This window comes from Pseudomonas aegrilactucae, from assembly GCF_019168305.1.
Taxonomy (GTDB): domain Bacteria; phylum Pseudomonadota; class Gammaproteobacteria; order Pseudomonadales; family Pseudomonadaceae; genus Aquipseudomonas; species Aquipseudomonas aegrilactucae.
The window spans coordinates 114,218-168,320 of the sequence record NZ_JAHTBI010000001.1; the positions used below are offsets into that span (position 1 = coordinate 114,218).

At 63.9% G+C, this 54,103-nt stretch carries 58 protein-coding genes and 1 pseudogene (2 of these 59 cut by a window edge); 28 read left to right on the top strand and 31 right to left on the bottom strand.

All coding sequences use genetic code 11. The features are described from left to right. Positions 1 to 807, top strand: the 3' portion of a protein-coding gene (locus KUO17_RS00530) for a peptidoglycan DD-metalloendopeptidase family protein (protein WP_217973107.1). 90 nt of this gene lie to the left of the window's left edge; only the last 807 of its 897 coding nucleotides appear in the window; the start codon falls outside the window, past its left edge; it ends in the stop codon at positions 805 to 807. A 6-nt stretch (positions 808 to 813) separates the two neighbouring features. Here KUO17_RS00530 and KUO17_RS00535 read toward each other — a convergent pair whose 3' ends face one another. From KUO17_RS00535 to phoB, 3 genes are all read right to left on the bottom strand, one after another. Beyond that, positions 814 to 2,154 (bottom strand): hemolysin family protein, encoded by a 1,341-nt coding sequence (locus KUO17_RS00535; RefSeq protein ID WP_217973108.1) that lies wholly within the window; start codon positions 2,152 to 2,154, stop codon positions 814 to 816. A gap of 114 nt (positions 2,155 to 2,268) precedes the next feature. Then, positions 2,269 to 3,543, bottom strand: coding sequence for a phosphate regulon sensor histidine kinase PhoR (gene phoR, locus KUO17_RS00540; protein ID WP_255263337.1), 1,275 nt, complete (start codon positions 3,541 to 3,543; stop codon positions 2,269 to 2,271). A gap of 79 nt (positions 3,544 to 3,622) precedes the next feature. Further along, positions 3,623 to 4,312 carry a phosphate regulon transcriptional regulator PhoB gene (gene phoB, locus KUO17_RS00545; RefSeq protein ID WP_217973110.1) on the bottom strand — a complete coding sequence of 230 codons (690 nt, stop codon included), beginning with the start codon at positions 4,310 to 4,312 and terminating at the stop codon, positions 3,623 to 3,625. Between the two features lie 147 nt (positions 4,313 to 4,459). Between phoB and KUO17_RS00550 the strand changes: the two genes are divergently transcribed. Beyond that, positions 4,460 to 4,828, top strand: coding sequence for a COG4315 family predicted lipoprotein (locus KUO17_RS00550; RefSeq protein ID WP_217973111.1), 369 nt, complete (start codon positions 4,460 to 4,462; stop codon positions 4,826 to 4,828). Between the two features lie 33 nt (positions 4,829 to 4,861). On the opposite strand, the gene ubiA is transcribed toward KUO17_RS00550, so the two are convergent. Together ubiA and KUO17_RS00560 are read right to left on the bottom strand one after the other, a co-directional pair. Continuing rightward, positions 4,862 to 5,752, bottom strand: coding sequence for a 4-hydroxybenzoate octaprenyltransferase (gene ubiA, locus KUO17_RS00555; protein ID WP_217973112.1), 891 nt, complete (start codon positions 5,750 to 5,752; stop codon positions 4,862 to 4,864). Continuing rightward, positions 5,752 to 6,318 carry a chorismate--pyruvate lyase family protein gene (locus KUO17_RS00560; protein WP_217973113.1) on the bottom strand — a complete coding sequence of 189 codons (567 nt, stop codon included), beginning with the start codon at positions 6,316 to 6,318 and terminating at the stop codon, positions 5,752 to 5,754. Before KUO17_RS00560 ends, ubiA begins: the two co-directional genes overlap by 1 nt. Positions 6,319 to 6,486: 168 nt before the next feature. Between KUO17_RS00560 and KUO17_RS00565 the strand changes: the two genes are divergently transcribed. From KUO17_RS00565 to KUO17_RS00625, 13 genes are all read left to right on the top strand, one after another. Continuing rightward, positions 6,487 to 6,654, top strand: a complete 168-nt coding sequence (locus KUO17_RS00565; protein WP_007954349.1) for a rubredoxin — start codon at positions 6,487 to 6,489, stop codon at positions 6,652 to 6,654. Between the two features lie 32 nt (positions 6,655 to 6,686). Continuing rightward, a complete protein-coding gene (locus KUO17_RS00570; RefSeq protein ID WP_217973114.1) occupies positions 6,687 to 7,835 on the top strand; it encodes an NAD(P)/FAD-dependent oxidoreductase in 1,149 nt (382 codons plus the stop codon). A 187-nt stretch (positions 7,836 to 8,022) separates the two neighbouring features. Beyond that, a complete protein-coding gene (locus KUO17_RS00575; protein WP_163950203.1) occupies positions 8,023 to 8,298 on the top strand; it encodes an HU family DNA-binding protein in 276 nt (91 codons plus the stop codon). A gap of 288 nt (positions 8,299 to 8,586) precedes the next feature. Beyond that, the gene (locus tag KUO17_RS00580; RefSeq protein ID WP_217973115.1) at positions 8,587 to 9,006 is read left to right on the top strand and encodes a hypothetical protein; all 420 of its coding nucleotides are present in this window, start codon (positions 8,587 to 8,589) and stop codon (positions 9,004 to 9,006) included. Beyond that, positions 8,996 to 9,208 carry a hypothetical protein gene (locus KUO17_RS00585; protein WP_217973116.1) on the top strand — a complete coding sequence of 71 codons (213 nt, stop codon included), beginning with the start codon at positions 8,996 to 8,998 and terminating at the stop codon, positions 9,206 to 9,208. The genes KUO17_RS00580 and KUO17_RS00585 overlap by 11 nt, the downstream gene beginning before the upstream one ends. Beyond that, positions 9,208 to 9,534, top strand: coding sequence for a hypothetical protein (locus tag KUO17_RS00590; RefSeq protein ID WP_217973117.1), 327 nt, complete (start codon positions 9,208 to 9,210; stop codon positions 9,532 to 9,534). Before KUO17_RS00585 ends, KUO17_RS00590 begins: the two co-directional genes overlap by 1 nt. Next, a complete protein-coding gene (locus KUO17_RS00595; RefSeq protein ID WP_217973118.1) occupies positions 9,531 to 9,887 on the top strand; it encodes a hypothetical protein in 357 nt (118 codons plus the stop codon). The genes KUO17_RS00590 and KUO17_RS00595 overlap by 4 nt, the downstream gene beginning before the upstream one ends. Next, positions 9,884 to 10,435, top strand: coding sequence for a hypothetical protein (locus tag KUO17_RS00600; protein ID WP_217973119.1), 552 nt, complete (start codon positions 9,884 to 9,886; stop codon positions 10,433 to 10,435). Before KUO17_RS00595 ends, KUO17_RS00600 begins: the two co-directional genes overlap by 4 nt. Beyond that, positions 10,432 to 11,394, top strand: a complete 963-nt coding sequence (locus KUO17_RS00605) for an SEL1-like repeat protein (RefSeq protein WP_217973120.1) — start codon at positions 10,432 to 10,434, stop codon at positions 11,392 to 11,394. Before KUO17_RS00600 ends, KUO17_RS00605 begins: the two co-directional genes overlap by 4 nt. Continuing rightward, on the top strand, positions 11,385 to 12,293 hold the full coding sequence (locus KUO17_RS00610) for an SEL1-like repeat protein (protein WP_217973121.1): 909 nt from the start codon (positions 11,385 to 11,387) through the stop codon (positions 12,291 to 12,293). Before KUO17_RS00605 ends, KUO17_RS00610 begins: the two co-directional genes overlap by 10 nt. Beyond that, positions 12,284 to 12,988: a hypothetical protein gene (locus KUO17_RS00615; RefSeq protein ID WP_217973122.1), complete on the top strand. Its 705-nt coding sequence runs from the start codon at positions 12,284 to 12,286 to the stop codon at positions 12,986 to 12,988. Before KUO17_RS00610 ends, KUO17_RS00615 begins: the two co-directional genes overlap by 10 nt. Beyond that, positions 12,985 to 13,848 carry a hypothetical protein gene (locus KUO17_RS00620; RefSeq protein WP_217973123.1) on the top strand — a complete coding sequence of 288 codons (864 nt, stop codon included), beginning with the start codon at positions 12,985 to 12,987 and terminating at the stop codon, positions 13,846 to 13,848. Before KUO17_RS00615 ends, KUO17_RS00620 begins: the two co-directional genes overlap by 4 nt. Positions 13,849 to 13,920: 72 nt before the next feature. Next, positions 13,921 to 14,298 (top strand): helicase, encoded by a 378-nt coding sequence (locus KUO17_RS00625; RefSeq protein WP_217973124.1) that lies wholly within the window; start codon positions 13,921 to 13,923, stop codon positions 14,296 to 14,298. A gap of 22 nt (positions 14,299 to 14,320) precedes the next feature. Here KUO17_RS00625 and KUO17_RS00630 read toward each other — a convergent pair whose 3' ends face one another. The 6 genes from KUO17_RS00630 to exbB all read right to left on the bottom strand — a co-directional run bounded on the left by KUO17_RS00630 (position 14,321) and on the right by exbB (position 21,048). Then, positions 14,321 to 15,721, bottom strand: coding sequence for an aminoacyl-tRNA deacylase and HDOD domain-containing protein (locus KUO17_RS00630; protein ID WP_217973125.1), 1,401 nt, complete (start codon positions 15,719 to 15,721; stop codon positions 14,321 to 14,323). Between the two features lie 77 nt (positions 15,722 to 15,798). Beyond that, positions 15,799 to 17,874, bottom strand: a complete 2,076-nt coding sequence (gene recG / locus KUO17_RS00635; RefSeq protein ID WP_217973126.1) for an ATP-dependent DNA helicase RecG — start codon at positions 17,872 to 17,874, stop codon at positions 15,799 to 15,801. A 9-nt stretch (positions 17,875 to 17,883) separates the two neighbouring features. Next, on the bottom strand, positions 17,884 to 18,804 hold the full coding sequence (locus KUO17_RS00640; RefSeq protein WP_217973127.1) for a hydrogen peroxide-inducible genes activator: 921 nt from the start codon (positions 18,802 to 18,804) through the stop codon (positions 17,884 to 17,886). 94 nt (positions 18,805 to 18,898) lie between these two features. Continuing rightward, positions 18,899 to 19,642 (bottom strand): energy transducer TonB, encoded by a 744-nt coding sequence (locus KUO17_RS00645; RefSeq protein WP_217973128.1) that lies wholly within the window; start codon positions 19,640 to 19,642, stop codon positions 18,899 to 18,901. Then, on the bottom strand, positions 19,639 to 20,064 hold the full coding sequence (gene exbD / locus KUO17_RS00650; RefSeq protein WP_217973129.1) for a TonB system transport protein ExbD: 426 nt from the start codon (positions 20,062 to 20,064) through the stop codon (positions 19,639 to 19,641). Before exbD ends, KUO17_RS00645 begins: the two co-directional genes overlap by 4 nt. A gap of 3 nt (positions 20,065 to 20,067) precedes the next feature. Next, positions 20,068 to 21,048 carry a tonB-system energizer ExbB gene (gene exbB, locus KUO17_RS00655; protein WP_217973130.1) on the bottom strand — a complete coding sequence of 327 codons (981 nt, stop codon included), beginning with the start codon at positions 21,046 to 21,048 and terminating at the stop codon, positions 20,068 to 20,070. A 196-nt stretch (positions 21,049 to 21,244) separates the two neighbouring features. Here exbB and KUO17_RS00660 point away from each other — a divergent pair, with 196 nt between their 5' ends. Further along, complete coding sequence (locus tag KUO17_RS00660) at positions 21,245 to 22,102, top strand: NAD-dependent epimerase/dehydratase family protein (protein ID WP_217973131.1); 858 nt, start codon at positions 21,245 to 21,247, stop codon at positions 22,100 to 22,102. 12 nt (positions 22,103 to 22,114) lie between these two features. Here KUO17_RS00660 and KUO17_RS00665 read toward each other — a convergent pair whose 3' ends face one another. The 5 genes from KUO17_RS00665 to KUO17_RS00685 form a co-directional block, all read right to left on the bottom strand. Next, a complete protein-coding gene (locus KUO17_RS00665; protein WP_217973132.1) occupies positions 22,115 to 22,849 on the bottom strand; it encodes a hypothetical protein in 735 nt (244 codons plus the stop codon). A 58-nt stretch (positions 22,850 to 22,907) separates the two neighbouring features. Beyond that, positions 22,908 to 23,288 carry a RidA family protein gene (locus tag KUO17_RS00670; protein ID WP_217973133.1) on the bottom strand — a complete coding sequence of 127 codons (381 nt, stop codon included), beginning with the start codon at positions 23,286 to 23,288 and terminating at the stop codon, positions 22,908 to 22,910. Between the two features lie 23 nt (positions 23,289 to 23,311). After that, complete coding sequence (gene spoT, locus KUO17_RS00675) at positions 23,312 to 25,420, bottom strand: bifunctional GTP diphosphokinase/guanosine-3',5'-bis pyrophosphate 3'-pyrophosphohydrolase (RefSeq protein WP_217973134.1); 2,109 nt, start codon at positions 25,418 to 25,420, stop codon at positions 23,312 to 23,314. 60 nt (positions 25,421 to 25,480) lie between these two features. After that, on the bottom strand, positions 25,481 to 25,744 hold the full coding sequence (gene rpoZ, locus KUO17_RS00680; protein ID WP_217973135.1) for a DNA-directed RNA polymerase subunit omega: 264 nt from the start codon (positions 25,742 to 25,744) through the stop codon (positions 25,481 to 25,483). A gap of 270 nt (positions 25,745 to 26,014) precedes the next feature. Continuing rightward, positions 26,015 to 26,899: a LysR family transcriptional regulator gene (locus KUO17_RS00685; RefSeq protein ID WP_217973136.1), complete on the bottom strand. Its 885-nt coding sequence runs from the start codon at positions 26,897 to 26,899 to the stop codon at positions 26,015 to 26,017. 243 nt (positions 26,900 to 27,142) lie between these two features. On the opposite strand from KUO17_RS00685, the gene KUO17_RS00690 reads away from it, so the two are divergent. From KUO17_RS00690 to KUO17_RS00700, 3 genes are all read left to right on the top strand, one after another. Then, on the top strand, positions 27,143 to 28,525 hold the full coding sequence (locus KUO17_RS00690; protein WP_217973137.1) for a glutamine synthetase family protein: 1,383 nt from the start codon (positions 27,143 to 27,145) through the stop codon (positions 28,523 to 28,525). A 33-nt stretch (positions 28,526 to 28,558) separates the two neighbouring features. Continuing rightward, positions 28,559 to 29,329, top strand: a complete 771-nt coding sequence (locus KUO17_RS00695) for a gamma-glutamyl-gamma-aminobutyrate hydrolase family protein (protein ID WP_217973138.1) — start codon at positions 28,559 to 28,561, stop codon at positions 29,327 to 29,329. 107 nt (positions 29,330 to 29,436) lie between these two features. Then, positions 29,437 to 30,951: an APC family permease gene (locus KUO17_RS00700; RefSeq protein ID WP_217973139.1), complete on the top strand. Its 1,515-nt coding sequence runs from the start codon at positions 29,437 to 29,439 to the stop codon at positions 30,949 to 30,951. 17 nt (positions 30,952 to 30,968) lie between these two features. Here KUO17_RS00700 and gmk read toward each other — a convergent pair whose 3' ends face one another. Together gmk and KUO17_RS00710 are read right to left on the bottom strand one after the other, a co-directional pair. Beyond that, complete coding sequence (gene gmk, locus KUO17_RS00705) at positions 30,969 to 31,589, bottom strand: guanylate kinase (RefSeq protein ID WP_217973140.1); 621 nt, start codon at positions 31,587 to 31,589, stop codon at positions 30,969 to 30,971. A 13-nt stretch (positions 31,590 to 31,602) separates the two neighbouring features. Beyond that, positions 31,603 to 32,466: a YicC/YloC family endoribonuclease gene (locus KUO17_RS00710; protein ID WP_217973141.1), complete on the bottom strand. Its 864-nt coding sequence runs from the start codon at positions 32,464 to 32,466 to the stop codon at positions 31,603 to 31,605. Positions 32,467 to 32,729: 263 nt separating this feature from the next. Here KUO17_RS00710 and rph point away from each other — a divergent pair, with 263 nt between their 5' ends. Together rph and KUO17_RS00720 are read left to right on the top strand one after the other, a co-directional pair. Next, entirely contained in the window at positions 32,730 to 33,452 is a 723-nt protein-coding gene (gene rph / locus KUO17_RS00715; protein WP_217973142.1) for a ribonuclease PH, read from the top strand. Positions 33,453 to 33,464: 12 nt separating this feature from the next. Beyond that, positions 33,465 to 33,830, top strand: coding sequence for a DUF4870 domain-containing protein (locus KUO17_RS00720; RefSeq protein ID WP_217973143.1), 366 nt, complete (start codon positions 33,465 to 33,467; stop codon positions 33,828 to 33,830). Between the two features lie 148 nt (positions 33,831 to 33,978). On the opposite strand, the gene KUO17_RS00725 is transcribed toward KUO17_RS00720, so the two are convergent. Continuing rightward, complete coding sequence (locus KUO17_RS00725) at positions 33,979 to 34,758, bottom strand: exodeoxyribonuclease III (protein WP_163944843.1); 780 nt, start codon at positions 34,756 to 34,758, stop codon at positions 33,979 to 33,981. An 80-nt stretch (positions 34,759 to 34,838) separates the two neighbouring features. Between KUO17_RS00725 and pyrE the strand changes: the two genes are divergently transcribed. Further along, entirely contained in the window at positions 34,839 to 35,480 is a 642-nt protein-coding gene (gene pyrE / locus KUO17_RS00730) for an orotate phosphoribosyltransferase (protein WP_217973144.1), read from the top strand. Between the two features lie 78 nt (positions 35,481 to 35,558). Here the strand turns inward: pyrE and argB are convergent, their stop codons facing one another. The 4 genes and pseudogenes from argB to coaBC form a co-directional block, all read right to left on the bottom strand. After that, positions 35,559 to 36,464, bottom strand: a complete 906-nt coding sequence (gene argB / locus KUO17_RS00735; RefSeq protein WP_217973145.1) for an acetylglutamate kinase — start codon at positions 36,462 to 36,464, stop codon at positions 35,559 to 35,561. Between the two features lie 29 nt (positions 36,465 to 36,493). Next, positions 36,494 to 37,870: pseudogene (locus tag KUO17_RS00740) on the bottom strand (phosphomannomutase/phosphoglucomutase); the annotation flags it as partial. A gap of 134 nt (positions 37,871 to 38,004) precedes the next feature. Then, positions 38,005 to 38,460: a dUTP diphosphatase gene (gene dut / locus KUO17_RS00745; protein ID WP_217973147.1), complete on the bottom strand. Its 456-nt coding sequence runs from the start codon at positions 38,458 to 38,460 to the stop codon at positions 38,005 to 38,007. Between the two features lie 6 nt (positions 38,461 to 38,466). Next, a complete protein-coding gene (gene coaBC / locus KUO17_RS00750) occupies positions 38,467 to 39,675 on the bottom strand; it encodes a bifunctional phosphopantothenoylcysteine decarboxylase/phosphopantothenate--cysteine ligase CoaBC (protein WP_163944852.1) in 1,209 nt (402 codons plus the stop codon). Positions 39,676 to 39,810: 135 nt separating this feature from the next. On the opposite strand from coaBC, the gene radC reads away from it, so the two are divergent. Then, positions 39,811 to 40,491: a RadC family protein gene (gene radC, locus KUO17_RS00755; RefSeq protein WP_217973148.1), complete on the top strand. Its 681-nt coding sequence runs from the start codon at positions 39,811 to 39,813 to the stop codon at positions 40,489 to 40,491. A 58-nt stretch (positions 40,492 to 40,549) separates the two neighbouring features. Here the strand turns inward: radC and KUO17_RS00760 are convergent, their stop codons facing one another. The 3 genes from KUO17_RS00760 to KUO17_RS00770 all read right to left on the bottom strand — a co-directional run bounded on the left by KUO17_RS00760 (position 40,550) and on the right by KUO17_RS00770 (position 44,917). After that, positions 40,550 to 41,257 carry a hypothetical protein gene (locus tag KUO17_RS00760; protein WP_217973149.1) on the bottom strand — a complete coding sequence of 236 codons (708 nt, stop codon included), beginning with the start codon at positions 41,255 to 41,257 and terminating at the stop codon, positions 40,550 to 40,552. A 547-nt stretch (positions 41,258 to 41,804) separates the two neighbouring features. After that, positions 41,805 to 43,220: a PAAR domain-containing protein gene (locus KUO17_RS00765; RefSeq protein WP_217973150.1), complete on the bottom strand. Its 1,416-nt coding sequence runs from the start codon at positions 43,218 to 43,220 to the stop codon at positions 41,805 to 41,807. A 107-nt stretch (positions 43,221 to 43,327) separates the two neighbouring features. Next, the gene (locus KUO17_RS00770) at positions 43,328 to 44,917 is read right to left on the bottom strand and encodes an ABC transporter substrate-binding protein (protein ID WP_217973151.1); all 1,590 of its coding nucleotides are present in this window, start codon (positions 44,915 to 44,917) and stop codon (positions 43,328 to 43,330) included. 362 nt (positions 44,918 to 45,279) lie between these two features. Between KUO17_RS00770 and rpmB the strand changes: the two genes are divergently transcribed. Then, entirely contained in the window at positions 45,280 to 45,516 is a 237-nt protein-coding gene (gene rpmB, locus KUO17_RS00775) for a 50S ribosomal protein L28 (protein ID WP_163944889.1), read from the top strand. An 11-nt stretch (positions 45,517 to 45,527) separates the two neighbouring features. After that, a complete protein-coding gene (rpmG, locus tag KUO17_RS00780; protein ID WP_010225867.1) occupies positions 45,528 to 45,683 on the top strand; it encodes a 50S ribosomal protein L33 in 156 nt (51 codons plus the stop codon). Between the two features lie 68 nt (positions 45,684 to 45,751). Here the strand turns inward: rpmG and KUO17_RS00785 are convergent, their stop codons facing one another. Together KUO17_RS00785 and KUO17_RS00790 are read right to left on the bottom strand one after the other, a co-directional pair. Further along, positions 45,752 to 46,000: a hypothetical protein gene (locus KUO17_RS00785; RefSeq protein ID WP_425274816.1), complete on the bottom strand. Its 249-nt coding sequence runs from the start codon at positions 45,998 to 46,000 to the stop codon at positions 45,752 to 45,754. 81 nt (positions 46,001 to 46,081) lie between these two features. After that, a complete protein-coding gene (locus KUO17_RS00790; RefSeq protein ID WP_217973152.1) occupies positions 46,082 to 46,444 on the bottom strand; it encodes a cupin domain-containing protein in 363 nt (120 codons plus the stop codon). 196 nt (positions 46,445 to 46,640) lie between these two features. On the opposite strand from KUO17_RS00790, the gene KUO17_RS00795 reads away from it, so the two are divergent. Both KUO17_RS00795 and KUO17_RS00800 read left to right on the top strand, forming a co-directional pair. After that, positions 46,641 to 48,134: an aldehyde dehydrogenase gene (locus KUO17_RS00795; RefSeq protein ID WP_217973153.1), complete on the top strand. Its 1,494-nt coding sequence runs from the start codon at positions 46,641 to 46,643 to the stop codon at positions 48,132 to 48,134. A gap of 115 nt (positions 48,135 to 48,249) precedes the next feature. Next, complete coding sequence (locus KUO17_RS00800; protein ID WP_217973154.1) at positions 48,250 to 49,389, top strand: MFS transporter; 1,140 nt, start codon at positions 48,250 to 48,252, stop codon at positions 49,387 to 49,389. Here KUO17_RS00800 and KUO17_RS00805 read toward each other — a convergent pair. Then, positions 49,386 to 50,945, bottom strand: a complete 1,560-nt coding sequence (locus tag KUO17_RS00805; protein WP_217973155.1) for a phospholipase D family protein — start codon at positions 50,943 to 50,945, stop codon at positions 49,386 to 49,388. The genes KUO17_RS00800 and KUO17_RS00805 overlap by 4 nt on opposite strands. A 58-nt stretch (positions 50,946 to 51,003) precedes the next feature. Further along, positions 51,004 to 52,434, bottom strand: coding sequence for an aminotransferase-like domain-containing protein (locus KUO17_RS00810; RefSeq protein ID WP_217973156.1), 1,431 nt, complete (start codon positions 52,432 to 52,434; stop codon positions 51,004 to 51,006). 178 nt (positions 52,435 to 52,612) lie between these two features. Here KUO17_RS00810 and KUO17_RS00815 point away from each other — a divergent pair, with 178 nt between their 5' ends. Further along, positions 52,613 to 52,828 carry a DUF1127 domain-containing protein gene (locus KUO17_RS00815; RefSeq protein ID WP_217973157.1) on the top strand — a complete coding sequence of 72 codons (216 nt, stop codon included), beginning with the start codon at positions 52,613 to 52,615 and terminating at the stop codon, positions 52,826 to 52,828. Here the strand turns inward: KUO17_RS00815 and KUO17_RS00820 are convergent. After that, positions 52,825 to 54,103: the 3' portion of an NAD(P)/FAD-dependent oxidoreductase gene (locus tag KUO17_RS00820; protein WP_217973158.1), read on the bottom strand. The gene runs 47 nt beyond the window's last position; 1,279 of the gene's 1,326 nt are visible here — the last part of the coding sequence; its start codon lies off the right edge, out of view — the gene reads right to left on this strand; it ends in the stop codon at positions 52,825 to 52,827. The two genes, KUO17_RS00815 and KUO17_RS00820, sit on opposite strands and share 4 nt — an antisense overlap.

Genomic DNA, 54,103 nt, shown 5'->3' on the forward strand with positions numbered 1-54,103 from the left:
GGCGTGGTGTCCTACTCCGACCGCCCCAGCCCCGGCGCCCGGGCACTGGTGTTTCGTGATCGCATGGTCGAGCAGCTGGGCCAGCAGGTGCAGTTGCAGGTCAGCAAATACCCCAATGGCGTGCGCTTCAGTGCGCGCAACCAGCTGTATGCCCCGGTCGAGGTAGAGCTGCGCCTGGAGCGACTGGACAATGTGCAGAACCTGGCGCCGCGCATCGTCAGGCGGGTCGTGCCGGCACGCTCCACGCTGCTGCTCACGGCCCTCACCGCGCGCCAGGGCGGCAAGCCGGTGGGGTATCGTGAACAGTTCAACTACGCCCTGGGCAACCCGCAGCAGCGCAGCCTGGCCTATCGCTACCCGTTCCCCTGGCGCGGCGGCCCGTTTCGTCTGACCCAGGGCCCCAATGGCAAGTACAGCCACTTCGGCCCCAAGGGCCGCTACGCAATGGACATCGCCATGCCTGAAGGCACGCCGATCATCGCGGCGCGGGCAGGGGTGGTGATCAGGACCGAGAACAGCCAGAGCGGGCGCGGCACCAACCCGGCCGGCAACTTCGTGAGGATCCTGCATGCCGACGGCACCATGGGCGTGTACCTGCACCTGATGCGCGGGTCGGTGGTGGTCAGCGAGGGGCAGCGGGTGGCCTATGGCACGCCACTGGCCAAGTCCGGCAATACCGGCAACAGCAGCGGGCCGCACCTGCATTTCGTGGTGCAGCGCAACGTGGGGCTGGCACTGGAGTCGATCCCGTACCAGTTCAACCAGCCCATCGGCGGGCTGCCGAGCTTTACCGCCGGCAACCCGTGAGGCGACTCAATCGAGCTTGAGCACCTTGGCCAGCACGATCTTGGGCCCTTTCATCTTCTTGATGATGATGCGCAGGCCGTCGACTTCCAGCACTTCTTCCTCTTCCGGCACGCGCTTGAGCGTCTCGTAGACCAGGCCCGCGAGGGTTTCGGCCTCGATATGGTCCAGGTCCACGCCGAGCAGGCGTTCGACCTTGAACAGCGGTGTATCACCGCGCACCAGCAGCTTGCCAGGCTGGTAGGCGAGAATGCCGCGTTCGGTCTTGCGGTGTTCGTCCTGGATGTCGCCCACCAGTACTTCGAGCACGTCTTCCATGGTCAGGTAGCCGATCACCTTGCCGTCAGCCTCTTCGACCAGGGCGAAGTGCGCGCCACCTTTACGGAACTGTTCCAGCAACTGCGACAGCGGCATGTGCCGCGACACCCGCTCCAGCGGGCGGGTCAGCTCGGCCAGGTTGAACGACTCGGGCAGGTGGTCCAGCGCGGCCAGCTCCAGCAGCAGGTCCTTGATGTGCAGCAGGCCGACGAATTCGCCGCTTTGGGCGTCGAGCACCGGGTAGCGGCTGAACTTGTGGCGGCGGAACATCGCGAGGATTTCCTTGAGCGGCGCGTTGGCATCCAGGCTGACCATGTCTTCGCGCGAGTTGGCCCAGTCGACCACTTCCAGTTCGCCCATCTCCACGGCCGAGGCCAAGACGCGCATGCCCTGGTCGCTGGGGTCCTGGCCACGGCTGGAGTGCAGGATCAGCTTGAGCTCTTCGCGGCTGTAGTGGTGCTCGTGGTGCGGGCCGGGCTCACCCTGGCCGGCAATGCGCAGGATGGTGTTGGCGCTGGCGTTGAGCAGGTAGATGGCCGGGTACATCATCCAGTAGAACAGGTACAGCGGCACCGCCGTCCACAGCGACAGCAGCTCGGGCTTGCGGATCGCCCAGGACTTGGGCGCCAGCTCGCCGACCACGATGTGCAGGTAGGAAATCACGAAGAAGGCGCTGAAGAACGACACACCCTTGATGACTTCGGGTGATTGCACGCCCACCGCCGCCAGCAGCGGCTCGAGCAGGTGCGCAAAGGCCGGCTCGCCAACCCAGCCCAGGCCCAGCGAGGCCAGCGTGATGCCCAGCTGGCAGGCCGACAGGTAGGCGTCGAGCTGGCTGTGCACGGTGCGCAGGATGTGCCCGCGCCAGCCGTTCTTCTCGGCAATCGATTCCACCCGGGTCGAGCGCAGCTTGACCATGGCGAACTCGGCCGCAACGAAGAATCCGTTGAGCAGAACCAGCAGCAGAGCAAAAAGAATCATGCCGAAATCGGCGAACAGTGACGCGAGGGTGATACCAGGGGAAGGGTCCATGATGGGGTTTTACGGGGTCCGTCTTCTGAGCAAAGGGAATGCAGCAATGCCAGCAGGGGCTGGCGCGAGTCAGCCAATGTAGCGGCTGACCGCACAAATTTAAAGGGCTGCAGCTCAGGCGGTCGCGCGCGGCGCTACCTGGATAGGTGCGAAATGGCAGGTGAAGGTGCTGCCGTGGCCCGGCACGCTGCTGATTTCCAGGCGCGCACGATGGCGCAACAGCACGTGCTTGACGATCGCCAGGCCCAGGCCGGTGCCGCCGGTGGTGGAGTTGCGGCTGGAGTCCACGCGGTAGAAACGCTCGGTCAGGCGGGGCAGGTGCTTGGGGTCGATGCCGATGCCCGAGTCCTGCACGCTCAGGTGCGCGCCCTGTTCGTCGGCCCACCAGCGGATGCGGATCTGGCCTTCGTCCTGGGTGTACTTGACCGCGTTGAACACCAGGTTGGAGAACGCGCTGCGCAGCTCCGCCTCGCTGCCCTTGAGGCGGATGCCCGGCTCGGCCTCCAGGCTGATGCGCTGGTTGCGCTGGCCGGAAAGCGCCTGGGCGTCGCTTTTGATCGACTGCAGCAGCGCATCGATGGGCACCGGCTGGTTGTCGGAGGGGTAGTCGGTGGCTTCCAGCTTGGCCAGCAGCAGCAGGTCGTTGAGCAGGGTCTGCATGCGCACGCCCTGCTGCTGCATCTGGGTCAGGGCGCGGACCCAGCGCGGGTTGACCTCTTCGACGTTGTCGAGCAGGGTTTCCAGGTAGCCGGCAATCACGGTCAGCGGGGTACGCAGCTCGTGGGACACGTTGGCGACGAAGTCCTTGCGCATCTGCTCGAGCTGGTGAATGCGGGTGACATCGCGCACCAGCATCAGGTGTTCGTTGTTGCCGTAGCGGGTGATGTGCAACTGCACGCGCAGGCGGTCATTGATGGGCGAGGGGATTTCCAGCGGCTCGAGGTAGTTCTCCTGCTCGAAGTACTCCTTGAAGCGTGGGTGGCGCACCAGGTTGGTCACTGGCTGGCCGCTGTCCTGCGGGGTCTTGAGGCCCAGCAGGGTTTCGGCGGCGCGGTTCCACCACTCCAGGTTGCCGTCGCTGTCGAGCATGATCACCGCATCCTTGAGCGCGGCGGTGGATTCCTGCACACGGTCGATCACCGCCTGCAAGCGGCCGCGCACGCGCTGGTCGCGACGTTGCAGGTGGTAGATGCTGTCGAACACTTCGCCCCACAGGCCGTAGCCATCGGGAGGGGCTTCGTCGGGCTTGTGCTGGCGCAGCCATTCGTGCAGGCGCAGCAGTTGCTTGAGGGTCCAGCCCAGGTAGGCCGCAAGGCCGATGGCCAGGCTCCAGCCGTAGTAGCCGCTGACCAGCCCGGCCAGCAGGCAGACGGTGGTCAGCAGCAGCATGTGGCGAATCAGGGTGCCATGCCAGTTCTGGTTCAATTAACGACGCGTCCTTTCAATTGCCTTGGCGATATGCAGCGGTTCAGCTCTTGGTCGAGAACCGGTAGCCCGTACCGCGCACGGTTTGTACCAGATTTTCGTAGGCTTCACCCAACGCCTTGCGCAGGCGGCGGATATGCACGTCGACCGTGCGCTCCTCCACATACACATTGCCGCCCCACACCTGGTCGAGCAGTTGGCCACGGGTGTAGGCGCGCTCCTGGTGGGTCATGAAGAACTGCAGCAGGCGGTATTCGGTAGGGCCCATTTCGGCCGGCTTGCCGTCGATGGTCACGCGGTGGCTGATCGGGTCGAGCAGCAGGCCGCCGACTTCGATCGGCGCCTCGCTGTCGCCGGGGCCTGCGCGGCGCAGTACGGCCTTGAGCCGGGCCACCAGTTCGCGCGGCGAGAACGGCTTGGTGATGTAGTCGTCGGCGCCGACTTCCAGGCCCTGGATCTTGTTGTCTTCCTCACCCTTGGCGGTGAGCATGATGATCGGGATGTCACCGGTCAGTTCGTCGCGCTTGAGGCGTCGCGCCAGCTCGATGCCCGAGGTGCCGGGCAGCATCCAGTCGAGCAGGATCAGGTCGGGCTTGCGGTCGACGATGATGGCATGGGCCTGCTGCGAGTTCTCCGCCTCCAGGCAGTCATAGCCGGCCATTTCCAATGCAACGGCGATCATCTCGCGAATCGGCGCTTCGTCGTCAACGATCAGAATGTTCCTGCCAACCATGCTCAAACCTCTTCCCATTCAGGTGTCTTGGCCCGCATTAGATAACGGAATTATTGCAGTCGTGTGACAGGTCGTGTGGGTGGGCGGCAACATTCCTTGGCTGAGCTAGGCTTTAGCTCCCACCCATCACCAAAAACGGTGAGTCCAATGACACGACATACGCTGAACTGGATGGCCCTCGTGACTGCCCTGGCGCTACCGGGCCTGGCCCTGGCCGATCATGCCATGGAGAAGGGCGGCATGCTGGTGGATCATGCCGGCATGACGCTCTACACCTTTGACAAGGATGCCGGTGGCAAGTCCATGTGCAATGGCGAGTGCGCGAAGAACTGGCCGCCGTTGATGGCCAAGAGCGGCGAAAAAGCTGACGGCAAGTGGACGCAGATCACGCGTGATGACGGCTCGATGCAGTGGGCCTACGACGGCAAGCCGCTCTACACCTTCGTCAAGGACAAGCAAGGTGGCGACATGACCGGCGACGGCATGAAAGACGTGTGGCACGTCGCCAAGCCTTGACCCCGTGAGGTTGCGCTGGCTGCCGCACGGTGGTCAGCGCAGGGCGTAATCGAGCACCACGCCGATGAACACCAGCAGGCCGGCCCAGTGGTTGTGCAGGAAGGCCTTGAAGCAGGCGTCGCGCTCCAGGCTGCGGGTCGACCAGTATTCCCAGGCAAAGCACAGCGCCGCGCCCACCAGCCCGAGGTGGAACCCGCCGCCCAGCTCGAAACGGTTGCCGGCCATCAGCAGGCAGCCCAGCGACAGCAACTGCAAGGTCAGGATGATGGTGCGGTCGGCCTCGCCGAACAGGATCGCGGTGGACTTGACCCCGATCTTCAGGTCGTCGTCGCGGTCGACCATGGCGTAGTAGGTGTCGTAGCCCACGGTCCACAGCAGGTTGGCGATGTACAGCAGCCAGGCGATGGCCGGCAGCTCGCCGGTGGCCGCGGTAAAGGCCATGGGAATGCCCCATGAATACGCAGCGCCCAGCACCACCTGTGGATAGTAGGTATAGCGCTTCATGAACGGGTAGCAGGCCGCCAGCGCCACCGCGCCGAACGACAGCCACACGGTCTGTGCATTGGTGCACAGCACCAGGGCAAAACTCACGCCGAGCAGAATCGCGAACAGCACCAGCGCCTCGCGGCCGCTGATCCTGCCGGCGGCCAGCGGGCGTTCGGCGGTGCGTTTGACGTGGCCGTCGACCTTGCGGTCGGCGAAATCGTTGATGGCGCAGCCGGCAGCGCGCATCAGCACCACGCCCAGCACGAAAATGAGCACGTTGGCCACGCTGGGCGAGCCCTTGGCGGCGATCCACACGGCTGTCAGGGTCGGCCACAGCAGCAGGTAGATGCCGATCGGTCTGTCCATGCGGCTCAGCTGGATGAAGTCCCAGGCCCTGGGGTGCAGGCGGTTCAGCGACTTGAGCAGGCTCAGGTACATCAGCGGTCCTCCAGGCGGGTGTCGGTGGCCTGCCACAGGGCGGGCAGGAAGATCTCGGCCACCAGGATGCTCAGCGCGCCCTGATCGAAGCGCGAGCGGCGTGCCCACAGGCCGTCATGGCGCTGCTCGGCCGGCAGCCAGGCGGCCGGGTAATGGCACACCTCGATGGCCTGGCGTACAAAGCCTGGGCTGCAGAACAGCAGCTCGCCCAGTGAACGGCTGCCCAGCGCCTCCATGTCCAGGCCGCCCTGCTGCAAGGCGCTGCGCGCCGCCACACTGCGCGCGTACACCCACGCCTGGCCGTGCCCGCGCAGGTACACCTCGCGTACCCAGCCTTCGCTGCCCGGCGCCAGCCCAAGGCGCGTGCACTCGTCGGTGCGCAGCGGCTGCCAGCCTTCGTACAAGGGGGTCACACTGAAGTGATCGGCGGACAATCGGGTCAGGCGGCGGGTCAGCGAGCCCTGGTCGAACAACCAGTCGCGGGTCAGCGGGTCGACGCTGTCGGCCAGCGGCGATTGCTGCTCGAGCCATGTGAGGGCGGGCACTTGCGAGGTTTCGTACGGCACGGTCGGTATGCGGTTACAAGCCAGTGAGGCGCCGAGCTTAGCATGTTTGCAGGTTGCGACTTGCATCGTGCCACCAGCCTCAGTACAAAGCCCCCTGACGATCCATGCAGCGCCAAGACTGTAATGATCACGACCGGTGTGCGTCTGATTTAAGCGAGGAGAACGATCATGAAAAAGTGGCAGTGTGTGGTGTGCGGGCTGATCTACAACGAAGCCGACGGCTGGCCGGATGACGGCATCGCGCCCGGTACCCTGTGGCAGGACGTGCCTGAAGACTGGCTGTGCCCGGATTGCGGCGTGGGCAAGATGGATTTCGAGATGATCGAGATCAACTGATCAATTTTTGTACTGGGTAGAGGAGGCAGGGCATGACCGATCCGGTGGTGATAGTCGGGACAGGGCTGGCGGGCTACAACCTCGCCCGTGAATTTCGCAAGCTCGACGGCGACACGCCGTTGCTGCTGATCAGCGCCGATGATGGCCGCTCGTACTCCAAGCCGATGCTGTCCACCGGCTTTGCCAAGCACAAGGACGCCGATGGCCTGAGCATGGCCGAGCCCGGCGCCATGGCCGAGCAGCTCAAGGCCCAGGTACACACCCATACCCGCATCAGCGGCATCGACCCCGGCCACCAGCGCCTGTGGGTCGGCGAGGAGCAGGTGCGCTACCGCGACCTGGTGCTGGCCTGGGGCGCCGAAACCGTGCGGGTACCGGTAGAGGGCGATGCGGGGGATGCGATCTTCCCCATCAACGACCTTGAGGACTATGCGCGCTTTCGCAGCGCCGCCGCTGGCAAGCGCCGGGTACTGATCCTGGGGGCCGGGCTGATCGGCTGCGAGTTTGCCAACGACCTGCACCTGGGCGGTTTCGACATCGATGTGGTCGCGCCTTGCGAGCAGGTCATGCCGACCCTGCTGCACCCGGCTGCCGCCGCCGCTGTACAGGCCGGCCTGCAAGGGCTGGGCGTGCGTTTTCACCTGGGCCCGGTGCTGACCCGCCTGCAGCACATGGCCGATGGTCTGGAGGCGCACCTGTCCGACGGCAGCGTGATCGCCTGCGACCTGGTGGTGTCGGCCATCGGCCTGCGCCCGCGCATCGACCTCGCGGCGGCAGCGGGGCTGCAGGTCAACCGTGGGGTGATGGTCGACCGTCATTTGCGCACCTCCCACGCCAATATCCATGCGCTGGGCGACTGCGCCGAGGTCGATGGCCTCAACCTGCTGTACGTGATGCCACTGATGAACTGCGCCCGTGCACTGGCGCAAACCCTGGTCGGCAACCCGACGGCGGTGAGCTACGGGCCGATGCCGATCACCGTGAAGACGCCGGTGTGCCCACTGGTGGTCTCGCCGCCACCGCGTGGTCGTGAAGGCCAGTGGCGGGTCGAAGGGCAGGGCGCCGACCTGAAAGTGCTGTGCCATGACGCCGATGGCAACCTGCTGGGCTATGCCCTGACCGGTGCGGCGGTAATGGAAAAGCTGGCGTTCAACCGTCAGCTTCCACCGTTGTTGGCGTAAATAGCTGTCGTTCTGTCGGATATACCCTGCTTTTGCCCGCACAATGGCCGCCCAGAGACTGGCGCGGCCCTTGGCGGCGTGCCATTCTCACACCCGTCTGCCGCAGTTTAGAGCCTGCGGTGCCTTAGGCGCTGCCGCGAAGGCAGCACGGCATAACAACAAAAAATTCCGTCAGAGGGGCTTCACCATGCGTAAACCAGAACTCGCTGCAGCCATTGCCGAGAAGGCCGACCTTACCAAGGAGCAGGCCAACCGCGTGCTCAATGCGGTGCTAGAAGAAATCACCGCAGCTCTGCACAAGAAAGACAGCGTGACGCTGGTGGGTTTCGGCACGTTCCTGCAGCGTCATCGTGGTGCGCGCACCGGCAAGAACCCGCAAACCGGTGAGCCGGTGAAGATCAAGGCCAGCAATACCGTTGCGTTCAAGCCAGGCAAGTTCCTCAAGGACAGCGTCAATCCGTAAGGGCGCGGGCCACTGACTGTGTCGAAAAGCGGGCACCCCAAGCGGTGCCCGTTTTTGTTTGTGCGTCGGCCCCTTCGCTGGCAAGCCAGCTCCCACAGTTACATCGCTGCCCTCAAGAACAGTGGCGCACCGGTGGGAGCTGGCTTGCCAGCGAAGGGCGCGCCGCTTTCGGTTGCCGTCCCCTGCGCTTGTGACTAGCATACGCCGCCGCCGACACCGCGCGGCGGTGTTCCAGGGAGGGAGCGGCATGATCCACTCGTCACGTATCGAACCTGTCGGCTCGCGCCCGTGAGCTGTACGCCTCCCTATCGCATCTACCTGTGGCTGCCCTGGGTCTGCCTGGTCACGCTGCTGGGCCTGGAGGCCTACCAGTACGGTCTGCAGGTGACCCATTTCGAACAGTTTGTGCAGATCCACCTGCTTGGCTTCGGCCTGCTGGGCTACCCCTTGTTCGCGCTGTGGGCCAGTCGTCGATTGCACCTGGCACCCAGCCGCCTGTGGTGGGCGCCTGTGTTGTGCATCCCGTTCTACGCATTGCCCTGGGTGCTGTATGGCCTGGTCTATCTGCTGATGGGGCGCATCGTCGGCCTGGGCATGATGCTGATGTGGCTGGCCTTTCTCCCGTACCTGCTGGGTGCAGGCTACTTTTTCGTCTTCCTCGTCGCGCTGCTGCTGGCCGCGCAAAGGCGCCTGTGCAATGGACCTTGAACTGAAGAATTACCTGGCAGGCCTGGCCGACAGCAACCTGTTCGGCAGCCTGGCGATCCTTTGCCTGCTGGCGCTGCTGCTTAACCTCAGCGAACGTCGGCGCAACACCCTGTGGGTACGCGTGCTCACGCTCGCCTGCCTGCTTGGCGTGGTGTTGCTGCACGGGGTGGGTACGTACTGCATGAATACCCAGGTGCCGTGATGAAGGTGTGCATCGGCTTGCTGGTGGTGGCCGCGCTGGCTATTGGGCTGACGACGCCTCTGCCTGGCAACCTGTTCATGCTGCTGATGGACCGTGACAACTTCATCCCGCCCCAGTCCTCGCTGTTCACCTTCGAGCCCTCTCAGGTTTCCCAGGGCTCCTCGAACTACTGGCTGTACGGCGAGGACGACCACTACTACTACCACTTCACCTACGAGCCGGCCCATCCCTACCGCTACATCGCCAAGGACAATCAGTGCCCGGCGTTCGACCGGGATGATGTGCGCAGCTGGTGCAATGCGCTACAAGGAACGCCGCTGCAATGAAGCGACAATTGCTGATCAATATCCCCCTGCACCTGCTGGCGATCGTGCTGTATGGGGTGCTCAACGACATCGCGGTGGACTGGTACAAGGGCTACTACGGCGGCTTCACCGCCCGAGGCGTGGCCTCCGGCAGCATCGTGTTCCTGGTGATGTGGGTGTTCGTGCCGCTCAATGGGGTGCTGCCCCTGTTGACCAACTGGAAGCTCAAGTACTGGCTGGTGGCGGCGCAGGTGGCGCTGATCCTGTGGTGGCTGCTGCCGGAGCACCCGGTGCGGGCGTACTTCTTCAGTTGCCTGGCAGGCGGCCTGAGCCTGGCGGCGGTGCTGGCCTCGCACGGGCTGAGGCGTAAATGAGCAGGCCGACGGTAAAGCAGCAACTGTGGCGCTGGCTGGTCGTGCTTGGCGTTGCGGCGTGGATCGGTCTGCAGATTCACGCGTTGCTCCAGGCCCCTGGTGGTACGTCGTTCGTCAGCGAGTCGGGTCGCTACCGCTTCCAGAACGTGCCAGCACGCAGTTGGCTGATACCGTTCGGCGGCATGGGCTACCTGCGCGTGACCGATCGCGAGCGCCCTGGCGAGGTATGGCGCACGCCGCTGTATGACCTGCAGTCACTGGATATGCGCGACTTCGAAGACGAAGGCAAAGTGGGGATCTACTGGATCACCTTCTACAAGGCTGACCGCCATTTCGACATCGCCATGCCTCAATGGGAACCGCACTGGCTGAACAGCTTCATCGCCAATACCGATTACGAGGTCGCCGAAGACCAGGCCCGCTGCCGCAAGCCCGAGCATCTGGTGCGCTATATCTGGGACTTGTGGCTGTGGCTGGTGTGGGTCAGCGACTACCCCTGCACGCAAACCGAGTACTACATCAATCCGCCGCCGGTGTACCGCCCATGAAATGGAATGTTCTGATGCTGATGGCCGGTTTGCTGGCGAGCGCGTGCGCGAAGGCCGCACCCGCTTGCCCTGAGGGTGACTTTCCCGCGTTTGTCGAGGCGTTTGCCGAGGACACAGCGGTTCAAACGGCATTTACTGCGCACACCCTGGTGCAACAGCGCGTGTATCGCGGCCCCAATGAGCCGCAACTGGCCGTGCGCAAACTGGAGCCGGCCCTGCATCCGGACCTCTCATGGCTGTCGGCCACCCAATTGGCCGCCAACCAGCTGGTAGTCGACATCCAGCTACCAGACCGCGTGTATGTGCGCGATCAGCTTGGGCTGACCCTCAAGGCGTTCATCTTCACCCGGGCCGATTGCTGGACCCTGACGCGTGTAGAAGACTGGTCGCCCGCTGCCGCGCTGCGCCTCGGCATCGCAGGGCCGGGCGCACAAGCCCAGCTGCGCGGGGACGCCTATGAGGCGATGGCCAACGGCGTGGATCCTGTCGATCCGCAGTTGCACGTCGCCGCGCTCAACAGCTACCTCGACGCAGCACAGCAGGGCTCGAGCACGGGAGCTTACAGGGCTGCGGCGCTCAGCCTCTCTGGCATGGCGCCGCGGCTGAGCAATGCGCGCATCGAGCAGCTGCTGGACGGCGCCGTGGATACGTATCCCCCGGCAGGCTCGTTTCTTGCCACCTTCTATTGCGATGAGGGCGAGCCCCAACCCGAAGGTACCTGCCTGCACCCGCAAAAGGCGTTGCAAGCGCTGCGTCGGTGGGCGGCATCGGGCGGCGAGGCGGCGTTCAAGGAACTGGGTCTGGCCTATGAGCGAGGTGCCATCACGCCCGCTCAGCCTGCTCGGGCACTGGCGTGTTATCAACAGGCAATCAGGCAGGGCGAGGACGCGGTGCAGGTCGACGCTCAGCGCCTGACCGACCGGGGTGTCGTCGTCGATGAGCGCCAGCCATGCCTGTGATCCTGCTGGCGCTGCTGCTGATGAGCGTGGGCGTTCAGGCTGCGCCCAGCTGTCCGAGTCAGGATTTCACCACGTTTTTCAATGCGTTTGCAGAAAGCACCGAGCTGCAGCACGCCTTTGCCGCGCCCACGCTGAGCGAGCAGGGCATGCCGTCGGACCTGACGCAGTTGTCCATGGCGCGGGTGGTGGCGAACGGGCGGGTACGTGAAATCGTGCTGCCTGACAGGGTGTACCTGCGCGACCAGCGCGGCGAAGTGCTGCAGGCGTTCATCTTCGAGCAGGCAGGGTGCTGGACCCTCGAGCGGTTCGAGGACTGGGCGCCGATGATTGCACTCACGTCTGTCGATACTGCTCAGCGGGGCCAGCGTGCGCTGCTGCGCGGCAAGGAATACGAGCGGATGGGCATGGACGCGGACGCTCCGCTGGACGATCAACTACTCCTGGCCGCGCTCAACAGCTACCTCGATGCTGCCGCCCAGGGCTCTGCCGAGGGCGCCTACGGCGCTGCGGCCATCAGCCTGTCGGGTATGGCGCCACGCCTGACCAACGAGCGCCTCGAACAGCTGCTGCTCACCTCGGCGGCCACCGTGCCCGAGGCCGCGCTGCTGCTGGCCAATTTCTATTGTGACGAGGGCGCGCCGCGCCCCCCTGACAATATCTGCCGCCACCCGCAGAAGGCCTTGAGGGCTTTGCGTCAATCAGCGGCCCTTGGATTGGGTAATGCCTTCAACGAACTGGGTAGCGTGTATGCGCGCGGCGAGATTGCCCCGGTACAACGTTCGCGGGCGCTGGCGTGCTACACCGAGGCGGCAGCGCATGGCGCAGATTGGGCTGACTTCAATGCCCGGCAAATGATCAGACAGGGCGCACGCGCCGACGAGGCCCAACCATGCCTGTAGCACAAAACTGGCGCGAGTGTCTGGACGACCCCGCGCTGACACCGCCAGCCCCCTGGCAGAGCTTTCCCGAGCTTGATCCGAGCGGTCTGGGCAGCCTGCAGGGCGACTTCGAACAGTACTGGCGCTTTTGCTGGTGGCCGTTCTGGAGCCGGCTTCCCAAGCCCCGTCAGCAGGTGTACCTGCTGCGCAATGCGGCACCTGCCGCGTGGGTCGAGTACCTGGCCTACATCGAGACCCACGGACAGCCAGCCCCCGAACTCACGGCGCTGCCCGAGCACTGGCGTGCCGACAGCCCGGTCACCAGCCGTCAGTTGCGGCGCTGGGTGCTGCCGGTGGTGGTGCACCTGTTTGCCGTGGCCGCCTATGTGGCGCTCAACGGCACGCTGGTCGGCTGGTACAAGCAGTACGCCGGTGGGTTGACCTCGCGCGGGGTGTCGATCGGTCTGGCCATGTACCTGGTGTTCTGGTTCTTTGCCGGCATGAACCTGCTGATCGCCTTGTTGCCACGCGTGTGGGGCAAGGTGCAGGCCACCGTGTTCATGGTGGCGATCATCGGCTTCTACCTGATGCCGGATCATCCACTGCGGGCACTGTTCTACACCGCGCTCTCAGGCGGCGTGAGCCTGCTGGCCATCGGTGTCGATGCGCAGTTGCAACGCTACTTCCTCAACCTCACGCTCAAGGGTTCGAAATGAAGCATATCCGCCACGCCATCGCCTTCGCCTTGTCACTCTCGCTGGGTGGTATGGCGATGGCTGCGCCGCCCACCGAAAAAACCCTCGAAGGGGCGGGCGGGACCAGGTTGCTGTTCTCGGACTGGAGCGTGGAAGAGAACGGCTTCCACAAGGTGCAATGGCAACGCGCCGATGGCCAGGGGTTCACCTTGTATTCGCACGAGTTCGCGCGTGATGCGCTCGATGGCAACCCATCAGCGGTATCGCCCGATGGCCGCCTGGTGATGCTCCACCGTCTGCGCCAGTCCGGGCGGCAGTTCACGCCGCCCACCCTGCGCTGCGACATGGTGTCGATGGAGACTGGCTGCGTACTGGCGACGCGGCTGGGCGAATACTGCATCGGCCGTTGGGACAACGGCACCTGGCAGGTCGACTACAAGGGCCCCTGGCCGACCGTGCTGCAAACCCTGAAGCCTGCGAAGGTGGCGGGCCTGCTGCAGGACAGCGAGAACCGCGAGATACCCAGGCGTCACGCCATATTGGCCGAAGAGGTGTACATGGGCCTGGATTCCTATATGGCCTGCCACGCGCCGAAGGACAACGTGCCCGGCTACAACGACATGGGCTACCTGATCGGCGACGACTGGTATCCGGCCCTGGTGCTGCGCATCTACCGCGCCATCGAACCCTTCGCCGACGGACGCCGGGTGCTGCAACTGAACATTGCCGACATCCTCTGGGCCTTCGGCAACTCCCGCGAAGCGGGCCAGTACTACGCGCGTTACCAACAGCAGATGCGTGAGTCTGGCGCGGCGCAGAAGATCCCGGCGCGGGTGCAGTTGCGCCTGGATGCACTACCCGCTGCCGCCGAGGAAAAATAGAGACGCCTGTAGCCTTTGGTCGCGAAAAAGCTAAACTGCGCAACTCAGTCACTTTTTCGCCTAGGGGCACCTATGAAGTTTCGCTTTCTGCTCTGGGCCATGGGCTTGCTGATGGCCAGGGCCAGCCGCAACACCCCGGCCTTCCAGCAACAGTTGCAGGACAAGGAGCTGGTGTTCCAGCTGCAGACCCTGGACGGCAAGGTCGCCCGCCACTTCATCGTGAAGCACCAGCGCATCACCAGCCAGGGCGGTACCCACGCCGAGCCTGCCTTCGCGATTGCCTTCAAGGACGCAGCCTACGGCTTCGCCACGCTGCAGGCGAAGAACAAGCAGCTGGCGTTCATGCAGGGCATTCAGGACAAGTCGATCCAGATCAAGGGCAACCCGGCCCTGGTGATCTGGTTCCAGGGCCTGATGAAGTACCTCAAGCCCAGGAAAAAGAAGGCCTGAGCCCAACGCCCAGGCCTGTGGATCAATGCGGTGTGAACTGCGACGCCAGTTCACGCAGCAGCGATTCGGCTTCGAGTACCTTGTTCACTACGTCTTCGGCCTTTTCGCGGCTGATGTTCAGGCGCTCCAGCAACTCGTCGGGGATGCATTCGTCCGGCCCCGAGCCGATGCCGCGTGCGCGCAGCAGGCGCACCGCCAGGCACACCAGGTTGGGGAAGGCGCAATGATCGCCCGCGTAGTGCGGGTCGTGCTGGAAGCGCAGGGCCGTGGCCAGTTCTTCGGGCATGTCCCAGAAGCGCATCAGCCAGGCGCCGATCTGCTCGCGGCTGATGCCCAGCAGGTGCTGCTCGACGTAGCTGTGGCACAGGTGCGGGTTGACCTCCAGGTGGCGGCAGATCAGCGAGAAGTGTGGCGGGAACACGTGGGCCAGCAACAGGTAGCCGAAGTTGTGCAGCAGCCCGGCCAGGTAGGTCAGGCCCGATTCCGGGCGCTCGGCCCGTGGCATGGCGCGGGTCAGGCCTTCGATCACCGCGGCGGTGTAGATCGACTGCTGCCAGTACGGCGTGGTCTGCTGCGGGTGGTCCTTGGGCAGGCTCAGGGTCTTGCCCAGCGCCAGGCCCAGGGCCAGGTTGATCACCAGGTCAAAGCCCAGCACGCGCACGATGGCGTCCTCTACCGAGCGGATCTTGCCCGGCGAGGCGTAGTACGGCGAGGCGGCCCAACTGACTACCTGGGCGGCCAGCGCAGGGTCGGTCTCGACCACGCCGGTGATGTCGTGGATGGTGGCGTTGGGGTCGACCCGCAGCTTGATGATCCTCTGCGCAGTCTCGGCCAGGGGCGGGATCTCGATGGTCGATTCCAGGCGCTGCTGGATACGCCGCGCCGTGAACGCCTGCACTGCCTGGGTGATTTCGGCGCGGTCGTCGGCAGGACGGTCGAGGTTGGGCTGGATGCTGCTCAGCAACACACCGAAGTGGCCGGCGCTGGCCTTGGTCAGCATCTGCTTGAAGTCGTTGCGCTGGATTTCCAGCAACAGGCCGGGGTGCCCGGAATGGATCAGCAGGGCCGGCGGCGTGAGCAGGCGCTCTTCGTACAGGCAGGGTGAACTGGTGAGCGCCGGGATCGCCGGCAGGATCGTCAGGCCATGTTTCTTGAGCATCTGCTCAAGGCGCTCGAGCGGCACGGCCGTGAGCTTGCGCCCGGTCATTTCGGTCAGGTGGCTCAGGTCCAGCAGCTGGCTCTGCGGGAACAACACCATCAATGCGCCGACCTCATCGTCGAGCAGCACGGCCTGAACCCTGGCGTCGGACGGCAGCTGCGGGTGATCAAGCACCTCGCGGTAGGCAATGCCCACCTTGTCGAGCAACTGCCGGATAACAGACGGTGTGCGGGGGGTTGCGGTGTCCAGGGCAACTTCAGTCATGGTCTGTATCCAGTATTTTTTCAGCGGCAAGTATAGCCGGCTTGAGGGCGCCAGCCCGTGTCGACATGGGAGCTACGTCACACCTGGCCATATTGTTGCCCATGGCGCAGCCAGCGGTCGAGCAGCGGGCCGACGTGGTCCGGCCAGCGTGCGAGCAGGGCCTGGGCGGCGTCGCGCACGGCCGGCAGCAGGTCGGCGTCGCGCATCAGGTCGGCCACCTTGAACTGCAGCAGGCCGGTCTGGCGGGTACCGAGCATTTCGCCCGGGCCACGCAGTTGCAGGTCTTTCTCGGCGATCACGAAGCCGTCGTTGGTTTCACGCATGATGCCCAGGCGTTCGCGGCCGATCTGCGACAGCGGTGGATGGTAAAGCAGTACACAGTGGCTGGCGGCGCTGCCTCGGCCGACCCGGCCGCGCAGTTGGTGCAACTGGGCCAGGCCCAGGCGCTCGGGGTTCTCGATGATCATCAGGCTTGCATTGGGCACGTCGACGCCCACCTCGATCACGGTGGTGGCTACCAGCAACTGCAGGTTGCCTTGCTTGAACTCGGCCATCACCGCCGCCTTCTCGGCAGGCTTCATGCGCCCGTGGATCAGGCCCACGCGCAACTCGCCCAGGGCGCTGGTGAGTTCCTCGAAGGTCGTCTCGGCGGCCTGGCAGGTGAGTTCTTCGGATTCTTCGATCAGGGTGCACACCCAGTATGCCTGGCGCCCCTCGGCGCAGGCGGCACGCACCCGCTCGACCACTTCGATGCGTCGGCTGTCGGCCACCAGTACGGTGTTGACGGGCGTACGCCCCGGCGGCAGTTCGTCGAGCACCGAGGTGTCGAGGTCGGCGTAGGCGCTCATCGCCAGGGTGCGCGGGATCGGCGTGGCGGTCATGATCAGCTGGTGCGGGCACAGTTGGCCGCCCACGCCTTTCTGGCGCAGGGCCAGGCGCTGCTGCACGCCGAAGCGGTGCTGTTCGTCGATGATCGCCAGGGCCAGGTTGTGGAATTTCACTTCCTCCTGAAACAGCGCATGGGTGCCCACCACCATCGGTGCGCCGCCGGCGATCTGTTCCAGGGCGGCGACGCGTGCCTTGCCCTTGAGCTTGCCGGCCAGCCACGCGACTTCGATGCCCAGGGGTTCGAGCCAGCGCTTGAAGGTGACGAAATGCTGTTCGGCGAGGATCTCGGTGGGCGCCATCAGCGCGACCTGGTAACCGGCCTCCAGGGCCTGCAAGGCCGCCAGTGCGGCCACCACGGTCTTGCCGGCACCCACGTCGCCCTGCACCAGGCGCAGCATCGGCTCGGGCTGGCTGAGGTCGTAGGCGATCTCGTTGCCGACGCGCTGTTGTGCGCCGGTGGGGGCAAAGCCCAGGTTGGCCAGGTACTGCGTGGCCAGCCGGCTGGCCCTGGGCAGTGCCGGCGCGCGCTGGGCACGCAGGCTTTCGCGCAGGCGCTGCTGCGACAGCTGGTGGGTCAGCAGTTCTTCGAAGGCCAGGCGGTGCTGGGCCCAGTGGTGACCGACCGCCAGCTCTTCGACGTCGGCATCGGCCGGCGGGTGGTGCAGGTAGCGGATCGCATCGGCCAGCGGGGCCAGTTGGTAATCGCGTGCCAGCTCCAGCGGCAGCCAGTCGGGCAGGCTGCGCGGGCCGAGCATGCCCAGGCTCTGCTGGCTCAGTTGGCGCAGCCGTTGCTGGGTAAGGCCTTCGGTGGTCGGGTAGATCGGCGTCAGGGTGGTGTCCACCGGCGGCGGCTCGTCGCCGGTCAGGGCGCGGTACTCGGGGTGGTAGATTTCCAGGCCCGAGGCCCCTGGGCGCGCTTCGCCGTAGCAGCGCAGGTGGGTGCCGCGCTTGAGCGCTTCCTTCTGCGCATTGCTGAAGTGATAGAAGCGCAGGCTCAGCGAGCCCGTGCCGTCGCCCAGGCGCACCAGCAGGCTGCGGCGCTTGCCCATGGTCACGTCGGTGCCGCTGACCACGCCCTCGATCACCGCGTCCTGGCCGGGACGCAATTCGCCAATCGGCACCACGCGGGTACGGTCCTGATAGCGCAGCGGCAGGTGGAACAGCACATCCTGAATGTTTTCCAGGCCCACCTTGGCAAGCTTCTCGGCCAGGGCGTCGCCGACGCCCTTCAGTGCCGTGACCGACACACTCGACAACTCGGTCATGCCAGGGCCCTACTGCGCCGCAGGTGGCTTGGCCACCGAGCACAGGCGGATCGAGTCGGCGAGGATCTCGATGGCCTTGGGCCGCGGAAAGCTCGCGCGCCAGGCGATCGCCACGGTACGAAACGGTGCCGGCGGGCTCAAGGGGCGCACTTCGATGATGCCGGGTGCGTAGTGGTGGCTGTGCACGGCCGACAGCGGCAGGATCGACACGCCAAGGCCCGAGGCGACCATGTGGCGGATGGTTTCCAGCGAGCTGGACTCCACCGTGGTGTGCCTGGCGCCGTCGTTGCCCTTGGTCAGGGTCGGGCAGGCCTCGAGCACCTGGTCGCGGAAACAGTGGCCCTCGCCGAGCAGCAGCAGGCTCTTGTCGTTGAGCAGGCCGGCGTCGATGGTGGCTTTCTGGGTCCAGGGGTGGTCGCTGGGCATCAGCACGTAGAACGGCTCATCGTACAGCGGCAGGGTCAGCACGTCGGCTTCATTGAATGGCAGGGCGATGATCACCGCGTCCAGTTCGCCGTTGCGCAGCTTGTCGCGCAGGATGTGGGTGAAGTTTTCTTCGATGTACAACGGCATCTGCGGGGCGACCCGGTGCAGTTGCGGGATCAGGTGCGGGAACAGGTAGGGCCCGACGGTATAGATGGCGCCCACCTTGAGCGGTGCGGTCAGCTGGTTCTTGCCGGCCTGGGCCAGTTCACGAATGCCCTGGGCCTGCTCGAGCACCTTCTGCGCCTGGGCGACGATGCCTTCACCCACCGGGGTCAGGCGCACCGCGCTTTTGCTGCGCTCGAAGATCAGCACGCCCAGTTCGTCCTCCAGCTTCTTCACGCCTACCGACAGGGTCGGCTGGCTGACGTGACAACGCTCGGCCGCGTGGCCGAAGTGCTGTTCCTGGGCGAGGGTGACGATGTAGCGCAATTCTGTGAGGGTCATAACGTGCGTCCATGAAGTTGCGGCCCCAGCATAGCGGCTGCAATCGATAGACGCACGTTATCAGACTTGCACGTGCGTGACAGAAACAAACAACTCAGCGTTTCTTGTCCAGCGAGTACACGAACGGTGCGACCACTTCGATACTGCCGTTGTTGAGCAGTTCCTGTGGCGGCTTGGGCACTGGCTGAGCCTTGCGGATCATTTCCAGGGTGGCCCGGTCCAGTGCCGCGCTGCCTGAACCACCGGCCAGCGAGTACGACAGGATCTTGCCTTCGGCGTCGACCACGAAGCGCAACCGGTTGATGCCTTGCAGGCCACGTCGGCGGGCGTCCTCAGGGTAACGCTTGTACTTGCCCAGGTGACGCAGCAGGTCGCTCTGCCAGGTCGGCAGGGCATTGCTGTTGGCCGCGATGCTTGGCGCCGGTGCAGCAGATTTCTGGGCCGGTGCGTTGCTTGGCGGGCTGTCCACGGTTTCCTGGTCGACCGGCTTGTCCTGTGGCGGCTCCGGCGTCTTCTCCGGTTTGGGAGGCTGGGGCTTGGCCTTGGGCTTGGGCGGCGGCTTGGGAATCGCGATCTTGGGCTTGGGCGCTTCTGCCACTTTGGGCAGCGGTGGCTCTTCGACCGGCGTTGGCGGCTGTGGCGGTGCCACGACCTTGGGCGGCGGAGCAGGGGCCGGTTCTGGCATCGGCGCCATTTCGATCATCATGGCCGCAGGCGGCAGTTCGATTGCCTGTGGCACCGACCAGTTGAGCATCAGCACCACGGCAACGGCATGCACGGCCAGCACAATCGCCAGGCTGGCGCTGTAGCGCACCAGTTTATGCCGCGTATTGGTCATTTCTTGGCTGCCGTCTCAAGTCCCACCAGGCCGACCTTCAAGTAGCCGGCTGCGCGCAGGGTGTTCATGACTTCCATCAGGTCGCCGTAATCAACGCCCTTGTCCGCCTGGAAGAAGATCGTGGTGTCCTTGTCGCCCTTGGTCTTGGCATCCAGGATCGCGCCCAACTGGTCGCGCTGCACCTGGTCGTCGCCGACGTACAGGTTCTGGTCGGCCTTGACGCTGAGGAACACCGGCTTTTCAGGCCGGGGCACGGGCTTGGCGGTCGAGGCGGGCAGGTCGACCTTGATGTCGACCGTGGCCAAGGGCGCTGCCACCATGAAGATGATCAGCAGTACCAGCATCACGTCGATGAACGGCGTGACGTTGATTTCGTGGTTTTCGGCGAGATCGTCGCCGCCTTCGTTAAGATGCAGGCCCATGGTTTACCCCGCTTTCACCATGTGTGGCGCAGCGGAACGCTCGCCTGGCTGGTGGTCCAGGTCGCGGCTGACCAGCAGCAGCACGTGCGCCGAAGCGTCCGAAACCTGTGCCTTGTAGCCGGCGATGGAGCGGGCGAAGACGTTGTAGATGACCACGGCCGGAATCGCGGCAACCAGGCCCAGCGCGGTGGCCAGCAGGGCTTCGGCAATACCCGGGGCGACCACCGCGAGGTTGGTGGTCTGGGTCTTGGCGATACCGATGAAGCTGTTCATGATGCCCCACACGGTGCCGAACAGGCCGACGAACGGGGCGGTGGAACCGATGGTGGCGAGCACGCCGGTACCGCTGCTCATGTTGCGGCCGCTGGCGGCTACCAGGCGCTCGAGGCGGAAGCTCACGCGCTCCTTGATGCCTTCTTTTTCACGGGCGTTGGCCGACAGGTGCATTTCTTCGAGGGCATCATGCACCAGCAGGTGGGCCAGGGTGCCGGGCTTGTCGGCGGTTTCGCTGGCGTGCTTGATGCTGGTGGCCTTTTTCAGCAGGGCGATTTCACTGCGCAGGCGACGCTTGGCACCCAGCAGCTCGAAGCCCTTGGCGATCCAGATGGTCCAGGTGATCAGCGAGGCGATGGCCAGGCCGATCATGACGATTTTCACCACGATGTCGGCGTTCTGGTACATGCCCCAGGGCGACAGGTCGTGGGCCATGCCCAGGCTGGTGTCTTCGACCAGCGCTTCGGTGCTCTCGTCGGCCTGGCCTTCGATCGGTGCGGCGGCCGGCACGCCGGCTGCGTCGCTCGGCTCGGCGCCGGGTGCAGCCGGCGCCGCAGCGGCAGGGGCTACGGCGGCAGCCGGGGTGGCGTTCTGTGCGGCAGGCTCATCGGCCATGGCGGCGGGGGCCAGTACCAGGCTGAGCATCAGCGCGGCAATGGCACGCCAGGCGCGCGGCATGGTTGGCGAAGCGGAAGGTTGAATACGTGTCATGCTGGCCGGACCTGATGTAGAAGAAATGAGTGGTTGTCCTTCCAGGCCTCGAGTCGGGCCGAGAACAAAATGTGGGCGGGCATTATTGCAAGTAATTCTTGTTAACAGAAGATATACAGTATCTTTTTTTGCACATTAACTAGCCGCCTATCGATTTACACCGATAGGCTGTGGCTTTGTCTGATGGAGTTCCAGAATGTCTGCGCCTTCAGTTCTGATCGTCGGTTGTGGCGATGTCGGTGGCCGTTTGGCCCAGCAATTACTGGCTTGCGGCTGGCCTGTAAGCGGCCTTCGCAGGACCGTTGCCGCCTTGCCGGCAGGTGTGGCCAGGATCGCGGCTGATCTCGAGAACCCGCAATGCCCGGCCGACTGGCCGGTGGTGGCGCCTGATTATGTGGTGTATTGCGTGGCGGCCAGCCAGCATGACGAAGCGGGCTATCAGGCCGCCTATGTGCAGGGGCTCAAGCACGTGCTGGGCTGGTTGACCGAGCGTGGGCAGCGCCCGCGGCGCCTGCTGTTCGTCTCCAGCAGCAGCGTGTTCGCCCAGCAGGACGGCGAGTGGATCGACGAAACGGCCGCGACCCTGCCGTCAGGCTATTCGGGGCAGGTGATGCTGCAGGCCGAACAGCTGGCACTGGCCAGCGGTATGGCGACCAGCATCGTGCGCCTCACCGGCATCTACGGGCCGGGTCGCGAGTGGTTGTTGAGCCAGGTGCGTCAAGGTTACCGGGTGACCGAGGAGCCGCCGTTGTACGGCAACCGTATTCACGCCGAAGACGCCGCCGGGCTGCTGGCATTCCTGCTCAAGGCGGATGTCGAGGGGCGTGCGCTGGACGACTGCTACATCGGTGTCGACGATGCGCCTGCGCCTCTGGCCGACGTGGTGGCCTGGCTGCGTGCCTACATGGGGGTTACCCAGTGGTCGGAGCAGGAGCGCGTGCGCCGTACCGGCAGCAAGCGCTGCAGCAATGCGCGGGCCCGGGCACTGGGCTGGGCGCCGCAGTACCCGAGTTACCAGGAAGGCTACGCGGCGATTCTCGAAGGCCGCGCCTGAGGGTTCAGCCGCTCAGTCGCGCTCGAGCAGCCATTGCCGGGCGCCGGGATACAGTTGCGGCATCTCGTCGGGTTGGGCGCTGTTGAGGGCGCGCAGGATTTCCAGGCGCTTGCCCTCACGCTTGAAGATCCACGGGTTGCCCTGTTGGTTGCGCTCCAGCCACAGGCTGTCGTGCTCGCCGCTCATGGTGGCGCAGTCACCTGCCAGGCACAGGGCATAGCGGTCCAGGTTGGGCAGGCCTTCGACGCTGCCGGTGTCGCCAAAGCGCACGATATTGCCCTGGCCCGGGCCTTCGACCACTTTCCAGTCACCGCCCAGGTACGCGCTGTACAGCGCCTGTTCGAAGCTGGTGCCGGTGCGGGCCTCGATGGGGGCTGGCGCCTTGGCTTTCTGGAAGACGTGCTCGGGTGCCCACTGGCTGGCGTGCTCCACCAGCTCGTCGCCCTTCAGGCTCAGCGTCGCGACCTGGTCGCCGGGGAACTCGACGTCACGCTGCTTTTCGCCGGCCTTGAGCTGGCCCTCGACGAGTTCGAAGCCATTGGTGTAGCTGGCCTGTGCCGCGGCGACGTTGACCTTCCATTCAAGGTTGCCGCCGCTGTCTTGCAGGGCCTTGCGCAGGCTCACGCCTTTGGCGGCGTCGTCGATGGCCTGCTGGTTGATCCAGATGCCGTTGTAGTCTTCGGGGGTGTGGCTGGCGCAACCGCTCAACAGGGCGGCGGCCAATCCCAGGGCGAGCGCATGGCGCATGGCGGGGGTCCTTCCAGGGCAGTGCGACGGCGAGCCACCTGGCCCGCCGCGCGAGGTATTACTCGAGGACCAGAATGGCGTCCATTTCAACCTGCGCGCCACGCGGCAGCGCGGCAACGCCGATGGCGGCGCGGGCAGGGTAAGGCTGTTCGAAGTAGCGGCCCATGACTTCGTTGACCTTGGCGAAGTGGCTCAGGTCGGTCAGGAAGATGTTCAGCTTGACGATGTCCTTGAACGAGCCGCCAGCGGCCTCGGCCACGGCCTTCAGGTTCTCGAACACCTGCACGGTCTGGGCTTCGAAGCCTTCGACCAGTTCCATGGTGTTCGGGTCCAGCGGGATCTGGCCGGACATGTACACGGTATTGCCGGCCTTGATCGCCTGGGAGTAGGTGCCGATGGCCGCCGGGGCCTTGTCGCTGGTGATGACGGTCTTGGTCATGGTGACTCCTTGCAGGGGGAGGGCTACGCGCGCATGCGGGTGATGCGGATCACCCCGGCCAGGGCGCGCAGTTTCTTGATCACGCGGGCCAGGTGCACACGGTCGTGCACGCTGACCACCAGCTGGACCACGCTGATGCGACCATCACGTTCGTCCATGCTGATCTTCTCGATGTTGCCGTCGGCCGCGTTGACGCTGCTGGCCAGCAAGGCGATCAGGCCGCGCTGGTGTTCAAGCTCCACGCGCAGCTCGACATTGAATTCGCCCGTGACATCCTTGGCCCACGACAACTGGATGCATTTTTCCGGGTTGTGGCGGATCTCACTGATGTTGCGGCAGTTCTCCAGGTGCACGACCATGCCTTTGCCAGCCGACAGGTGGCCGACGATCGGGTCGCCCGGGATCGGCGTGCAGCACTTGGCGTAGCTGAGCACCAGGCCCTCGGTACCGCGAATGGCCAGCGGGCCTTCGGGGGTGGGCAACTGCTCGCCTTCACTCGACAGCAGGCGGCGCGCTACCACGTAGGCCATGCGATTGCCCAGGCCGATGTCTTCGAGCAGGTCTTCGATCAGCTCCAGGCGGTACTCGGCGAGCATGGCCTGGATACGTTCCTGTGCGATCTTGTCCAGCGCACTGTCGAAGCCGTTGAGTACCTTGTTGAGCAGGCGCTCGCCAAGGTTGATCGACTCGGAGCGGCGTTGCAGCTTGAGCGCATGGCGGATGTGCGTGCGCGCCTTGCCGGTGACCACGAAGTTCAGCCAGGCCGGGTTCGGGCGCGCGCCCGGGGCACTGACGATCTCGACCGTAGAGCCGCTTTGCAGTGGCTCGGACAGCGGTGCCAGGCGGCGGTTGATGCGGCATGCGATACAGCTGTTGCCCACGTCGGTGTGCACCGCATAGGCGAAGTCGACCGCCGTGGAGCCTTTGGGCAGCTCCATGATGCGGCCCTTGGGCGTGAACACGTAGACCTCGTCGGGGAACAGGTCGATCTTCACGCTCTCGATGAATTCGAGGGAGTTGCCCGCACGTTGCTGCATTTCGAGCACGCCCTTGACCCACTGGCGGGCGCGGGCATGGGTACCCTTGGGCTGTTCGTCGTCACTGGACTTGTACAGCCAGTGGGCGGCGATGCCGTTGTTGGCCATCTCTTCCATCTCGCGGGTGCGGATCTGGATTTCGATGGGCACGCCGTGCATGCCGAACAACGTGGTGTGCAGCGATTGGTAGCCGTTGGCCTTGGGTATCGCGATGTAATCCTTGAAGCGGCCCGGTAGCGGCTTGTACAGGTTGTGCACGGCGCCGAGCACGCGGTAGCAGGTGTCGACCTTGTCGACCACGATGCGGAACGCGTACACGTCCATGATCTCGTTGAAGGCACGGCGCTTGCCGCGCATCTTCTTGTAGATGCCATAGATATGTTTTTGCCGGCCGCTGACTTCGCCCTCGATGCCGTCGACCGCCAGGCAGTGGCTGAGCGACTCTTCGATCTTGTTGACCAGCTCCTTGCGGTTGCCGCGGGCGCGCTTGACGGCCTGGTAGATGCGCGCCGAGCGCATCGGGTACATGGCCTTGAAACCCAGGTCTTCGAATTCGACGCGCACGGTGTGCATGCCCAGCCGGTTGGCGATGGGGGCGTAGATTTCGAGGGTTTCCTTGGCGATGCGCCGGCGCTTTTCGCCCGACAGCACTTCAAGGGTGCGCATGTTGTGCAGGCGGTCGGCCAGCTTGACCAGGATCACGCGAATGTCGCGGGCCATGGCCATGGCCATTTTCTGGAAGTTTTCGGCCTGGGCTTCGGCCTTGGTCTCGAAGTTCATCTGGGTCAGCTTGCTGACACCATCGACCAGTTCGGCGACGGTTTCGCCAAACTGTGAACTGAGGGCTTCCTTGGCGATGCCGGTGTCTTCGATCACGTCATGCAGCATGGCCGCCATCAGGCTCTGATGGTCCATGTGCATGTCGGCGAGAATGCTTGCCACCGCCAGCGGGTGCGTGACGTAAGGCTCGCCGCTACGACGGCGCTGGCCGTCGTGGGCTTGTTCGGCGTAAAAATACGCCCGGCGTACCAGGTTGACCTGGTCTGCGCCGAGGTAGGTCGAGAGGCGATCGGCGAGGGCGTCTATGCTCGGCACGATGTGAACTCCTGCCGAGAGTGGGGGCCCTGTGCCGTACTACGTCGACCAGGCATGGACTTAGACGGCCTCGTTGGCCTCGTCTTCAAACGCAGCGAAGACCGGGTCTTCGTGGCGGATGTCTTCTGCCGCCATGAACTCCGGGGTGCAGATGCCTTCGGCGATTTCGCGCAGGGCGACTACGGTCGGCTTGTCGTTTTCCCATGCCACTTTCGGCTCCTTGCCGCCGGTGGCCAGTTGACGGGCACGCTTGGTAGACAGCATGACCAGCTCAAAGCGGTTATCCACGTGTTCTAGACAATCTTCAACGGTTACGCGGGCCATGGTCTTCCTCAGTAGCAAATGCGGTGTTCAGCCCGAATGGGCGAGCGGACTCGATAGTTTAAAAAATCACCAGCCTTTAGGGAAGCGCTGATTTCATGTCGAGGCCTATATAGGCCGACAATAACCAGTTGTGGGGCTCTAGCACAACCGTCTTGTGATCGCGGCGCAATTCAGGAGCTTCGCTGGCAAGCCAGCTCCCACCGTGACCGTGCCGGCACCAACGCACCTTGTGGGAGCTGGCTTGCCCGCGAAGGGGCCCGAAAGCCAGGCCTAACCTTCCTGGCGCCCCAGCATTGCGCGCAACCGCGGGGTCAATTCATCGAACAACGTCTGTACCGAGCGCAGCGCCCGGCAGTCTGGCCGGGTCAGCAACCACAGTTCGGTATCGCACCCTGGCAGCGCACCGCTCAACTGCTCCACGCCCGGCAGGGTATCGGCCATGTAGTCGGGCAGTGCCGCCACCCCCAGCCCGGCCGCCACCAGCTGTGCGATCGCCGAGATCCCGCTGCAGCGATAGCGCGGCATCACGCCCGGCAGTTGCTGGCTGCGCCACACCACCGTGGCGTGGTCCTGCATCGAGTCATCCGGTGCGATCCATGGCACGCTGGCCGGCGCCTCGGCCAGCCGCTCGCGGTACTCCTCGCGCCCGCAGATCACATACGATGCCGCCCCCAGGCAGCGCCCGACAAGGTGCTCAGGTGGCGAGTTGGTCAGGCGCAAGGCCAGGTCCGCATCACGCCGGCTCAGGTTGGCGAAGGTATTGGAGGTCGCCAGCTCGAGCGACAGCGCAGGATAGGCCGGCATGAACTGGGCCAGTGCCGGCAGCAGCAGGCTGTGCAGTACCGCATCGGTACAGGTCAGGCGCACCGTGCCGCTGACCACCTGTTCGCCGTGCTCCAGCGCCACCCGCGCCGCATCCAGTGCCTGTTCGGCGCGCTCGGCCTGCTCGGCCAGGGCCTGGGCCGTGCCGGTGGGGATGTAGCCCTTGCGGCTCTTCACGAACAGCGCAGTGCCCAGTGCCGCCTCCATGCGCCGAATCGAGCGAAACACCGTCGAAACGTCGACGCGCAGCAGTTCCGCGGCCTTGGCCAGGGAGCGTCCGCGCACCAGGGCGAGTACCAGGGAAAGGTCGGCGTGGCTGATCTGATATTGCATCGGTGCACTCTTTGCTTGCCTAAATGCCAATGTCTGTTGCGTGGGGGCCATTCTATAGTGAGGCGGCAGTCGTGAATCAACCCGCGACGTTGTCAGCCGCTGGAACGACCGTGCGAAACCGCGGCGTTCGACAGTTCCCCACGATGGGACCCTTAAAAACAACAATGAAACCATCGCCGCTCCCGATAGCGCTGTAACACCTCCTCCATTGCCGCCCGATAAAAAATCAAAGGATGCCTAGCCATGACGTCGGTCTCCCCGTGCGCCATCCCACTCGACGAGATGGGTGAATTTCTCAAGGCCCACCCTGAGGTGCAATTTGTCGATCTGCTGATTGCAGACATGAACGGCGTGGTGCGTGGCAAGCGCATCGAGCGAGCCAGCCTGGTCAAGGTCTATGAAAAAGGCATCAACCTGCCGGCCTCCCTGTTTGCTCTGGACATCAACGGCTCCACCGTCGAAAGCACCGGCCTTGGCCTGGACATCGGCGATGCCGACCGCATCTGCTATCCGATCCCCGGCACCCTGAGCTTCGAGCCGTGGCAGAAGCGTCCGACCGCCCAGTTGCTGATGACCATGCACGAACTCGACGGCACGCCGTTCTTCGCCGACCCGCGCGAAGTGCTGCGTGGCGTGGTGGAAAAATTCGACGCGATGGGCCTGGATATCTGCGCCGCGTTCGAGCTGGAGTTCTACCTGATCGACCAGGACAACCTGAACGGTCGCCCGCAACCGCCGCGCTCACCGATCTCCGGCAAGCGCCCACAGTCGACCCAGGTGTACCTGATCGACGACCTGGACGAGTACGTCGACTGCCTGCAGGACATGCTCGAAGCTGCCAAGGAACAAGGCATCCCGGCCGATGCGATCGTCAAGGAAAGTGCCCCGGCGCAGTTCGAGGTCAACCTGCACCACGTTGCCGACGCCATCAAGGCTTGCGACTACGCGGTGCTGCTCAAGCGCCTGATCAAGAACATCGCCTACGACCATGAAATGGACTCCACCTTCATGGCCAAGCCCTACCCAGGCCAGGCGGGCAACGGCCTGCACGTGCACATCTCGCTGCTGGACAAGAAAACCGGCAAGAACATCTTCACCAGCGATGACCCCGAGCAGAGTGAAGTCCTGCGCCATGCCATCGGCGGCGTGCTCGAAACCCTGCCGGCCTCGATGGCCTTCCTGTGCCCCAACGTCAACTCGTACCGGCGCTTCGGTGCGCAGTTCTACGTGCCCAACGCGCCGAGCTGGGGCCTGGACAACCGTACCGTGGCGGTGCGCGTGCCCACCGGCAGCAGCGATGCGGTGCGTATCGAGCACCGGGTCGCCGGCGCCGATGCCAACCCGTACCTGATGATGGCGTCGATCCTGGCCGGTATTCACCATGGCCTGACCCACAGGATCGATCCGGGTGAGCCGGTGGAAGGCAATGCCTATGAGCAACTGGAACAGAGCCTGCCGAACAACCTGCGCGACGCGTTGCGCGAGCTCGATGACAGCGAAGTGCTGAACCAGTACATCAGCCCGGACTACATCGACATCTTCGTCGCCTGCAAGGAAAGCGAGATGGCCGAGTTCGAAGTATCGATCTCCGACCTCGAATACAACTGGTACCTGCACACGGTGTGACGCCTGGATCACGCTGCAACGGAGGGTTGACCGATGAACACGAGCGCAGCGCAACTGCCCTTGATTGGCGTCAGTGCGTGCCGCCAGCAACTGGGCAGGAACTCGTCCCACACCGTGGGCGACAAGTACGTCGAGGCCGCCGGCTTTGCCGGGCTGGCGCTGATCCTGCCGGCGCGCGACGTGCCGGTCGACCCAGGCCTTGTGCTAGAGCGGCTGGATGGCATTCTTTTTACCGGTTCGCCTTCTAATGTCGAGCCGCATCATTACAATGGCGCCCCCAGCATGGAAGGCACCCGCCACGACGTGTTCCGTGACCGGCTGACCCTGCCGCTGCTGCAGGCCGCGATTGCCCGGGGCGTGCCGGTGTTGTGCATCTGCCGGGGGTTCCAGGAACTCAACGTCAGCCTGGGCGGCACCTTGCATCAGCGTGTGCAGGAGCTGCCGGGCTTTCTGGACCATCGCGAGCCGCAGGATGCGCCGCTTGAGGAACAATACAGCCCCCGTCATCGGGTCACCGTCCAGCCTGGAGGGAAATTCGAGCAACTGGGGCTGCCCGCCAGTTTCATGGTCAATTCGCTGCACAGCCAGGGCATCGATCGCCTGGCCGATGGCTTGCGGGTCGAAGCCCGGGCCCCCGATGGACTGATCGAAGCCGTGTCGATGGATGACGCCCCCGGTTTTGTGGTCGGTGTGCAATGGCACCCCGAATACCGCTTTGCCGAAAACCCGGTCTCGCTGCGCCTGTTCGAGGCGTTTCGCGAGGCGTGCAGCGCCCATGCCCAAGGCCGGGAGAAGGCCCTATGAGGTCACCCGGCAGTGCCTGTGCGGTGCACTGCAACACGATTCATTGAGTGATAGCGGGGCCCCATGGGGCACTCGAAAAACAATACCAATAGTGGCGGCAACTACTCATGAGTGAACACAAAGCAGGCCTGTCCCCGGGCGGGCGATCCAAAGGGCTGGCCAAGGGCCGGCTCGGACTGCTGGCCAGCATCGTGCTGGGCATTTCCACCATCGCACCGGTGTATACCCTCACCGGCGCCCTCGGCCCGACCGTGCGCGAAGTCGGTGCCCACCTGCCGGCGGTGTTCATCGTCGGCTTCCTGCCCATGCTGCTGGTGGCCCTGGGGTACCGTGAGCTGAACGCCGCCGAGCCGGACAGCGGCACCTCGTTCACCTGGTCGGCGCGTGCCTTCGGCCCGATGATCGGCTGGATCGGCGGGTGGGGGCTGGTGACGGCCACCACCATCGTGCTGTCGAACCTGGCCGGGGTGGCGGTGGACTTCTTCTATCTGTTCCTCGGGCAGATCACCGGCCGCCACGAGGTGGCGGCGCTGGCGGACAACCTGTTGATCAACGTCACCACCTGCTGCGTGTTCATTGCCATGGCGGTGTGGATCTGTTGCCGGGGCATTGCCACCACCATGACGGTGCAGTACGGCCTGGTAGCACTGCAGTTGATCGTGCTGGTGGGCTTTGCCATGGCGGCGTTCGGCGAATCGTCGGCCGCGCCGCCGCTGGCCTTCGACCTGGACTGGTTCAACCCGTTCGGGGTCGAGTCGTTCTCGGCCTTCACCGCCGGCCTTTCATTGTCGATCTTCATTTTCTGGGGCTGGGACGTGTGCCTGAGCATGAGCGAAGAGTCGGTGGGCAGCGATGAAGTGCCGGGCCGCGCCGCGACCCTCACCGTGCTGCTGATCCTGGGCCTGTACCTGGTGACCGCGATTGCCACGCTGCAGTTTGCCGGCATCGGCGACATCGGCCTGGGCCTGGGTAACCCGCGTATCCAGGAGAACGTCTTCGCCCATCTGGCCGGTCCGGTGATGGGGCCGCTGGCGATCCTGATGTCGATCGCGGTGCTGGCCAGCACCGCCGCCTCGCTGCAGTCGACCTTCGTGTCGCCTGCGCGCACCTTGCTGGCGATGGGGTACTACGGCGCGGTGCCGGAGCGCTTCGCAAGCATCTGCCCGCGTTCGAAAACCCCGCGTTACGCCACTATCTGTGCCGGTGTGGCCGCGGCGGTGTTCTACGTCACCATGCGCACCCTGAGCGAAAACGTGCTGGCCGACACCATCACGGCCCTGGGCATGATGATCTGCTTCTACTACTCGCTGACCGCGTTTGCCTGCGTGTGGTACTTCCGCCACAGCCTCACCGACAGCCTGCGCCACTTCCTGATGCGCGGTCTGTGCCCGCTGCTGGGCGGCGGCATCCTCTCGGTGATTTTCCTGCAGACAGCCATCGACAGCGCCTCGCCGTCATTCGGCAGCGGTTCGCATGTAGGGGGCCTGGGGCTGGTGTTCGTGATCGCGATGATCATCACCCTGCTGGGCCTGGTGCTGATGATGCTGTCGCGCCTGCGTGCGCCGGCGTTCTTCCTGGGCATGACCCTGCGCCGTCACGCAACGGTGCCCAGCCGCAGTTAAGCGGCCGGGCAGGCTGCTCAGGCAAGCAATTGCGTGAGCAGCTCGGTGTGGCGCTGTTGCTGCTGCGAGCGCTGCAGGCGGTTGGCACGGAACACCGCCTTGAGGTCTTCCAGGGCGGTGGCGAAGTCGTCGTTGATGATGACGAACTCGTACTCGTCGTAGTGCTCCATCTCGCTGACGGCTTCGCGCATGCGCCCTTCGATGATCTCGTCGCTGTCGGTGCCGCGGTTGGTCAGGCGCTGGCGCAGGGCCTGCTGGCTGGGCGGCAGGATGAAGATCGAGCGTGCCTCGGGCATCAGCTCGCGCACCTGCTGTGCACCCTGCCAGTCGATTTCCAGAATCAGGTCGTGCCCTTGGTCGAGGGTGTGCTGCAATGCGCTGCGCGAGGTACCGTAGCAGTTGCCGAAGACCTCGGCCTGCTCCAGGAAGTCGCCCTGGGCGATCATGCGATCGAACGCGGCGCGGTCGACGAAGTGGTAGTTCACCCCATCGGCTTCGCCCGGGCGCATGGCACGGGTGGTGTGCGACACCGACACGCGAATGTGGTTGAGCTCGGTGGTCAGCATGTTGACCAGGCTGGTCTTGCCGGCGCCAGAAGGGGCCGAGACGATGAAGAGGGTGCCGCTGCAGTGGGTCATGGTAGGGGTGGCCTTACTCGATGTTCTGTACTTGTTCACGCATCTGCTCGATCAGCACCTTGAGGTTGACCGCCGATTGGGTGCTGCGTGTGTCGAAGGCTTTGGAGCCCAGGGTGTTGGCTTCGCGGTTGAGTTCCTGCATCAGGAAGTCCAGGCGTCGGCCGGCGGCGCCGCCCGACTTGAGCACGCGACGCACCTCGGTGACGTGGGTGCTGAGGCGGTCGAGCTCTTCGGCCACGTCACTTTTCTGCGCCAGCATCACCATCTCTTGTTCCAGGCGCTGCGGGTCGAGTTCGGCCTGCATGTCGGCAAAGCGATCCAGCACCTTCTGACGCTGGGCGGCGAGCATCTGCGGCACCAGCGCGCGCAGTGTGGTGACTTCCTCGCTCATGCTGTCCAGGCGCTCGTTGATCAGGCGCGCCAGTTCGGCGCCTTCGCGGTTACGGCCATTCTTGAGCTCTTGCAGGGCCTGTTCGAACAGTTGCATGGCTTCGCTGTTGAGCGCTTGCGGGTCGCTGGCGTCGGCCACCAGCACGCCTGGCCAGGCCAGCACTTCGAGCGGGTTGAGCGCGGCCGGCTGCTTGATCAGGCTGGCCACGGTCTCGGCGGCGGCGACCAGTTGCGCGGCGCGCTCGCGGTCGACCTGCAGCGGCTTGCCGGCGTTCTCTTCGTTGAAGCGCAAGGTACATTCGACCTTGCCGCGCGACAGACCCTGGCGCAGCGCTTCACGCACGGCGCCTTCGAGGTCGCGCAGGGCTTCGGGCAGGCGCAGGTGAGGCTCGAGGTAGCGATGGTTGACCGAGCGCAGTTCCCAGATCAGGGTGCCTTGGGTCCCGGCCTGCTCGACGCGGGCGAAGGCGGTCATGCTGTGCACCATGGGAGATACCTCGCAGGTAAGGGTGCAACCCGACAGGCTGCAAAGGCGCAGGATTGTAGCGCAGTGCGGCGCTGGCTCCCAATGCGCTGATGGTACAAAACGCCGCGCAGGCAGCGGGAAAACCCGACCAGCGTGGTCAGGTGGCGGCTTTGCGCAGCCAGTACCGGCGATCGGCTGGCCCGGGATTTGGCCACAGGCATGTCCAGCGGGGTCCTGTGGCCCTATAATGCCGGGCAGATTCATATCCAGTACAGGTAGCCCAAATGAAACGTCCAAGTGGTCGCGTTGCCGATCAGCTGCGCCCGATCCGCATCACCCGCAACTACACCAAACACGCCGAGGGGTCTGTACTGGTCGAGTTCGGTGACACCAAGGTCATCTGCACGGTCAGCGTCGAAAATGGCGTGCCGCGCTTCCTCAAGGGCCAGGGCCAAGGCTGGCTGACTGCCGAATATGGCATGCTGCCGCGTGCTACCGGTGAGCGTAACCAGCGTGAAGCCAGCCGTGGCAAGCAGGGTGGTCGCACCCTCGAAATCCAGCGCCTGATCGGCCGCTCGCTGCGCGCTGCGCTGGACATGAGCAAGCTGGGCGACATCACCCTGTACGTCGACTGCGACGTGATCCAGGCTGACGGTGGTACCCGCACCGCGTCGATCACCGGTTCCATGGTGGCACTGGTCGATGCCCTGCGTGTGGTCAAGAAGCGTGGCGGCCTCAAGGGTGGCGACCCGATCAAGCACATGATCGCCGCCGTGTCGGTGGGCATGTACCAGGGTGAAGCGGTACTGGACCTGGATTACCCGGAAGACTCGGCCGCCGAGACCGACCTGAACGTGGTGATGACCAGCGCCGGTGGTTTCATCGAAGTGCAGGGCACCGCCGAAGGCGCACCGTTCCAGCCTGAAGAGCTCAACGCCATGCTGGCGCTGGCGCAAAAGGGCATGACCGACCTGTTCGAGCTGCAGCAGGCGGCGCTGGCTGACTGATCAGGAGCTGTCATGGTCGAGGAGTCCAACGTGGTCGTGCCCAGTGATGCTGCGCGTCACTGGGGCATGCTGTGCCATCTGGCGGCCGCTGCCGGGATGATTGTGCCATTTGCCAACCTGATCGCGCCGTTGGTGTTGTGGTGGTTCAAGCGCGGCGTCGACCCCTTCGTCGATGCCCAGGGCAAGGAGGCGGTCAACTTCCAGCTGACCATGACGCTGCTGGGCATGGTGTGCATCGTGGCCTTCACCGTACCGATGGCGAAGCTGGCGCTGACCATCATTTCGCTGGGCGTGGCGGTGTTGATCATCATTGCGGCGTTCAACGTCAGGCAGGGCAAGGCCTTTCGTTATCCGCTGGCCTGGCGTGTACTGGCCTGAAACCGCAGCGTTCTCTTCGCTGGCAAGCCAGCTCCCACAGGGTTTTGCGTGCACCGCGGCCTCTGTGGGAGCTGGCTTGCCAGCGAAGGGGCCCGAAAGACAAGTACAAAAAAGCCGACACGACGTCGGCTTTTTTGTGGCTGAACGATCAGATCGTCAGCGTCCAGTCATAGTCCACGATCAGTGGCGCATGCTGGGAGAAGCGTGGCTGACGTGGCAGGCGTGCTGTGCGTACAAAGCGGCGCAGGCCCGGGGTCAGCAGCTGGTAGTCGAAGCGCCAGCCCAGGTTGAGCATCTCGGCCTGCTCGTTGTCTGGCCACCAGCTGTACTGGTCGCCCTCACGGCTGACTTCGCGCAACGCATCGACATAGCCCATGTTGCCGACGATCTCGTCCATCCACGCCCGCTCAGGCGCCAGGAACCCCGGCGACTGCTGGCCGTCGCGCCAGTTCTTCACGTCGAGCTTCTGCTGCGCCACATACAGCGACCCGCAGTAGATGTACTCGCGGCGCTTGCGGCGCTGCTTGTCCAGGTACTTGCCGAAGTCGTCCATCAACTTGAACTTCTGGTTGAGGTCTTCGTCGCCGTTCATGCCCGAGGGCAACAGCAAGGTGGCAATACTGACTTTGTCGAAATCGGCCTGCAGGTAACGCCCGTAGCGATCGGCTGTCTCGAAGCCCAGGCCGCTGATGACTGCCTTGGGCTGCAAACGCGAGTAGAGCGCCACGCCGCCTTGGGCTGGTACTTCTGCATCGCAGGCATAAAGGAAGTAGCCATCGAGCTGGAAAGCTGGGTCGTCGAGTTCAAAGGCCGAGGCGCGGGTATCCTGAAGGCAGATGACGTCGGCATTCTGGGCTTGTAGCCAGCTGAGCAAACCACGCTCAACGGCAGCCTGAATGCCATTAACGTTCACACTGATGATCCGCATAAATGGCCCCAAAAATCTCGTGCGTGTATGATACCCGAGCTGTACTCATTTAGCTAAATCCGTGGTATCCGGGACTCTTCATGCAGCCGTATCAGCGCGAATTCATTCGTTTTGCCATCGATCGTGGGGTTCTGCGCTTCGGTGAGTTCACCCTCAAGTCGGGCCGCACCAGCCCGTATTTCTTCAATGCTGGCCTGTTCAACACAGGTTCCGCCCTGGCCCAGCTCGGCCGGTTCTATGCAGCGGCGATTGTCGACAGCAAGATCCCGTTCGACGTGCTGTTCGGCCCGGCCTACAAGGGTATTCCCCTGGCGGCCGCGACGGCGGTGCAGTTGGCCGAGCACCATGGGCTCGACGTGCCGTGGTGCTTCAACCGCAAGGAAGCCAAGGCGCACGGCGAGGGCGGTAGCCTGGTGGGCTCGCCGCTGGCCGGTGACGTGTTGATCATCGACGACGTGATCACGGCCGGTACTGCCATCCGTGAGGTGATGCAGATCATCCAGGGCCAGCAGGCCAAGGCCGCTGGCGTGCTGATCGCGCTGAACCGCCAGGAGCGCGGCAACGGCGAGTTGTCGGCGATCCAGGAAGTTGAGCGCGACTTCGGCATTCCGGTGGTCAGCATCGTGTCGCTGACCCAGGTGCTGCAGTTCCTCGCCGACGACCCGGCGCTCAAGCAGCATTTGCCGGCAGTTGAGGCCTACCGGGCCCAGTACGGTATCTGAAGCAATGAAAAAGGCGACCCGAGGGTCGCCTTTTTTGTGCCTGTGAGGGCCGATTCGCCGGCAAGGCCGGCGAATGCGTCAACGCGGCTTGCGGTTGGTGATCAGGGTGCCCACACCGCTGTCGGTGAAGATCTCCAGCAGCACCGCATTCGGTACACGGCCATCGATGATGTGCGAGCTGTGCACGCCACCTTGCACCGCTTCCAGCGCGCAACGAATCTTGGGCAGCATGCCGCCGTAGATGGTGCCGTCCGCGATCAGCTCATTGACCTGCTCGGTGGTCAGGCCCGTGAGCACGGTGCCTTGCTTGTCCATCAGGCCGGCGATGTTGGTCAGCAGCATCAGCTTCTCGGCTTTCAGCGCTTCGGCCACCTTGCCTGCCACCAGGTCGGCGTTGATGTTGTACGACTCGCCGTTGGCGCCCACGCCGATCGGCGCGATCACCGGGATGAAATCGCCCTTCACCAGCATGTTCAGCAGGTCGGTATTCACCCCCACCACTTCGCCCACATGGCCGATGTCGATGATTTCAGGGGTGGTCATCTCTGGCGTCTGACGGGTGACGGTGAGCTTCTTCGCACGAATCAGCTCGGCGTCCTTGCCGGTCAGGCCGATGGCGCTGCCGCCATGACGGTTGATCAGGTTGACGATGTCCTTGTTCACCTGGCCGCCCAGCACCATCTCGACCACGTCCATGGTCTGCGCATCGGTCACGCGCATGCCATCGATGAAGTGGCTCTCGATCGACAGGCGCTTGAGCAGATCACCGATCTGCGGGCCGCCGCCGTGCACCACCACCGGGTTGATGCCGACCGCCTTCATCAGCACGATGTCACGGGCAAAGCCGGTCTTGAGCTCTTCGCTCTCCATCGCGTTGCCGCCGTACTTGATCACCAGCGTCTTGCCGACAAAGCGGCGGATGTAAGGCAGCGCTTCGGACAGTACCTGGGCGACATGGGTGGCGGCATCGCGATCGAGGGTCATGCAGGGCTCCAGTGGGAACAAGGGGTCGGTCAGAACGTGGGTTGCAGATCAGGGGCAACGCGCTTGAGCTGGGCAAGGAACACGTCCTTGATTCGCTGCAGCTCGGCTTCGCTGTCGGCCTCGAAGCGCAGCACCAGCACCGGCGTGGTATTGGAGGCGCGAACCAGGCCCCAGCCGTTGGGGTAGTCGACCCGCACACCGTCAATGGTGGTGAGGTTGGCGTCTTGGCCCCAGTCGGCGTCGCGTTGCAGTGCCTCAATGATGCTGAATTTACCCTCGTCCGTCACATCAATGTTGATTTCCGGGGTGCAAATATCGTTCGGGAACGCCGCGAACAGTGTTTCGGCGTCGGTATCGGCCTTGCTCAGGATCTCCAGCAGGCGGGCGGCGCTGTAGATACCGTCGTCAAAACCGTACCAGCGTTCCTTGATGAAGATGTGGCCGCTCATCTCGCCGGCCAGCAGGGCGCCGGTCTGCTTCATCTTCTTCTTGATCAACGAGTGACCGGTCTTCCACATCAGCGCGCGGCCGCCGTACTGCTCGATCAGCGGGGTCAGGCGGCGGGTGCACTTGACGTCGAAGATGATCTCGGCACCCGGATTGCGCGCCAGTACGTCCTGGGCGAACAGCATCAGCAGCCGGTCAGGGTAGACGATACTGCCGGTGTTGGTCACCACGCCTACGCGGTCGCCGTCACCGTCGAACGCCAGGCCCAGGTCAGCGCCGGTTTCCTTGACCTTGGCAATCAGGTCCACCAGGTTTTCCGGCTTGCCGGGGTCCGGGTGATGGTTGGGGAAGTTGCCGTCCACGTCGCAGAACAGCGGGATCATCTCGCAGCCCAGCGCTTCGATCAGCTGCGGTGCGATCACGCCGGCAGCGCCGTTGCCGCAGTCCACCACCACCTTGAGTTTCTTCGCCAGCTTGATGTCGCCGGTGATCTGGGTGAAATAGCGGTCGAGGATCTCGACCTGCTGGACGCTGCCTTCGCCGCGGCTCAGGTCGTTGGTCTGCAGGCGGACCAGCAGGGCCTGGATCTGTTCGTTGGCCAGGGTGTCGCCGGCGATGACGATCTTGAAACCGTTGTAATTCGGCGGGTTGTGGCTGCCAGTGAGCATCACGCCGGACTTGCCGGCCAGCACGTTGGCGGCGTAGTACAAGGCGGGGGTAGGAACCAGGCCGACGTCGCTGACGGTGCAGCCGGCTTCGGCCAGGCCGCGGATCAATTGCTCGACCAGCATCGGGCCTGACAGGCGGCCGTCACGGCCGACCGAGACGTTCGGCTCGCCCTGGGCCAGGCTCTGGGCACCGATGGCGCGGCCGATCCAGTAGGCAGTTTCAGCGGTCAGGCCTTCGCCGACCACGCCGCGGATGTCGTAGGCGCGGAAGATGCTTGCGGGCAGTGCGGGTACCAGGTGTGCCATATCATTCATCTCTGGGGCTCCAGGTTCATAGGCATGCGGGGCAGGCTCAAGTTGAACGCTTGGACGGCTGTTTCGCCAGAGAGTTCGCCGTCCTTGGCGCGAGGCAGGCTACCGACAGATCAATGGCTGCCCGAATGACCGAAGCCGCCGGCACCGCGCTGGGTTTCATCGAAGGTCTCGACGATGTCGAAATGCGCCTGCACCACCGGTACCAGCACCAGTTGGGCGATACGCTCGCCGATGGCGATGGTGAACGGGGTCTGGCCGCGGTTCCAGCACGACACCATCAACTCGCCCTGGTAGTCCGAGTCGATCAGGCCGACCAGGTTGCCCAGCACGATGCCGTGTTTGTGGCCCAGGCCTGAGCGCGGCAGGATCAGTGCCGCCAGGCCCGGATCGCCGACATAGATCGACAGGCCGGTAGGGATCAGCAGGGTCTGGCCGGGCTCCAGCACGGTGTCTTGCTGGAGCATCGCGCGCAGGTCGAGGCCGGCAGAGCCTGGGGTGGCGTACTGGGGCAGCGGGAATTCGCTGCCGATGCGTGGGTCGAGAATCTTGGCTTGTAGGGCGTGCATGCAGAATTAAACCTGGTTGAGACGTTCGGCGATGAAGGCAACCAGCTGGCGGGCGATCTTGCCCTTGCTGGTCTGCGCGAAAAGGGTGGCGTGAAGTTGGCGATCGATCACGCTGCAGGCGTTTTCCTCGCTGTTGAAGCCGATGCTGGGGTTGGCCACGTCATTGGCGACGATCAGGTCGAGGTTCTTGTCCTTGAGCTTGCGCGCGGCGTAATCGAGCAGGTGTTCGGTTTCGGCGGCAAAGCCGACGCTGAACGGGCGATCGGGGCGGGTGGCGATGGTGGCCAGAATGTCCGGGTTGCGCACCATCTGCAGTAACAGGCCATCGCCGGTCGTAGGGTCTTTCTTGAGTTTTTGCGGGGCGACGACCTCCGGGCGGTAGTCTGCCACCGCGGCCGACGCGATGAAGACATCGCAGGGAATCGCCGCTTCACACGCGGCGAGCATGTCCCGCGCGCTCACCACGTCGATGCGGGTGACCCGGTCAGGTGTCGGCAGGTGCACAGGGCCCGTTACCAGGGTCACCCGAGCACCGGCTTCGACCGCCGCTTCTGCCAGGGCGAAGCCCATCTTGCCCGAGCTATGATTGGTGATATAGCGCACCGGGTCGATGTTTTCCTGGGTGGGGCCGGCGGTAATCAGCACGTGCTTGCCGGTCAGCGACTGGCGCTTGAAGGTCTCGGCGGCGCACCAGGCCAGGTCCGTGGCTTCGAGCATGCGGCCAAGGCCCACATCGCCACAGGCCTGGCTGCCGGAGGCCGGGCCGAACACCTGGATATCGCGGCTTTGCAGCAGTTGCAGGTTGGCCTGGGTGGCCGGGTCGCGCCACATGGCCTGGTTCATGGCCGGTGCCAGCGCCACGGTGGCGTCGGTGGCCAGTACCAGGGTGGTCAGCAGGTCGTTGGCCACACCTTGTGCCAGTCGCGCGATCAGGTCGGCGGTAGCCGGTGCGATCAGCACCAGGTCGGCCCATTTGGCCAGCTCGATATGGCCCATCGCGGCTTCTGCGGCGGGGTCGAGCAGGTCCATGTGCACGGGGTGCCCGGACAGGGCCTGCATGGTCAACGGGGTGATGAACTCGGCCCCGCCGTGGGTCATGACGACGCGCACTTGCGCGCCGTGCTCCAGGAGTCGGCGAACCAGCTCGGCGCTCTTGTAGGCGGCGATGCCGCCGCCGACGCCAAGAACGATGCGTTTCCGATACAGCCGCTGCATAGGCTTGCCTTTGTTTGATCAGTGTTTGCACGCGGCGACGACGCCTCCCCAGGCCGAATCGTCGCGTAAAAAGAGGCCGCTACGATATCACAGGGCTGAAACGGGGAGCAGCCACACACAGACAGAGGGACGGGTATGGGGATCAGGGATTGGCCGGCGGCGGAACGTCCGCGAGAGAAGTTGCTGGAGCGTGGAGCAGGGAGCCTGTCGGATGCCGAGTTGCTGGCGGTGTTCCTGCGCACGGGGGTGGCGGGTAAAAGCGCGGTGGACCTTGCGCGCCACCTGCTGCAGCAGTTTGGCGGGTTGCGCCAGTTGCTGGAGTCGGACCAGAAGACGTTCCAGCGCGAGTTGGGGTTGGGGCCGGCGAAGTATGCGCAGTTGCAGGCGGTGATGGAGATTGGTCGGCGGCATCTGGCCGAGACCATCATTCGCGACCCGGCGTTGCAGAGCCCGGGGGCAGTACGGCGCTATCTGAAATCAATGCTGCGGCACGAAGAAAGCGAGGTGTTTGGCTGTCTGTACCTGGATACCAAGCACCGTCCACTAGGTTTCGAAGCGTTGTTTCGTGGGTCAATCAGCAGTGCCAATGTCTACCCCCGAGAGGTTGTCAAGCGAGCCCTGGCCAGGAATGCGGCGGCGCTGATCCTGTGTCACAACCACCCCTCAGGTGTTCCAGAGCCAAGCCAGGCAGACCTGAGCCTGACGTTGCGTTTGCAAGAGGCGTTGAGTTTGATCGAGGTGCGGGTGCTGGATCACATCATCATCGGGGACGGGGAGCCGTTGTCGATGGTGGAGCGGGGGTGGTTTGCTGCTTGAAGGGGCTATGCGTGGGCCAAACTATGTTTGCATAAAGCGTCGGCCCACGCTTTGTAGTTCAGTCGAGGAGCTTTAATGCAATGATTGAAAAGGCAAGCCCGGCGAACGATGCCAGGAGCAGGTAATGGCCGATTATCAGTTTGGCCTTGAGCGAGGTCGGGAAAGATTTAACGTCTGCGGCATGTAGTGTCCCGGTTTTTATGAAGAATGTTGAGTGCGTTATAAGTGTTGCCACGCACACGCAGAATAATATTCTTCCAAATTCAGCCGAATGGATCATGCTTTGCCGAGTGATGATTGCTGTGCAGTTGCTTAAGTGATGGTTGGACGTTTGTATGATTAGGCTTGCCGATTTTTTATACATTACCCCCACTATGAATATCGAGACTATACACACTATTTCTAGTAGTAGAGCTGTCAGGTAGGGGGTGTAGGGATAGCTGAAATCTCCAAATTTTAATTCGTTCAAGTTGCCTGGGTATCGAACGGCCTCCAGTAACTGAAGGGTGACTGCTATCAGTGTAATGTTGACGAGATAGAAAAGTTTAAGGTGATGAGTAAGGATTAGAAGTTTTTTGAGGTCGGAGGGGAAGTTTTTAATGTTGTCGGCGCTTAGCGCACCGGTCTCGACAAGAAATGTTGGATGAGCCAGCATCCCTGAGATACTTTGGATTGCCCAGTATTTCCAGCTGAAGTTGAACAGAGGGCTATACCCATCTCGTTTGGTCAATGGGTGGTTTATGAAATATTCGGGAATGTCGCTCATTCGAAATTTTGTGATATAGGTGCAAATCGCGCTAGCGACGAATAGCCCAACTATCAATGTAGTGCAAAGTAGTAGCATAGCTATTTTGAAGAGATTTTCATAATCCATGAATCTGTCCGATGAAGATGATTAAGCGGTGCCACGGCACGCTAAAAATTTAACGCTATTCTGGATATTGCCACACCCATGGCGCAAGTGCCTGCGCAGAGCAATAGAATCCAGTTGACATGGTGAAGGGCAACAAGTGTTTTTTTGAGTGTGGATGGGAAATTTTCTATGTCGTTGGCACAGAGCGCACCCTTCTGTACCAGGGACTTAGGGAACGCCAAAAAACTTGATACTGAGCCGACAAAAACAATCCTGCCCCATATTCCCATGCGCAAAAGAAATTTTCTTTGGTCTACTGCAGGGCAGTTCTGGAGGTGTGCCAATATCGCAGTTGAATATCTCCTGCTAATGTATAAAAACACACAAAGTAGCAGGAAGATTGCACCTAATACCGGGATGCACAGCATGGCGAAGACTGTATAGGCGAGATTGTTAATTATCATTTCTGGTATTCATATATAAGTTCCCCTGCCGTTTCGCCTAACACTTCACCTGTTTTTGTTCCGGCATAGGCTCCAGCTCCGACCACTACCGCGGCGCATACTACGCCACCCCAACCTCCGGTGGATGCACCGATTGCCAAGCAGGCCCTCGCGCCAAGGTGACCACTCAGCACGCCCGAAGCAGCGGCACTGAGCAGTGTGCTTCCAATGAAGCTACCACTTTCCGTGAATCTTACTTTTTTACATGCCGTCGTTCTCCCCGCAGAACACACATCCTGGACTTTCAAATAAGAAGCCCCGCTACCTACCGCGACACCCACCCATCCACCCCAAGCCATATATTTTGCCGCCTTTGAAGCTGCCGAAATATGTGTTGCGTAGCCAGGAATTTGACCGGCTGCTCCAGCATTACTCCAGTGATGAACCAAGCTGCGGCTTGATATGCCCAGTGCATGTTTAAGGTTGGGGTGGTCTGGAAGACCTATGCCTTTCCTTGTCAGATGATCCAGATGTACATCCAACTTCGTGAACAATGACTGACGTTCGGCAAAGAAGGCCTTGCTGCGCAAGTTGCCATTGCGGTTAAAGTACTTTTTATGCAGCTCTTCGATTTCGAGTAATACGCTTTTGACGGCTTTGAGATGGCTCTCAGCCATCGCTGTCACCACCCCAATAGACGTCGCCGTCGACGCCAACATCGCCGCAATCTCCCCTTGATGGCGCACCATGAATGCCGCCTCTTCATCGCTCATCGGCGCCAGCGCATCGTTCACCACCGCCGCAGCTTCCATCAATATCGCTTCTTCGCGGCCGCACTGCTGGTTGAGCGGGTCGCTCAGCACGATCAGTTGCCCGGGCTTGGCATACTCGGTGAGCTGCGGGTTGAGCCGCCGAAAATGCGCCAGCAAGGCAGGATCGGCAGTGCCGAACAGAATCGTCTCCAGTGCCCCCCGGCTGATCGGCGTCTGGACGATATGGAACCCCGGCTCTGCCACCGACTGCGGCGCCTGGTGGGGCGCCAAGGCGCCAGGCAACGGCTGGTTGGCCACCTCATGCTGCCTGATCGAGTGTGCCCATTGGGGCGTGATCGCCTGCCCCACGGGCGCAGCCCGAGCTGCAATGCGGTTTGGGGGCAGGTCTTCCACCTGGAAGAAAGCCTGCGTCGCGATCAGGCGATTGCTGCCCTCAGGGCAGCCACAGGCCACTTGATAGCCCTCTAGCGCGGCGCCCTGGTCGCCGCACATAAAGCCAGGATGCCCCTCGGCAATCTGCCCCACACGCTGGCAAGCCGGGCACCACACCGGGTCGGTGATGCGAGCTGCGGCGCACCCCTCGACGGTCATCGGCGCATAGCCGGCCAGCACCCTGCCGCCGGTCGTGGTGGGGTCACCTTCTCTGATCAGATACGCCATGGGTCAAGTTCCTGTAGTGCCCTTTGGGGTTGCCAAAGGACGCTATCAAGAACCTGCAGGCGTTGATGTAGGACGCGTCTGAACCGGCTTGACCCAGCGCAATGGGATCAGCGTGCGGTCTTCACCGTGGCGAAATCCTGCCGCCCGAACGGGCTCACCGTGTAGCCCTCGACGTCCTTGCGCATCAGTACGGCGGCAGTGGGGTGCGCCAGCGGCAGCCACAACGCCTGCTGCTGGATCAGCCCCTGGGCCTGCTGGTACAGCCGGCTGCGCACGCTCTGGTCGTTGGTGGTCTTGCCGGCGCTGATCAACTGATCCAGGCGTGGGTCGCAATAGCGTGCGAAGTTGGTCCCGGACTTGACGGCCGAGCAGGCAAATTGCGGGCTGAGGAAGTTGTCCGGGTCACCGTTGTCGCCTGCCCAGCCCATGAACAGCAGGTCATGCTCGCCCGCCTTGGCGCGGCGAATCAGCTCGCCCCATTCGATCACGCGAATCTCGGCCTTGATCCCGATCTTTTCCAGGTCTGCCTGCAGCAGCTGTGCGCCCAGGCTCGGGTTGGGGTTGAGCAGGCTGCCCGAGGGGCGCGTCCAGATCGTGGTGCTGAAGCCGTCCGGCACACCGGCCTTGGCCAGCAGTGCACGGGCCTTGGCCACGTCGGTCGGGTAGCCCGGCAGGTCCTTGGCATAGCTCCAGGTGTTGGGCGGGAAGGGGCCATCGGCAGCCACCGCCGTGCCTTCGAACACGGCCTTGAGGTAGCTGGCCTTGTCGAAGGCCAGGTTGATCGCCTGGCGCACTTCAACCTTGTCCAGTGGCGGATGCTGGCTGTTGATGGCGACGAAGGCGGTCATGAATGCCTCGGTCTTCTCGACCTTGAGGTTCGCATCCTCAGCGGCCGCCGCAATGTCCAGCGGCTTGGGCGACAAGGCAATCTGGCACTCGTTGCGCCGCAGCTTCTGCAGACGCACGTTGGCGTCGGGGGTGATGGCGAAGATCAGCGGGTCGACCTGCGGCTTGCCGGCAAAGTACTCGGCATTGGCGCGGTAGCGGATCACGGCGTCCTTCTGGAAGCGCTGGAACACGAATGGCCCGGTGCCGATCGGCTGGCTGTTGAGCTTCTCCGGTGTACCGGCCTTGAGCAACTGGTCGGCGTACTCGGCCGAATAGATCGAGGCAAAGCCCATGCTCAGGGTGGCGAGGAAGGTCGCGTCCGCGTGGTCGAGGGTAAAGCGCACGGTCAACGGGTCGGGGGCCTCGACCTGCTTGATCAGGCTGGGCAACTGCAGCGACTGCGCGTGCGGGTAGCCGCTCTGCGCGACCTTGTGCCAGGAGTGGGCGGGGTAGAGCATGCGCTGGAAGCTGAACAGCACGTCGTCGGCGCTCAGCTCGCGGCTGGGCTTGAAGTAGCTGGTGCTGTGAAACTTGACCCCCGGGTGCAGCTTGAAGTCGTACACCAGCCCGTCGGCCGACACCGTCCAGCTGTCGGCCAGGCTCGGCACCACCCTGCCGCTGGTCGCGTCGAATTCCACCAGGCGGTTCATCAGCACGTCGGCCGAGGCATTGGTGGTGGTCAGCGCGTTATACTGCACCACGTCGAACCCTTCGGGGCTGGCCTCTGTACACACGCTCAAGGCGCCTGCCTGCGCCAGTACGGGGCTGAGCAGCGTTGCGAGCAACAGGGGGATGGCGGCACGACGCATGGTGACTCCTTGGCTGAACAATGGCCCATCTGCCGTTGCAGTCTGGAAAAGTCCTACCCTAGTGTGCCCGGCTGCAAATCGCCAACCCCTTTTTCAGGAATCTTGCGACGAGCGGTCAATCCGTGCACACGCCCGCATCTGCGTGGCGCGAGGGGGCAATAAGGCGCGCCAAAGCAGATATTCTGTTGTTGTGCTCCAGTCTTTCTGGTATAAAGCAGCGCTCTTTTCTAGGGGCTCGGTGCGTCGCATCCGCTGATGTTGTCGATAAGACCCTGAAGAAACACGGCGCCTGGCGCCAAAGACTGAGAGATTAAGCGGCCAACCCATGCCGGGTTGGGCATGTGGTTTTAGAGGGCTGAGGCATGTCGAGAGTCTGTCAAGTTACCGGTAAGGGTCCGGTAACCGGGAATAACATTTCCCACGCGAATAACAAAACCCGTCGTCGTTTCCTGCCGAACCTGCAGCATCACCGCTTCTGGGTCGAGTCGGAGAAGCGTTTCGTGCGTCTGCGCGTTTCTGCCAAAGGCATGCGTATCATCGACAAGCGTGGCATTGATGTCGTGCTGCTCGAAATTCGCCGTAACGGCGCCAAGGTCTAAGGGAGAGAATCATGCGTGAATTGATCCGTCTGGTGTCGACCGCTAATACCGGCCACTTCTACACCACCGACAAGAACAAGCGCACCACTCCGGACAAAATCGAAATCAAAAAATTCGATCCGGTTGTTCGCAAGCACGTGATCTACAAGGAAGCCAAGATCAAGTAATTGATCCCGGCTGACGAAAAAAGGCCCGCATCTCACGATGCGGGCCTTTTTTTGTGGCGTTTTTCTGATCAGCCGAAATGCAACCCGGTGATCAGGCCTGCCTCGTTACCGCTGATGTTGACGCGGCTCGGGTCTATTTCCCGGGTCGACATCTCGCCGATGCCGACCACGCGCGTGCGCCCGGTAAGCTCGCTGATGTAGGCCTTCACGCTCGGCACGTAGCGGGTGCCGACCAGGCGCCCGACACAGGTGAGTACTTCGTCATCGCTCAGGTGCAGCGCTTCGAGGGGGCAGACAACCGGTTGATCCTTTTGCATGGTGAGGCTCCTTGGGTTCAGGTATGTCCGAAGGGACCCCGCCATGCTCGCGTTGCGACCGGTTTACGTGGCGTTACCTATTTATGCCTTGGCTTCGAACATCACGTAGATCTTGCGGCACTTCTCCAGCACTTCCCACGTGCCCTTGAAGCCGGCCGGAATCACGAAGCGGTCGCCTGCGCGCAGGGTTTTCGCGTTGCCTTCCTGGTCGCGCAGTACCGATACGCCCTGCACGATTTCGCAGTATTCGTGCTCGGTGTAATTGACGGTCCATTGCCCCAGCTCACCTTCCCACACCCCGGCAGCAAACTGTTCGCAGGGGCTCGAGTAATGGTTGAAAACCGCCTGCTCGGGGTCACCCTTGAGCACTTTTTCGGCGGCGGGGCGGTAGCGCTCGGCCTCGGTCAGTACCTGGGCAAAATCGACGATCTGCTGAATGTTCATGGGTGCGGGTCCCCTGTATGTTAAATAAAGTGCACATCACTAGGCATTTGGCCATGTAATGTCAAATATATTGATAATTCGGGTGCCAGTAGTTTAGGGTGTCGAATGCCGTAGAGCGATCGCGCTCCGGCAGCATTTCGACAGCACCCATGGCCCCTCGTGCGGCGCTGCATCTCAACAACAGGAGGAGTTTGGTATGACCACCCTGACGCGTGCGGACTGGGAACAGCGTGCCCAGCAATTGAAGATCGAAGGCCGTGCCTTCATCAATGGTGAATACACCGCCGCCGTTTCCGGCGCCACCTTCGAGTGCCTGAGCCCGGTCGACGGACGCCTTCTGGCGCAGGTCGCCAGTTGCGACCAAGCCGATGCCCAGCGTGCGGTGGAAAACGCCCGTGCCACCTTCAACTCCGGCGCGTGGTCGCGCCTGGCGCCGGCCAAGCGCAAGGCCACCCTGATCCGTTTCGCCGCCCTGCTCAAGCAGAACGTCGAAGAGCTGGCCCTGCTCGAAACCCTCGACATGGGCAAGCCTATCAATGATTCGCTGAACATCGACGTGCCGGGCGCAGCCCAGGCGCTGAGCTGGAACGGCGAAGCCATCGACAAGATCTACGACGAAGTCGCTGCCACCCCGCACGACCAGTTGGGCCTGGTAACCCGTGAGCCGGTGGGTGTGGTGGCGGCCATCGTGCCGTGGAACTTCCCGCTGCTGATGGCCAGCTGGAAACTCGGCCCGGCGCTGGCCACCGGTAACTCGGTGGTGCTCAAGCCGTCCGAAAAATCCCCGCTGACCGCCATTCGCATCGCCCAGCTCGCGATCGAAGCCGGTATCCCGGCCGGCGTGCTCAACGTACTGCCAGGCTATGGCCACACTGTGGGCAAGGCCCTGGCCCTGCACATGGACGTCGACACCCTGGTGTTCACCGGCTCCACCAAGATCGCCAAGCAGCTGATGATCTACGCCGGCGAATCGAACATGAAGCGCGTGTGGCTGGAAGCCGGCGGCAAGAGCCCGAACATCGTGTTCGCCGATGCCCCGGACCTGAATGCCGCCGCCGAGGCCGCCGCCAGCGCCATCGCCTTCAACCAGGGCGAGGTGTGCACCGCAGGTTCGCGCCTGCTGGTGGAGCGTTCGATCAAGGACACATTCCTGCCGCTGGTACTCGAGGCCCTCAAGGCCTGGAAGCCAGGCAACCCGCTGGACCCGGCCACCACCGTCGGTGCACTGGTCGACACCCAGCAGATGAACACCGTGCTGTCCTACATCGAGGCCGGTCACAGCGACGGCGCCAAGCTGCTGGTAGGCGGCAAGCGCATCCTTGAAGAGACCGGCGGCACCTATGTCGAACCGACCATCTTCGACGGCGTGAGCAACGCCATGCGCATCGCCAAGGAAGAGATCTTCGGCCCGGTGCTGTCGGTAATCACCTTCGATACCGTCGAAGAGGCCATCAACATCGCCAACGACACCCCGTACGGCCTGGCCGCCGGGGTGTGGACCGCCGACATCAGCAAGGCCCACAAGACCGCCAAGGCCCTGCGTGCAGGCAGCGTCTGGGTCAACCAGTACGACGGTGGCGACATGACCGCGCCGTTCGGCGGCTTCAAGCAGTCGGGCAACGGCCGTGACAAGTCGCTGCATGCACTGGACAAGTACACCGAGCTCAAGGCCACCTGGATCAAGCTGTAAGGCCTGCGGGCGGCCTGCGCGCCGCCCCGAGCGATCCGCGCCACAGCCGGGCCCTGCGTTAGCGCAGGCCCGGCTGTGTTGCATGTGGCGATTCATCATCGTTGAGGACCTTGAAATGCGTTGGGCCACCTATTTCGCGGTGCTGTCGTCGGTGCTCAGTGTGGGCCTGGCCCTGGGCGTGAGCATGCCGCTGGTGTCGTTGCGCCTGGAAGGCTGGGGCTACGGCAGCTTTGCGATAGGCGTGATGGCGGCGATGCCGGCGATCGGCGTACTGGTCGGTGCCAGCCTGTCCAGCCGCCTGGCGGCGTATTTCGGTACCGCGACGCTGATGCGCCTGTGCCTGCTGGCCGGTGCGCTGTCGATCGGCCTGCTGGCACTGTTGCCTAGCTACCCGATATGGCTGGCGCTGCGCCTGCTGATCGGGGTGATCCTGACCATCGTGTTCATCCTCGGCGAAAGCTGGATCAACCAACTGGTGGTCGAGCAATGGCGGGGTCGGCTGGTGGCGCTGTATGGCAGCAGCTATGCCCTCAGCCAGCTGGCCGGGCCGCTGCTGCTGGGCGTACTGGGCTCGGAGAATGACCTGGGTTTCTGGATCGGTGCCGGGTTGCTGGTGCTGGCGCCACTGGTGCTGATCGGTCGCACCGGCGCGCCCAGTGCCGATGCCTGCGGTGTCAGCCTGCGCGACCTGGTCGGCTTCTGCCGTCGGTTGCCGGTGATCGCGTGGGCGATTGCCCTGTTTGCCGCCTTCGAGGCGATGATTCTGACGCTGCTGCCGGTGTACTGCCTGCAGCAGGGTTTCACCACCGAGGTGGCGCTGTTCATGGTCAGCACCGTGGTGGTGGGGGATGCGTTGCTGCAACTGCCCATTGGTGCACTGGCCGATTTCATGTCGCGTCGTACGCTGTTCACCGGCTGTGCAGCGACCTTGCTGGTGTCGAGCCTGGGCATTCCGCTGCTGATGCACACCCCGGTCATCTGGCCACTGTGGGTACTGTTCGGTGCCAGTGCCGGGGGCTTGTTCACCTTGTCGCTGATTTTGATCGGCGAGCGCTACCGCGACGACGCACTGGTGCGCGCCAATGCTCACGTGGCACAGCTGTGGGGTATCGGCTGCCTGATCGGGCCGCTGGCCGCCGGGGCGGGTAGCCAATGGGTCAGCGGGCACGCACTGCCGTGGCTGATGGCAGCGGGGGCGTTCGTGCTGGTGCTGCTGGCGCGCCGACCGAATGCTTTCGAGCCGGCGGTCGCCTAAAGCATCTTTTCCAGCCCCACCGCCTTGCTCACCCAGGCATTGAAGCGTCGCCACCACCCGCCAGGCTCGGTGCTCAGGCTGTGCACCTGGCCATTGTCCTCGGTTACCCACACCAGTTGCCCGTCGACCAGACGCGGCGCATAGCTCAGGGCCGGGGCCATGCCCTGCAGCGCCAGTTCGCGGGTGTACTCGGCCAGTTGCGGGCTGTCCACCAGCACGCCGACTTCGGTGTTCCACAGCACCGAGCGCGGGTCGAAGTTGAACGAGCCGATAAACGTCTTCTGCCGGTCGAAGACCATCGCCTTGCTGTGCAGGCTGGAGTCCGAGGCACTGCCGAAATGGTGGATGCGCCCACTGCTGGGGTCGCCGGGCTGGCGGCGCAGTTCGAACAGCTTGACCCCGTGCTCGAGCAGCGCCTTGCGGTACGGTGCATAGCCGCCATGTACCGCCGGCACGTCGGTGGCTTCCAGCGAATTGGTCAGCAGGCTCACCGCCACCCCGGCGTCGGCATGGCTGGTGAGGTACAGCAGGCCGCTCTCGCCGGGCACGAAGTAGGCCGACACCAGGATCAGTTCGTGGTGCACGTTGTTCAGGTCCGGCGCCAGTTGCTGGGTCAGCAGCAGCTGCGGGTCGGGTTCACCCTGGGCCAGCACCTTGCTCGGGGCATCCCACAGCGCCTGGTTGTGCGCCCAGATCAGCTCGTTGCGCCATACCTGCAGGCGCGGCTGCGTCCTGTAGGCCATCAGCCGCTCGTACAGCGCCTTGCGCTTGACCTTGGCTTCCTCCAGGGAGGCTTCAAGGCGTTCGCGGCTGGCGCGCAGGTCATCGGCATCGGGCTGGCGCAACATGAAATCGCCAATCGGCCGGCTCAGGGCGCTGTTCCAGTATTGGTCGAAACTGTGCCCCAGTTGCTCGGCCACCGGGCCCACGCCGAGCAGGTCGATGTCGGTGAAATTCAGGTTGGGCTCGGCGTCGAAGTACTCGTCGCCCAGGTTGCGCCCACCCACGATGGCCATGCTGTTGTCCACCAGCCACAGCTTGTTGTGCATGCGCCGGTGCTGTTGCGACAGGTTGAACAGGCGACCCATGGCGCGGGTGATGCCGGTACTGCGGCCCAGGTGCAGCGGGTTGAACACGCGGATATGCACATTCGGGTGCACTGCCAGGGTGGCCATGACCTCGTCCAGCCCGTCACTGGTGGTGTCGTCGAGCAGGATGCGCACGCGCACGCCACGGTCGGCCGCCAGCAGCAGTTCATGCACCAGGGTGCGGGTGCTGAGGCCGTCGTGCACGATGTAATACTGCAGGTCGATGCTGCGCTGGGCGTTGCGGATCAGTTCGGCGCGGGCGCGAAACGCCTCGTTGCTGTTGGGCAGCAGGCGAAACCCCGAACGCCCGTCATGGGGGCTGGCCTGGCGCAGCACCGAGCGGCCGAACGCTGAGTCGCTGGCCGGCAGGGCCTGGCTGACGGTGCGTGGGGCGCTGCTGGTGGCGCAGCCGCCCAGGCCCAGGGCGAGGTTCAACAGCAACAGCGGCAAGGCCCGAAGAATGGTCAAAGGGGCACGTCCTGAACGCGAAGGCGATGGAAGAGGGACCACGCAAAGCGGCGCAACGTTACCTGCCGTGTTCATCCTCGGCCAGTAGACGAATGGCGGTTTCGCCCACCTTGCGCACGGCCGCCTCGATGTCGGCCGTGGCGCGCGCGGCAAAGTTCATGCGCAGGCAGTTGCGGTACTTGCCCGACGCCGAAAAGATGCAGCCCACGGCAATCTGCACACCTTGTTCAAGTAAAGCCCGGTTAAGGCGCAGCGTGTCGAAACTTTCCGGCAGCTCCACCCACAGCACGAAGCCACCCTGGGGGCGGCTGGCGCGGGTGCCTTCGGGGAAGTAGCGGGCGACCCAGTCGATCATCTGGTCGCGGGCGCGCTGGTACTGGCTGCGCACGCGGCGCAGGTGCGGCTGGTAGTGGCCGGCCTCGATGAAATCGGCGATTGCAAGCTGCGGCTGGGTGGCGGTGCAGCCGGTGCTGATGTACTTCATGTGCAGCACCCGTTCCAGGTAACGCCCCGGCGCGACCCAGCCGATGCGCAGGCCCGGGGCAAGGGTCTTGGAGAACGAGCTGCACAGCAGCACGCGGCCGTCGTCGTCGAACGACTTGATGGTGCGCGGGCGCGGGTAGGTGTAGGCCAGGTCGCCGTACACGTCGTCTTCCAGGATCGCCACGTCGTAGCGCTGGGCCAGGGTCAGCAGGGCGCGCTTGCGCGCCTCGGGCATGATGTAGCCCAGCGGGTTGTTGCAGCTGGGAGTCAGTTGGATCAGCTTGATCGGCCACTGTTCCAGGGCCAGCTCCAGCGCTTCCAGGCTGATGCCGGTGAGCGGGTCGGTGGGGATCTCGAGGGCTTTCATGCCCAGGCCCTTGAGGGTCTGCATGGCGCCGTGAAAACTCGGTGATTCGACCGCGACGATATCGCCTGGCTGGCACACCGCGCGCACGCTGGTCGACAGGGCCTCCTGGCAACCGGTGGTGATCACCAGGTCGGCCGCGCTCAGGCTGCAGCCCGAATCGAGCATCAGCCGCGCCACCTGTTCGCGCAGCGCCTCGGTGCCGGCGATGGTGTCGTAGTACAGGCCAGGCATGTCCTGGCGCCGGCTCAGTTGCGCCAGGCTGCGCAGCAGCGGCTTGAGCGTCGGGCTGTCGACGTCGGGCATGCCGCGGCCCAGTTGCACCACGTCCTTGCGCGGTACGCTGCGGATCAGCTCGAACACCTGTTCCCACTGGCCGATATCCACCGGGCGCTGGGCCGGGCGGCTCACATCGGGCAGCGCGGGCAGGGGGCGGTGGTCAGGCACGAAGTAGCCGGACTTGGGCCGGGGCGCTGCCAGGCCATGGTCTTCCAATACCCGGTAGGCCTGCTGCACGGTGCTCAGGCTGACGCCATGCTCGACGCTCAGCGCGCGCACCGAAGGCAACCGGTCGCCGGGGCGATAGAGGCCCTGTTCGATGCGCGCGCCGATCAACTCGGCAAGGTTGACGTAGAGGGTCATGGCGTACTCCTGGGCATGCGGTTGATGCTGGACCGGTACAGATTGGCCAAAAATACAGCATTCAGAGGCAAAAGCGCGGTGTCTGTATGGAAATAATACATGGCCTTTGAATCTGTAATGGTCTTGCTGCCTCACGCATCATTTCTACACGGTTTACCCACCCTGGAGGAATGAAGAGATGAACGGCTCAAGCGATGTATGCCTGCAACTGCGCGCCGAGGGTGAGGCGACGCCGCACAACGCTCCCGCAGGGCTGAGCGGCTGGGCCCTGATGATGCGGCGCCGGCGTTCGCGTCAGCAGTTGCTGGCGCTGGACGCCGACCAGCTGCGTGATATCGGCCTGACCCGCGAGCAGGCGATCGAGGAGGGCGGCAGGCCGTTCTGGAGGTCCTAGGTCAGCGCCTTGAGGCGGTGCCAGAGCATCCCCAGCGCCAGCAGCGGCGAGCGTAGGTGCTTGCCGCCCGGGAAGGTGATGTGCGGCACCTGGGCGAACAGGTCGAAGCGGCCGCTGTGCTGGCCGCTGATCGCCTCGCCCAGCAGCCTGCCGGCCAGGTGCGTGGCGTTGAGGCCATGGCCGGCGTAGGCCTGGGCGTAGTACACGTTCGGCTGGTCGCGCAGGCGGCCGATCTGTGGCAGGCGGTTGGCGCCGATGCCGATCATGCCGCCCCACTGGTACTCGATGCGCACATCGGCCAGTTGCGGGAAGACCTTGAGCATCTTGGGCCGCATGTACGCGCTGATGTCCTGCGGGTCGCGGCCCGAGTAGTGGCAGGCGCCGCCGAACAGCAGGCGGCGGTCGGCCGAAAGGCGGTAGTAGTCCACGGTCACCTGCTGGTCGCACACCGCCATGTTCTGCGGCAGCAGTTCCTGGGCCAAGGCGTCGCTCAGCGGTTCGGTGGCGATGATGTAACTGCCGGCCGGCAGCACCTTGCCGCCCAGTTCGCGGTCCAGGTCGTTGAGGTAGGCGTTGCAGCACAGCACCAGCGTGCTGGCGCGTACCGAACCCTTGGCCGTGTGCACGCGCACCTGCGGGCCATGCTCGATGCGTGTGACCTGCGAGTGCTCGAACAGGCGCACGCCCAGTTGCCGGGCCACCTCGGCTTCGCCCAGCGCCAGGTTCAGCGGGTGCAGGTGCCCCGAGCCCATGTCGACCAGGCCACCGGCATAGCGTTTCGAACCCACCACCGTGTGCATCTGCTCGGGCGGCACCAGACGCAGCTCATGGACGTAGCCCAGCGCGCGCAGTTCTTCGATGTCATCGCTGAAACCCCGGTATTCGCGCGGCTTGTTGGCCAGGTCGCAGTAGCCCCAGGTCAGGTCGCAGTCGATGGCATGGCGCTCGATGCGCTGGCGCACGATGTCCACGGCCTCCAGGCCCATCAGCTTGAGGCTGTGCACGCCCTCGCTGCCGATCACCGACGTGAACTGGTCCAGGCCGTGGCCGACCCCGCGAATCAGTTGCCCGCCATTGCGCCCGCTGGCGCCCCAGCCGATCTTGTGGGCCTCGAGCAGCACCACGCTCAGGCCGCGCTCGGCCAGTTCGATGGCGGTATTGAGCCCCGAGAAACCGCCACCCACCACGCACACGTCACAGCTCAGCTCGCCCTGCAGCGGCGGATAGACCGGTTGCCCAGCGCTGTGGGCGGCGTAGTAGGAAGTGGTATGCACG

Coding starts and splice junctions, on each gene's coding strand:
- recG (WP_217973126.1), bottom strand. CDS start 17,874: ATGACCGAGTTGTCGAGTGTGTCGGTCACGGCACTGAAGGGCGTCGGC.
- KUO17_RS00595 (WP_217973118.1), top strand. CDS start 9,531: ATGAAGCGACAATTGCTGATCAATATCCCCCTGCACCTGCTGGCGATC.
- KUO17_RS00695 (WP_217973138.1), top strand. CDS start 28,559: ATGAACACGAGCGCAGCGCAACTGCCCTTGATTGGCGTCAGTGCGTGC.
- rpmB (WP_163944889.1), top strand. CDS start 45,280: ATGTCGAGAGTCTGTCAAGTTACCGGTAAGGGTCCGGTAACCGGGAAT.
- KUO17_RS00720 (WP_217973143.1), top strand. CDS start 33,465: ATGGTCGAGGAGTCCAACGTGGTCGTGCCCAGTGATGCTGCGCGTCAC.
- KUO17_RS00590 (WP_217973117.1), top strand. CDS start 9,208: ATGAAGGTGTGCATCGGCTTGCTGGTGGTGGCCGCGCTGGCTATTGGG.
- KUO17_RS00615 (WP_217973122.1), top strand. CDS start 12,284: ATGCCTGTAGCACAAAACTGGCGCGAGTGTCTGGACGACCCCGCGCTG.
- KUO17_RS00625 (WP_217973124.1), top strand. CDS start 13,921: ATGAAGTTTCGCTTTCTGCTCTGGGCCATGGGCTTGCTGATGGCCAGG.
- KUO17_RS00605 (WP_217973120.1), top strand. CDS start 10,432: ATGAAATGGAATGTTCTGATGCTGATGGCCGGTTTGCTGGCGAGCGCG.
- KUO17_RS00630 (WP_217973125.1), bottom strand. CDS start 15,721: ATGACTGAAGTTGCCCTGGACACCGCAACCCCCCGCACACCGTCTGTT.
- KUO17_RS00710 (WP_217973141.1), bottom strand. CDS start 32,466: ATGGTGCACAGCATGACCGCCTTCGCCCGCGTCGAGCAGGCCGGGACC.
- KUO17_RS00700 (WP_217973139.1), top strand. CDS start 29,437: ATGAGTGAACACAAAGCAGGCCTGTCCCCGGGCGGGCGATCCAAAGGG.
- KUO17_RS00565 (WP_007954349.1), top strand. CDS start 6,487: ATGAAAAAGTGGCAGTGTGTGGTGTGCGGGCTGATCTACAACGAAGCC.
- dut (WP_217973147.1), bottom strand. CDS start 38,460: ATGCACGCCCTACAAGCCAAGATTCTCGACCCACGCATCGGCAGCGAA.
- KUO17_RS00760 (WP_217973149.1), bottom strand. CDS start 41,257: ATGAGCGACATTCCCGAATATTTCATAAACCACCCATTGACCAAACGA.
- KUO17_RS00640 (WP_217973127.1), bottom strand. CDS start 18,804: ATGACCCTCACAGAATTGCGCTACATCGTCACCCTCGCCCAGGAACAG.
- coaBC (WP_163944852.1), bottom strand. CDS start 39,675: ATGCAGCGGCTGTATCGGAAACGCATCGTTCTTGGCGTCGGCGGCGGC.
- KUO17_RS00665 (WP_217973132.1), bottom strand. CDS start 22,849: ATGCGCCATGCGCTCGCCCTGGGATTGGCCGCCGCCCTGTTGAGCGGT.
- KUO17_RS00575 (WP_163950203.1), top strand. CDS start 8,023: ATGCGTAAACCAGAACTCGCTGCAGCCATTGCCGAGAAGGCCGACCTT.
- KUO17_RS00660 (WP_217973131.1), top strand. CDS start 21,245: ATGTCTGCGCCTTCAGTTCTGATCGTCGGTTGTGGCGATGTCGGTGGC.
- KUO17_RS00600 (WP_217973119.1), top strand. CDS start 9,884: ATGAGCAGGCCGACGGTAAAGCAGCAACTGTGGCGCTGGCTGGTCGTG.
- phoB (WP_217973110.1), bottom strand. CDS start 4,312: ATGGTTGGCAGGAACATTCTGATCGTTGACGACGAAGCGCCGATTCGC.
- KUO17_RS00765 (WP_217973150.1), bottom strand. CDS start 43,220: ATGGCGTATCTGATCAGAGAAGGTGACCCCACCACGACCGGCGGCAGG.
- radC (WP_217973148.1), top strand. CDS start 39,811: ATGGGGATCAGGGATTGGCCGGCGGCGGAACGTCCGCGAGAGAAGTTG.
- KUO17_RS00535 (WP_217973108.1), bottom strand. CDS start 2,154: ATGGACCCTTCCCCTGGTATCACCCTCGCGTCACTGTTCGCCGATTTC.
- gmk (WP_217973140.1), bottom strand. CDS start 31,589: ATGACCCACTGCAGCGGCACCCTCTTCATCGTCTCGGCCCCTTCTGGC.
- KUO17_RS00785 (WP_425274816.1), bottom strand. CDS start 46,000: ATGCAAAAGGATCAACCGGTTGTCTGCCCCCTCGAAGCGCTGCACCTG.
- pyrE (WP_217973144.1), top strand. CDS start 34,839: ATGCAGCCGTATCAGCGCGAATTCATTCGTTTTGCCATCGATCGTGGG.
- ubiA (WP_217973112.1), bottom strand. CDS start 5,752: ATGTACCTGAGCCTGCTCAAGTCGCTGAACCGCCTGCACCCCAGGGCC.
- KUO17_RS00800 (WP_217973154.1), top strand. CDS start 48,250: ATGCGTTGGGCCACCTATTTCGCGGTGCTGTCGTCGGTGCTCAGTGTG.
- KUO17_RS00645 (WP_217973128.1), bottom strand. CDS start 19,642: ATGACCAATACGCGGCATAAACTGGTGCGCTACAGCGCCAGCCTGGCG.
- KUO17_RS00685 (WP_217973136.1), bottom strand. CDS start 26,899: ATGCAATATCAGATCAGCCACGCCGACCTTTCCCTGGTACTCGCCCTG.
- exbD (WP_217973129.1), bottom strand. CDS start 20,064: ATGGGCCTGCATCTTAACGAAGGCGGCGACGATCTCGCCGAAAACCAC.
- KUO17_RS00620 (WP_217973123.1), top strand. CDS start 12,985: ATGAAGCATATCCGCCACGCCATCGCCTTCGCCTTGTCACTCTCGCTG.
- KUO17_RS00690 (WP_217973137.1), top strand. CDS start 27,143: ATGACGTCGGTCTCCCCGTGCGCCATCCCACTCGACGAGATGGGTGAA.
- KUO17_RS00570 (WP_217973114.1), top strand. CDS start 6,687: ATGACCGATCCGGTGGTGATAGTCGGGACAGGGCTGGCGGGCTACAAC.
- rpoZ (WP_217973135.1), bottom strand. CDS start 25,744: ATGGCCCGCGTAACCGTTGAAGATTGTCTAGAACACGTGGATAACCGC.
- KUO17_RS00725 (WP_163944843.1), bottom strand. CDS start 34,758: ATGCGGATCATCAGTGTGAACGTTAATGGCATTCAGGCTGCCGTTGAG.
- KUO17_RS00550 (WP_217973111.1), top strand. CDS start 4,460: ATGACACGACATACGCTGAACTGGATGGCCCTCGTGACTGCCCTGGCG.
- KUO17_RS00810 (WP_217973156.1), bottom strand. CDS start 52,434: ATGACCCTCTACGTCAACCTTGCCGAGTTGATCGGCGCGCGCATCGAA.
- KUO17_RS00585 (WP_217973116.1), top strand. CDS start 8,996: ATGGACCTTGAACTGAAGAATTACCTGGCAGGCCTGGCCGACAGCAAC.
- phoR (WP_255263337.1), bottom strand. CDS start 3,543: ATGCTGCTGCTGACCACCGTCTGCCTGCTGGCCGGGCTGGTCAGCGGC.
- KUO17_RS00790 (WP_217973152.1), bottom strand. CDS start 46,444: ATGAACATTCAGCAGATCGTCGATTTTGCCCAGGTACTGACCGAGGCC.
- KUO17_RS00795 (WP_217973153.1), top strand. CDS start 46,641: ATGACCACCCTGACGCGTGCGGACTGGGAACAGCGTGCCCAGCAATTG.
- argB (WP_217973145.1), bottom strand. CDS start 36,464: ATGACCCTCGATCGCGATGCCGCCACCCATGTCGCCCAGGTACTGTCC.
- exbB (WP_217973130.1), bottom strand. CDS start 21,048: ATGACACGTATTCAACCTTCCGCTTCGCCAACCATGCCGCGCGCCTGG.
- KUO17_RS00815 (WP_217973157.1), top strand. CDS start 52,613: ATGAACGGCTCAAGCGATGTATGCCTGCAACTGCGCGCCGAGGGTGAG.
- KUO17_RS00770 (WP_217973151.1), bottom strand. CDS start 44,917: ATGCGTCGTGCCGCCATCCCCCTGTTGCTCGCAACGCTGCTCAGCCCC.
- KUO17_RS00610 (WP_217973121.1), top strand. CDS start 11,385: ATGCCTGTGATCCTGCTGGCGCTGCTGCTGATGAGCGTGGGCGTTCAG.
- rph (WP_217973142.1), top strand. CDS start 32,730: ATGAAACGTCCAAGTGGTCGCGTTGCCGATCAGCTGCGCCCGATCCGC.
- rpmG (WP_010225867.1), top strand. CDS start 45,528: ATGCGTGAATTGATCCGTCTGGTGTCGACCGCTAATACCGGCCACTTC.
- KUO17_RS00670 (WP_217973133.1), bottom strand. CDS start 23,288: ATGACCAAGACCGTCATCACCAGCGACAAGGCCCCGGCGGCCATCGGC.